Source organism: Novipirellula herctigrandis (assembly GCA_007859835.1).
GTDB classification, from domain to species: domain Bacteria; phylum Planctomycetota; class Planctomycetia; order Pirellulales; family Pirellulaceae; genus Novipirellula_A; species Novipirellula_A herctigrandis.
This window is the reverse complement of record SJPJ01000001.1, coordinates 245255-302925: the sequence shown is the minus strand read 5'-3', so window position 1 is coordinate 302925 and position 57671 is coordinate 245255. Positions and strand designations below refer to the sequence as shown.

Annotated in this window: 40 protein-coding genes (1 of these 40 cut by a window edge); 28 read left to right on the top strand and 12 right to left on the bottom strand. The window is 51.8% G+C overall.

Going from position 1 to position 57671, the window contains the following annotated elements:
* Both CA13_RS01085 and CA13_RS01080 read left to right on the top strand, forming a co-directional pair.
* Positions 1 to 287, top strand: partial view of a family 43 glycosylhydrolase gene (locus CA13_RS01085; protein ID WP_419193795.1) — the end only. It extends 706 nt beyond the left edge of the window; the window shows 287 of its 993 coding nt (coding positions 707-993); the start codon falls outside the window, past its left edge; it ends in the stop codon at positions 285 to 287.
* A 126-nt stretch (positions 288 to 413) separates the two neighbouring features.
* Entirely contained in the window at positions 414 to 1799 is a 1386-nt protein-coding gene (locus CA13_RS01080; protein ID WP_419193794.1) for a glycoside hydrolase family 117 protein, read from the top strand.
* A 275-nt stretch (positions 1800 to 2074) separates the two neighbouring features.
* Here the strand turns inward: CA13_RS01080 and CA13_RS01075 are convergent, their stop codons facing one another.
* The 4 genes from CA13_RS01075 to CA13_RS01060 form a co-directional block, all read right to left on the bottom strand.
* Positions 2075 to 3514 (bottom strand): sulfatase-like hydrolase/transferase, encoded by a 1440-nt coding sequence (locus CA13_RS01075; protein WP_146393994.1) that lies wholly within the window; start codon positions 3512 to 3514, stop codon positions 2075 to 2077.
* Positions 3515 to 3660: 146 nt separating this feature from the next.
* Positions 3661 to 5250 (bottom strand): sulfatase-like hydrolase/transferase, encoded by a 1590-nt coding sequence (locus CA13_RS01070; protein WP_146393992.1) that lies wholly within the window; start codon positions 5248 to 5250, stop codon positions 3661 to 3663.
* Between the two features lie 52 nt (positions 5251 to 5302).
* On the bottom strand, positions 5303 to 6541 hold the full coding sequence (locus tag CA13_RS01065) for a LamG domain-containing protein (RefSeq protein ID WP_419193793.1): 1239 nt from the start codon (positions 6539 to 6541) through the stop codon (positions 5303 to 5305).
* A 635-nt stretch (positions 6542 to 7176) separates the two neighbouring features.
* Positions 7177 to 8526 carry a Gfo/Idh/MocA family oxidoreductase gene (locus tag CA13_RS01060; RefSeq protein WP_419193792.1) on the bottom strand — a complete coding sequence of 450 codons (1350 nt, stop codon included), beginning with the start codon at positions 8524 to 8526 and terminating at the stop codon, positions 7177 to 7179.
* A 775-nt stretch (positions 8527 to 9301) separates the two neighbouring features.
* Between CA13_RS01060 and CA13_RS01055 the strand changes: the two genes are divergently transcribed.
* The 3 genes from CA13_RS01055 to CA13_RS01045 all read left to right on the top strand — a co-directional run bounded on the left by CA13_RS01055 (position 9302) and on the right by CA13_RS01045 (position 12220).
* Positions 9302 to 9592, top strand: coding sequence for a putative quinol monooxygenase (locus tag CA13_RS01055; protein WP_146393986.1), 291 nt, complete (start codon positions 9302 to 9304; stop codon positions 9590 to 9592).
* Between the two features lie 143 nt (positions 9593 to 9735).
* A complete protein-coding gene (gene nfsB / locus CA13_RS01050) occupies positions 9736 to 10416 on the top strand; it encodes an oxygen-insensitive NAD(P)H nitroreductase (protein ID WP_146393985.1) in 681 nt (226 codons plus the stop codon).
* Positions 10417 to 10543: 127 nt separating this feature from the next.
* A complete protein-coding gene (locus CA13_RS01045; protein ID WP_146393983.1) occupies positions 10544 to 12220 on the top strand; it encodes a glycoside hydrolase family protein in 1677 nt (558 codons plus the stop codon).
* A gap of 123 nt (positions 12221 to 12343) precedes the next feature.
* On the opposite strand, the gene CA13_RS01040 is transcribed toward CA13_RS01045, so the two are convergent.
* On the bottom strand, positions 12344 to 13423 hold the full coding sequence (locus CA13_RS01040) for a 3-keto-disaccharide hydrolase (RefSeq protein ID WP_419193791.1): 1080 nt from the start codon (positions 13421 to 13423) through the stop codon (positions 12344 to 12346).
* A 1154-nt stretch (positions 13424 to 14577) separates the two neighbouring features.
* On the opposite strand from CA13_RS01040, the gene CA13_RS01035 reads away from it, so the two are divergent.
* The 9 genes from CA13_RS01035 to CA13_RS00995 all read left to right on the top strand — a co-directional run bounded on the left by CA13_RS01035 (position 14578) and on the right by CA13_RS00995 (position 31966).
* Complete coding sequence (locus tag CA13_RS01035; RefSeq protein ID WP_146393981.1) at positions 14578 to 16053, top strand: alpha-L-fucosidase; 1476 nt, start codon at positions 14578 to 14580, stop codon at positions 16051 to 16053.
* Between the two features lie 299 nt (positions 16054 to 16352).
* The gene (locus CA13_RS01030) at positions 16353 to 18710 is read left to right on the top strand and encodes a DUF5703 domain-containing protein (protein ID WP_146393978.1); all 2358 of its coding nucleotides are present in this window, start codon (positions 16353 to 16355) and stop codon (positions 18708 to 18710) included.
* 119 nt (positions 18711 to 18829) lie between these two features.
* Positions 18830 to 20854 (top strand): hypothetical protein, encoded by a 2025-nt coding sequence (locus CA13_RS01025; RefSeq protein ID WP_146393976.1) that lies wholly within the window; start codon positions 18830 to 18832, stop codon positions 20852 to 20854.
* Positions 20855 to 21053: 199 nt separating this feature from the next.
* Positions 21054 to 22808 (top strand): alpha-L-fucosidase, encoded by a 1755-nt coding sequence (locus CA13_RS01020; RefSeq protein WP_419193790.1) that lies wholly within the window; start codon positions 21054 to 21056, stop codon positions 22806 to 22808.
* Positions 22809 to 22979: 171 nt separating this feature from the next.
* Entirely contained in the window at positions 22980 to 24344 is a 1365-nt protein-coding gene (locus CA13_RS01015) for an arylsulfatase B (RefSeq protein ID WP_419193789.1), read from the top strand.
* Positions 24345 to 24473: 129 nt separating this feature from the next.
* Complete coding sequence (locus tag CA13_RS01010) at positions 24474 to 26210, top strand: alpha-L-fucosidase (protein WP_146393970.1); 1737 nt, start codon at positions 24474 to 24476, stop codon at positions 26208 to 26210.
* A 131-nt stretch (positions 26211 to 26341) separates the two neighbouring features.
* Positions 26342 to 28762: a hypothetical protein gene (locus CA13_RS01005; RefSeq protein WP_146393968.1), complete on the top strand. Its 2421-nt coding sequence runs from the start codon at positions 26342 to 26344 to the stop codon at positions 28760 to 28762.
* Positions 28763 to 28819: 57 nt separating this feature from the next.
* The gene (locus CA13_RS01000; RefSeq protein WP_419193788.1) at positions 28820 to 30436 is read left to right on the top strand and encodes an alpha-L-fucosidase; all 1617 of its coding nucleotides are present in this window, start codon (positions 28820 to 28822) and stop codon (positions 30434 to 30436) included.
* Positions 30437 to 30541: 105 nt separating this feature from the next.
* Positions 30542 to 31966, top strand: a complete 1425-nt coding sequence (locus CA13_RS00995) for a glycoside hydrolase family 30 protein (RefSeq protein ID WP_146393964.1) — start codon at positions 30542 to 30544, stop codon at positions 31964 to 31966.
* Between the two features lie 293 nt (positions 31967 to 32259).
* Here CA13_RS00995 and CA13_RS00990 read toward each other — a convergent pair whose 3' ends face one another.
* The 4 genes from CA13_RS00990 to CA13_RS00975 all read right to left on the bottom strand — a co-directional run bounded on the left by CA13_RS00990 (position 32260) and on the right by CA13_RS00975 (position 36664).
* Positions 32260 to 33060, bottom strand: a complete 801-nt coding sequence (locus CA13_RS00990) for a hypothetical protein (protein ID WP_146393962.1) — start codon at positions 33058 to 33060, stop codon at positions 32260 to 32262.
* A 45-nt stretch (positions 33061 to 33105) separates the two neighbouring features.
* Positions 33106 to 34578: a hypothetical protein gene (locus CA13_RS00985; RefSeq protein WP_146393960.1), complete on the bottom strand. Its 1473-nt coding sequence runs from the start codon at positions 34576 to 34578 to the stop codon at positions 33106 to 33108.
* A gap of 243 nt (positions 34579 to 34821) precedes the next feature.
* Positions 34822 to 36132: a hypothetical protein gene (locus tag CA13_RS00980; RefSeq protein ID WP_146393958.1), complete on the bottom strand. Its 1311-nt coding sequence runs from the start codon at positions 36130 to 36132 to the stop codon at positions 34822 to 34824.
* Positions 36125 to 36664: an AlkZ-related protein gene (locus CA13_RS00975; RefSeq protein WP_146393956.1), complete on the bottom strand. Its 540-nt coding sequence runs from the start codon at positions 36662 to 36664 to the stop codon at positions 36125 to 36127. The genes CA13_RS00980 and CA13_RS00975 overlap by 8 nt, the downstream gene beginning before the upstream one ends.
* Before the next feature lie 368 nt (positions 36665 to 37032).
* Between CA13_RS00975 and dgt the strand changes: the two genes are divergently transcribed.
* From dgt to CA13_RS00950, 5 genes are all read left to right on the top strand, one after another.
* A complete protein-coding gene (dgt, locus tag CA13_RS00970; protein ID WP_146393954.1) occupies positions 37033 to 38301 on the top strand; it encodes a dGTP triphosphohydrolase in 1269 nt (422 codons plus the stop codon).
* Positions 38302 to 38681: 380 nt separating this feature from the next.
* Complete coding sequence (locus tag CA13_RS00965) at positions 38682 to 39998, top strand: methyl-accepting chemotaxis protein (protein WP_419193787.1); 1317 nt, start codon at positions 38682 to 38684, stop codon at positions 39996 to 39998.
* Between the two features lie 1004 nt (positions 39999 to 41002).
* Complete coding sequence (locus CA13_RS00960; RefSeq protein ID WP_146393950.1) at positions 41003 to 42133, top strand: DUF1559 domain-containing protein; 1131 nt, start codon at positions 41003 to 41005, stop codon at positions 42131 to 42133.
* 133 nt (positions 42134 to 42266) lie between these two features.
* On the top strand, positions 42267 to 42461 hold the full coding sequence (locus tag CA13_RS00955; protein WP_146393948.1) for a hypothetical protein: 195 nt from the start codon (positions 42267 to 42269) through the stop codon (positions 42459 to 42461).
* A gap of 714 nt (positions 42462 to 43175) precedes the next feature.
* Entirely contained in the window at positions 43176 to 44555 is a 1380-nt protein-coding gene (locus CA13_RS00950; protein ID WP_146393946.1) for a porin, read from the top strand.
* 138 nt (positions 44556 to 44693) lie between these two features.
* Here CA13_RS00950 and CA13_RS00945 read toward each other — a convergent pair whose 3' ends face one another.
* Together CA13_RS00945 and CA13_RS00940 are read right to left on the bottom strand one after the other, a co-directional pair.
* Positions 44694 to 46085, bottom strand: a complete 1392-nt coding sequence (locus tag CA13_RS00945; RefSeq protein ID WP_419193786.1) for a sulfatase-like hydrolase/transferase — start codon at positions 46083 to 46085, stop codon at positions 44694 to 44696.
* A 340-nt stretch (positions 46086 to 46425) separates the two neighbouring features.
* Complete coding sequence (locus tag CA13_RS00940; protein ID WP_146393942.1) at positions 46426 to 46911, bottom strand: transposase; 486 nt, start codon at positions 46909 to 46911, stop codon at positions 46426 to 46428.
* Positions 46912 to 47508: 597 nt separating this feature from the next.
* Between CA13_RS00940 and CA13_RS00935 the strand changes: the two genes are divergently transcribed.
* Together CA13_RS00935 and CA13_RS00930 are read left to right on the top strand one after the other, a co-directional pair.
* Positions 47509 to 47718, top strand: a complete 210-nt coding sequence (locus tag CA13_RS00935; protein ID WP_146403280.1) for a UDP-galactopyranose mutase — start codon at positions 47509 to 47511, stop codon at positions 47716 to 47718.
* 165 nt (positions 47719 to 47883) lie between these two features.
* The gene (locus CA13_RS00930; RefSeq protein ID WP_146393940.1) at positions 47884 to 48813 is read left to right on the top strand and encodes a hypothetical protein; all 930 of its coding nucleotides are present in this window, start codon (positions 47884 to 47886) and stop codon (positions 48811 to 48813) included.
* Between the two features lie 347 nt (positions 48814 to 49160).
* On the opposite strand, the gene CA13_RS00925 is transcribed toward CA13_RS00930, so the two are convergent.
* Positions 49161 to 49538, bottom strand: a complete 378-nt coding sequence (locus CA13_RS00925) for an IS110 family transposase (RefSeq protein WP_419195073.1) — start codon at positions 49536 to 49538, stop codon at positions 49161 to 49163.
* A gap of 233 nt (positions 49539 to 49771) precedes the next feature.
* On the opposite strand from CA13_RS00925, the gene CA13_RS34485 reads away from it, so the two are divergent.
* The 7 genes from CA13_RS34485 (at position 49772) to CA13_RS00890 (ending at position 57550) form a co-directional block, all read left to right on the top strand.
* On the top strand, positions 49772 to 49942 hold the full coding sequence (locus CA13_RS34485) for a hypothetical protein (protein WP_419193785.1): 171 nt from the start codon (positions 49772 to 49774) through the stop codon (positions 49940 to 49942).
* Positions 49939 to 50346 carry a transposase gene (locus CA13_RS34480; RefSeq protein ID WP_419193784.1) on the top strand — a complete coding sequence of 136 codons (408 nt, stop codon included), beginning with the start codon at positions 49939 to 49941 and terminating at the stop codon, positions 50344 to 50346. Before CA13_RS34485 ends, CA13_RS34480 begins: the two co-directional genes overlap by 4 nt.
* 575 nt (positions 50347 to 50921) lie before the next feature.
* Complete coding sequence (locus CA13_RS00910; RefSeq protein ID WP_146393935.1) at positions 50922 to 51479, top strand: sigma-70 family RNA polymerase sigma factor; 558 nt, start codon at positions 50922 to 50924, stop codon at positions 51477 to 51479.
* Positions 51472 to 53097, top strand: a complete 1626-nt coding sequence (locus CA13_RS00905; RefSeq protein ID WP_146393934.1) for a LamG-like jellyroll fold domain-containing protein — start codon at positions 51472 to 51474, stop codon at positions 53095 to 53097. Before CA13_RS00910 ends, CA13_RS00905 begins: the two co-directional genes overlap by 8 nt.
* Positions 53098 to 53202: 105 nt before the next feature.
* On the top strand, positions 53203 to 54438 hold the full coding sequence (locus CA13_RS00900) for a DUF1559 domain-containing protein (RefSeq protein WP_146393932.1): 1236 nt from the start codon (positions 53203 to 53205) through the stop codon (positions 54436 to 54438).
* An 87-nt stretch (positions 54439 to 54525) separates the two neighbouring features.
* Positions 54526 to 54729: a hypothetical protein gene (locus tag CA13_RS00895; protein ID WP_146393930.1), complete on the top strand. Its 204-nt coding sequence runs from the start codon at positions 54526 to 54528 to the stop codon at positions 54727 to 54729.
* A gap of 361 nt (positions 54730 to 55090) precedes the next feature.
* Positions 55091 to 57550: a family 78 glycoside hydrolase catalytic domain gene (locus CA13_RS00890; RefSeq protein WP_419193783.1), complete on the top strand. Its 2460-nt coding sequence runs from the start codon at positions 55091 to 55093 to the stop codon at positions 57548 to 57550.
* Positions 57551 to 57671: the final 121 nt, after the last annotated feature.

The window sequence follows — 57671 nt, the reverse complement described above, 5'->3', positions numbered from 1 at the left end:
GCTTTGATCCCGAATCGCCATCCATCGTTCGCCATGGCAACACTTTTTATTTATTTGTCTGTGGCTGGAACGGAATATGGGACCGCAAAGAACTTCAGGGAGCGTATCAGCACGTCACGTATGTCTACAAATCCGACAATCCATTACGTTTTGACTTGAAGGATGAGGTAGCCGTGATCAACGCCCATGCCCCCGAAATTTTTCAAGACGAACAAGATGATTGGTACATTTCCAGCGTGGAATGGCCGTATCGTGGTGTCAGTATCGCTCGTTTGGTATGGGAATAACGGTTGGGCTATCGGCTGAAAAGTCGGCAGAAAAAAATCAGTAAACTCTTATCGGACGTATCGCACGAAGTAGAATCACCCGCAATTCATAAACCGAAAAATTCCCCACGAAGCAAGGAACAGGACATGATTATAAAATCAGCGATGCCCCTCTTTTTACTGGCTTTTGTAGCGACGCTTCAAGTCTGTGCTGCCGACCCAGCACAAGCTGCCGACCCAGCACAAGCTGCCGACCCAGCACAAGCTGCCGACCAAGCACAAGCTGCCGACCCAGCACAAGCTGCCGACCCAGCACAAGCTGCCGACCCAGCACAAGCTGCCGACCCAGCACAGCCCAGTGGCTTTCCCTTTGTGTTGCCCAAAGCGAAGCCAGACCGTCAACTGAGTGCCGCGATGCAGCGCAACTATACCGCCTACTTGGCACCGCGCCCCGAAGACAACGAACTCTATTCGCTTTTCAAGTACACGCAGCTAAAGGGTTTTGACTATAACGACCACGATGGCACCATTTCCAGACGCGATCCATCCAAGGTGATCTTTGTCAATGGCAAGTACTACATATGGTACACCCACCGACACACCCCTGTTCCGCCAAAGGGCGCCAAGGAATGCACGGACACCATTCCCTCAAGCGATTGGGATTTGGCGGATATCTGGTACGCGACGAGTGAAGATGGTTTCAACTGGACCGAGCAAGGCGTTGCAGTGCCTCGTCCGCCAAAACCTCAGGTTGGATGGCGCAGCGTGACCACGACCGACATCCTAGTTTGGAAGGGCAAGTACTATCTTTACTACCAGGGCTTCATGGAGGCCAGTGGCCTGCGCGGAGACGATTGTCCGGTGGCGGTCTCCTATGCCGACTCGCCCGACGGTCCTTGGACACCGCACAATGAAATCGTTATTCCTAACGGCGCCAAGGGTGAATGGGACCAGTATTCTATTCACGATCCCTACCCGCTTGTCTACAACGACAAGATCTACCTGTATTACAAATCGGATTGCGATGGCGACCCACGCTTAGTGCGCATGCAGGGTTTGGCCACTGCCGATCATCCTTTGGGCCCCTTCACGAAGAACCCGCTAAACCCCGTGATCAACTCAGGCCACGAAACCACGCTGTTCCCCTTTCAAAGCGGGATTGCAGCCTTGGTTCACGGAGATGGGAATGAGCATAACACTGTTCAGTTTGCCGCGGATGGTGTTAATTTCGAGATAGCATCGATTGTACAGTTGATGCCGATCGCCGGCGGTCCCTTCATTCCCGATGCCTTTACTAACACCAAAGATGGCCGAGGAATCACTTGGGGCATTTCCCACTTCACCAATTACACGAAATGGAGTGAGAACCATGCGATCTTGGCGAGGTTTGACTGTGACCTTAGCCAGGACATCCATGACCCTGTGATGAAGCATCACCGACCCTATTTTCGGCCCGAGCAGTATTTCAAACAGGGATTGAACCGCAACCAGCGTAACCGCATTGACCAAGCCAACAGCGAATTGAAGAAATAGCCCGCGGATCACCAACTTTGTTAACAGCGAAATTGCTCTTGCTGTCCTTGCAGTCCGAAAATTCAACCACGGAACAGACCGTCTACTCGGCAATCAAACAGCCGAAATCGCCCCGAGTCGTCCGCATTTTCCGTGGTTTCACCCCATGTTTTTCAGGGGCATGTTTTTCAGGAGCATGCTTATCAGGAAGCTATGTAGACCAGGACAGGTCCTAGGAAGATTCCACTTCAATGATAAGCATGCTCGGATGCCATCGGCGCATCGGACTTAGCGTACTATTTGAAGTTGCTTTTAACCTTCGGTTTGTAGCCGGCCTTCTTCGCTCCGTCGGGAACTGCTTCCGAATACCAAAGGTCGCGTTTTTTGTGGTAGTCAATGTATCCCATCAAACGACAGGGGACGTTGCTTTCGTTCCACTTGGACCACTTGGCGTACAGTTCTTGCGCACGTTCGGGATGCGATTCGAGAACATTATCTTGCTCGCCAACATCATCCGGCAGAAAAAACAGCTGTGGTGACTTGGTGTCGTTGTCTTGCACATGCTTGGTACCATCGGCCGCTAACACCGACCACTTCCTACCGTCGCCATCACGCCAAAAGAGGGCGTCATGGGGCGCGGTTGCGTTTTTCCCAGTCACAAACGGAATTAGATCGACACCTTCCATCGTTGGTTCGACGGTCGCGTCCGCACCGGCCACAGCGACCGCCGTGCGGGCAATATCCAGTGCTATCACCGGAGAATCAAAGGTCTGGCCCGGTGAAATCATCGCAGGCCACGATGCTATAAATGGAACATGCACGCCACCATCGTACAGGTTGCCCTTGCCACCACGAAACGGTTGGTTGTCGGATCCGTTCCATTTACCCGGCTGGCTCTTCGAAGGCTGTGGGCCACCATTGTCGCTTAGGAAAAAGATCAGGGTGTTATCACGCAGCTGGTTCCGTTCTAAAGCGGTAACGACTTCGCCAATGCCACGGTCCATCACGTCCACCATCGCAGCGTAGACACGTCGTTTTTTGTCCGGGATGTGCTTGTAGCGTTCAATGTCTTCGGGCGGTGCCTGTTGTGGTGCATGCGGAGCATTGTAGGCCACGTAGAGAAAGAAGGGTTCGTTCTTGTTGGTTTCGACAAACTCTGCTGCGTCGCGACTGAGTGCCGTTGTCAGGTAGCCTTCAAAATCGGCGGGACGGCGGTTGCGAACCAATCCTTGCAGATACGCTTCCTTCACCGACTGTGTCAGGTCGATGCGGAAGTAATCGTGCCCGCCGCCGAGAAAACCGTAGAAATAGTCAAAGCCGCGGTTGTTCGGATGGAACGGTTCCGCGGCGCCGAGATGCCACTTACCGACGGCTCCCGTTACATAGCCAGCCTCTTGAAGCCGCTCGGGAAACAGCTTTTCACCCGGATCAATTCCCATGGCCGGATTGGCAGGGTCATATGCCGGATTCGTTTCAAATCCGAAGCGATGTTGGTAGCGACCGGATAACAATGCGGCGCGACTCGGACCACAGAACGCATGATTGACGTAGCCTTGCTTGAATATCACGCCCGAAGCCGCGAGTTTGTCTAGGTTTGGCGTCAAAATGTCCTCCGACCCAGTGAAGCCAGTGTCAGCAAACCCCATGTCATCGGCCATGAAGACAATGATGTTCGGTTTCTCGGCGTTGGCAACTGACACGCCCGCTAAAAACATTACCATCCAAATGCATTTCATCGTTTTACTCATTCTTCAATTCACTCAAAAACCTGGTTTTTTCAACGTATTTTCCAACAGCAAAGTTGCGTTGGACTCATTTCCCTTCCATCAGCCTTTACCCTCCGCGCGACGTCGAAGCGGCTGTCATTTCAAAAACATTTCTTTCACTTGTTTTGTTCGCCATTGAATCCTGGCGCGTCATGCTCGATCGCATGAAGATCGAACGGCTTGATAGTTTGCAGAAGCCTATCTCGCTCGTCTTTGAACTCTGTTGACTCTGCTTCCCAATTCGTGATCTGGCGAAAACTAATCAGGTCATCGGGCGTCTCGGAGACGTCCCACCATTTGCCAAATCCATCTTTCATGACTCGCTTGCCCCGGACCAACTGCTTTTCGCTTTTGTGTGTATAGATCCAATCACGGTGCTGCTGTTGATCGGTCGTAAGCCAGCTCCAAAAACTCTCTCCGTTGATTTCGTAGCCTTGCGGTGTCTCAACCTTCATGACCTCCGCCAGCGTTGGCCAGACGTCAGCAATGCTTAGCAGCACGTCTTGCATGCCCGCTTTTGTGAATTTAATACCGGGCGCATAGATCATGAACGGCACATGACATCCTTTCTGCCGCTCCGGACTTCCTTTTCCATAACCGCTGGTTCCGTTGTCAGCGGCGATGATCAAAATGGTATTCTGATCCAGCCCCATTTGCTTCAGTTTGTTCAGGTACAGCCAGATCTGGTAATCGATATAGCTAACATGATTGTGGATCCCCGGATCGGTAATGGTCCCATGGGTTTCGTACTTGCCGGCATCACCGGTCACTTGTGGCTGTGTCCGCGTGTATTCTTTGCCGTCCCAACTCACCATAGGAGCCCCCGGCCATTTGCAGGGTGACTCAGGAAAGAACCAATCAAACGCATCATGCCCAAGGTGGGTAGTGTGATAAACAAAAAAGGGTTTTCCAGTCTTCTGCTGCCGGTCCATAAAGTCGAAAACAAAGTCAAGTTCCACATCTGGACCATAAGTATTGATTCCAAATGATGCCTTTGACTCATCGGAGTTGGGCCACCAACTGAATGCGCCCGGAGCGGAGGGGTCGTTCATCAGGCGTACATGCGGAAACCAGTACCATCCGTGTTGCTGATAGCTTTTGCATGTCTTTCCGGTATCCGCATTAATCAGGACCTTTTCACCGTTCTTTTTCTTCACGATGTGCTTGAAATCGGTGAATGGATTATCCGTGTCTGACAAATTTCCGGGAGTAAAACATCCTTCATCGAATCCAAACCGAGTGAGGTCTCCGGCCATTTGTGTTTTGCCTGCCCAATAGGTCCCATATCCGGCTTTTTGAGCAATATGCCCGTTCAACATCGGCGAACTCTCATACAGCGGCCATGTCAAAGGACGCCCGTTTTGATCTCGGTAGGAACCGCGATCTCGGTTATGCCACCATTTATGGATATGCGCATAACGCCCCGTCATCATCATGGCACGGCTTGGATTACAAATCGTTGCAGCCCACGCCGTCTTCACGACAACACCTTCCTTAGCCAACTGCTCCATCACTGGCGTTCGAGCACGGAGCTCAGGATCATTCGTGGCTTGGCCTTTCAAATCGCTCCAAACAGAGGATCCATAGACTGGGAATTCCCGAGCGCTAATGTCATCCGCAAAGTAGACAATCACATTGGGCTTAGTTTGCCCATAAACAACCACGACGAACAACATGGCCGCCATGGCAAAGAAGTGCCTTAACATCCTATTCCTCAATCAATTTTGAAGTGTTTGTAAAAGCTCAATAGACCGACGATCATTTTTGCGGACGCGGGTCGCTTGGGCTGGCTCGATCAACGTCCAACGAATCGGTACTGAGGTGGTCAGAACGATCGCTATTGATTGGGCGAATGCTACCCGTCAACTTAAGCCCCGATTTGCTCGCGACGTCTTTACCGATTGCGAAATCAAATACTCGATTGGCATAGCCTGCGTAAGCAGCAATGGTGGCATCGGCAACGATACCACCATTCGAATCATGCAGTTCGAGAACATCCTCTCTCTCTTCGTTGGCCTTGTAGGTAAAGGCGATCTTTAGCGTACCAGACGCACTCAGTTCACAATCATCTGTGTTGAACGTTATCTTCTCGTCGAAGACTTTGACTACCGATCTCGGTTTTACCGGAGCCTTGTCTTCCGAGACCGTCCCACGAACACCCCCTTCTTGAGTCCCTCGCTTTGTGTCCATGTCGATATGATTGGGATCCTCAACATCGACGAGCTTGTAGCCACGAACCCAATCGTAATACGCAATGTTCTTGGTCGGATCGGCCAGTTCTTCATCACTTGGAAGTTCGATCCATGGGAACGGGTAGGTTTCCGAAACCAAACGCATATATAGCGGACGGTCAAAAGGCTTCTCGCTTATCTCGTTGTAGAATATCTGATGTTTTGGCTCGCCATTGTCGTAGTAGTAGCTGGCTTTGGTTTCATCTCGCCACCATCCTCCATAAACATGGAAGTCCTCCGAAGCAAGTTCCGGATCCTCAAACTTAACTTGTTCTGCTCGGTGATCGAATTTTTCACCATCACAGTCGGTGTACCAATAATGCGAATTCGAATGCATGCCATTGGCGAAGTAGCTGCCGTCGAAGTCGCCGTTTCTGCCGATGCACTCTTGGATGTCCCATTCCAAGCCATAGCTGTCGCAGCCGTGAGGGCCTTCGCCACCACCGCCAGAGAACCAGAATGTCGTAGACATGGTGGTTTTCGCAGCTTTTAGCCGGCATTCATAATACCCTCGATAGGCCGCTTGCTTTGAAACAACCGCTCCGCCTGCAATCGTGAACACATCCTTTTTGCCATTCCCTTTGTCAATGACAATATCCTTTTCCAGCTTCTTACCTTCAATTTGCAGGCAACCATCCTTTACCGAAACCTGCGACGGCAGGAACAAGCCCGGGACCCGTCCTTTCCATGTCGGGTGATGATCAAGCCATTTGGTCGAGTCCAATTGCGTTCCGTTGAACTCATCGGAAAAATCAGGATTTAACACCCATCGCTTTCCCACGGGCGGCACTGGAGGATCCGCGTGCAAAAGGTTGCAAACCGATAACACCAAAAGGAACGCAAAGCTCGTCTTTATGAACATTATTTTCATTTTTCAGTTGAATACTCTTCTTGTCGACATGGCAGCTGTGACAACGAAGTGGCGCGCTGCGTCATGTTCGCTCGGAAGCGAATTGGGTTTGACAAACCGAAGACCATCGTTTTGGAATCCTCCGTCAGCCCCTTCGTTCTCAACGCTTACGCCGCAGACCTACGAGACGGCAGTAGCGCTGGGATCCGCTTGCCTAGGTAACCGCAAAGGACACGGAAAATTGGAATAATTTCGACGGACATTTTTCGAATAGCAGAAATAGCGTCCTTATCCGCTGTTTCCTCGCAGGCACGCTGATACTCTGGAACGGCATGGACCGCGATGCCATTGTGCTGGGCTGGCCCGGCAACAGTCTGCAAAAATCCGGGGCCCCAACACGGCGAGCAAATTTCCGCTTCCAATACCAAGTCGGTTCGTCTGCGCGGTTGTGATCACTCGCCTCGATTGTGATCACACAATCGAGGCGTTTTTCGTGCGGTTAACGATACAACGTGACAATCTGCGTCATCGCGTTTGCTGGTCTGCGAACCTCAATACCAATTCAGGTGGTCACGCGGGTCAATACGACGCATGAATAGGCTCTTGTTGGCTGCCTCATGATTGGTGATCTCCATCTTGGCCGCGTCCCATTTCAAGGTCGTACCAGGATGAATGAGGGCGATGTTTCCGAGCACAACGACCTCGGAAAGCGGTCCTGCGTAGTCGAATGACGACATCGCTTTGTCCTCGCCTTTGCAAGCCAACGTCCAATTAGCAGAGTGATTACTCGCTTTACATCGGAACGCCGATGCAGACACATTCTGCGTCGCATCCCTCAACGATTTCGGCAGTAATCTCGCACCTTGACTATGGCTTCCCGCTTGGATCGATCCGTGTTCACCCACTAAAAAGGAACCGGCATCGATCATCTTTTGGTCCGGATCAAGATGCTTGGGCCTCGGGAATTCGATATCCGTTCCTAAGTAGTACTTCATGGTGACCGGCGGTTTATCGCCGCGAGCCGGAAACTCCCAAGTAACGACACCTGCTCGTGGCATTGACCACGGTGTCGCCGGTGCGACGACGTCGGCCCGAACACTCGTCGGCGCAGTTAAACCGAGCGAGTAATAACCGGCATCCAAAGTGTGCCCGCCCATGTCACCCACCGAACCGCTGAAATGGCGATAGCGAATCCACTCGCGATTCATGTAACTTTCGCTAAAAGGAATCTCGTCCGCGCGATTCAAGTACAGATTCCAATCCAAGTCATCAGGCACGTCGCTTCCTTGAACCAACGGTTTGTCGATCCAATAGTTCTTTCTCGAGAAAGCGACCACTTCGCGGACCTGACCAATCGTTCCAGCATCGACCCAATCATTGATTTGAGCAGCGCTCTCACTGGAATGCCCTTGGTTCCCCATCTGTGTGACGATCGCTGGATTCTTTGCGGCCTCTTCCGCCAATAATCGAATCTCATTCACGGTATGACACAGCGGTTTCTCGGCATAGACGTGCTTGCCCTGTCGGATAGCTGACATCGCTATCGAAAAACGCGCGTGCTCGGGTGTAGCGATCATCACCGCATCGATCTCCTTACCAACCTTGTCGAACATCTCGCGATAGTCCTTCCAAAGCTTTATGCCTTGTAGTCGCGGCTGTTTAGCAATAGCAGCTTTGTGCCAAGATTCATGGACATCGCACAGCGCAACGATGTTATCCGTCCCGGCCATACCTCCGGCAACTGCGGAACCACGTCCTCCCACGCCGATACAGGCGATGTTGAGTTTGCTGTTTGGAGATGGCCCTGCCTTGAGGATGTTAAACGGAGCCAAGCCTGCCGCCGATGCGGCCAAAGCCCCCTTAAGCAATGTGCGACGTTTCACTTTGTTACTCGTTTGCATGTTAAGTCCTTTGGGGGAAATTCCCGTTGCGTTCGTTCGTGTAAGCTGGCAGACGAAATGAGTTGCCTGACGCCGCTGGACCATTGTATTGGAACCACTATGCCGATGCCACTATTCAATACGACTTGACGAATTGCTGAGGGAGAAACAATTGCTGAGGGAGAAACAAACGGCTTCGGGTAAATGAACCCGCCAATTGATACCGCCGAATCCGCCACAACACTAAAAGCCCATTCATTCAACTTATCAATCGTAGTCATTTCCAACATGCCAACCGGCAACTTCGCTCGATTTCGTTCGCTACGTTTGCGCCAAGTCACTCCTCAAAGTAGACAACACGTTTGGTCACCCCCTATATCAGGCTGTGACAGAAATGACCGTGAATGTGCACGTGCTGCATCGATTGAACCATCGGGGGAGCTCTAAGTTGACGCTGGGAATAGGGACAGCGCGATTCCAAACAAACAGGACTCCACCTCAGCCAGGAAGTGCGAAAAGGCAGTTTTGCTCAAAACCATCTCTAGCAAAGTACCAACTGGCCCGCCACAATTGACAAACGCACGATTTACAAAACACACTCGGTGCGCAAAAAATTGCAGCAGCGCCTATCGCGAATGGAACCGAAGGCATTCGTTGGCTGCACAGACCAGCGATGCAATGATAGTCTACTTGGATTCACCGATGATTTGTCGACTATGCAAATGCCGCGTGTCATTGAGCGATGCGGTGCTGTTGGATTTCCAGTCGTTAACAACCAATCAAGGAACGCAAAAATATGTCTAAACTTACGATTGTTGCAAATATCAAGGCGAAAGCTGACAAAATTGATCTCGTTCGGGCCGAGCTTCAAGGGCTGATCGAAACCACTCGCGCCGAAGCGGGCTGCATGCAATACGATTTGCATCAGGACAATGAAGATCCAGCGCACTTTATGTTTTACGAGAACTGGGAATCCCGCGAACGATGGCAAAAGCATATGGGTTCACAACACTTGCAGGACTACATCGCTGCGACCGAAGGCGCGGTCGAAGAATTCACTGTCAATGAAATGACGGTAATTGCATAGTCGTTGTTTTGCAGCCTGATCATCGAGCCGCCACCAATCGCGACTTCGTCGATTCTGTTCGTCCATTTGACGCGATACTTCTGCATGGTATCGACACTTCCCCTTGATACGCATAAAGCCAACTACATCTCAGGAGCATACGTATGCTTAAGCTACTTGAAAGATTGGATCTTCCTATCGCTGAAGTTGTGCAACGTCGCTACTCGACCAAAGCATTTGATCCAACCAAGAAGATAAAGCATTCGGACATCGACTCGATTAAGGATCTGTTGCGATACAGTGCGTCGAGCACAAATAGCCAACCATGGCACTTCATTCTTGCTTCGACAAATGAAGGGAAACGGCGGGTTGCGGTGGCGGCTGCGGGAAACTTCGCATCGAACCAACCAAAAATTCTGAATGCGTCGCACGTGGTCGTGTTCTGCAGCAAGCTTGAAATCAGCGAAGACTACTTGTTGCGGTTGCTTGACCAGGAGCAGGCGGATGGCCGGCTAACCGATCCGGCTCAAAGAGAGCTCGTGCATTCGATTCGGTGCCGATTCGTCAATCTGCACCGGCACGACCTTAAAGACGTACAACATTGGATGGAAAAGCAGGTGTATCTCAATGTCGGGTCGTTTCTTTTGGGTGTTTCGACGCTTGGCATCAATGCCGTTCCGATGGAAGGCATCGATACCAAGGCTTTGGACGAAGAGTTTGGCTTGCGTGAAAAGGGATACACAAGCATCGTTGCTGTCGCTCTGGGTTATCGTTCTGATGATGACTTCAACGCGAAGTTGCCAAAGTCCCGCTTACCGTTGGCGGAAACACTGACGGAGGTATGACGCAAGAACAACTCAGCGGTCGAGTTTGGCGCTAGCACCCCATTGTTGGGCTGGCAAGCACTGCCGATTATGCGATCCTGTAATAAAATTGAACTCGCTTTCAGCCATTTCAAGGAACTTAATCACAATGAAATTTAGCGTATTAATAACTTCCATCCTGCTGGGTGCATCTGCGTTGGCTCCGTTACAGGCAGACGACGTCGTTCGGCAGCGTCCTGGTGAATGGACCGATCTAGTACCCGGCGGGCAGTTCAAGGATCTGTTCAAGCCGATGCCGATCATGCGTCCGCTAACAAGCGATACGTGGGGCGGCGACAACGTGACGCCACGTGATATCAGTAACGGTATCGAAGACCCCAAGTGGTCATATTGGTGTGGCGATCCATTCAAAGACGATCAAGGCGTCTACCACCTTTACTCGTCCCGCTGGCCCGAAAATCACCCCGCTGGCCATTTCGGATACTTTGATTCGATAGTTGTCCATGCAGTAGCGGACCATCCTCTTGGACCGTATGTAGCGAAGGAAACTTTGGGCGTGGGACATAACCCCGAACTGTTGACTCCCACGAAGTGTAAACTCGGAAAGTACATTATTTACACCACGCACGGGGTGCTGTTTGCCTCCGACAGTCCGTCGGGACCTTGGAAAAGGCACGCTTATGATTTCCACAAACGCGAGCGTTATGTTTTTAAGAACTATGTAAACTTCTCGTTTGCACCGAGGGATGACGGTTCCTACATCGCTGTTTCCCGCCGAGGGTACATTTGGGCCAGCCCAGACGGCGGAGAGAACTGGCATAACACATCCGCCGAATCGGTTTACCCGAAAGTCGAGGGCATCTTCGAAGATCCTGTGATGTGGAAGGACGACGTGCAATACCACATCATCGTGAACGATTGGAAAGGCCGGATTGCCTACTACCTGCGTTCAATCGATGGATTCCGTTGGAAAGCCGAACCGGGCGAAGCTTATACGCCGGGGATCGCTCGCTACCAAGACGGAACCAAGGAAGATTGGTACAAATACGAGCGGATCCGTTTTCTACATGATGATCATGGGCGGCCTTTGTATGCCTATTTCGCTGTGATCGATTGCGACAAGCATTCCGATCAACCAAACGACAACCATAACTCCAAGCTCATCGGTATCCCGATGACCGTACCTCGTTTGATGGAACTTCTAAACCCCAATCCTATTACCGATTCGACGCAACAGATCCTCGTGAAGATCAAGGCCGAAGACGATTTTAATCCCCACACCGATCTTGATCTTGATTCCCTTCGCTTCGGAGCTTCGGAAGAGGTTAACTACGGTCGTGGCAGCAGAGTTATGAAGACGAAACAAGATGGCACAGACCTAATTCTTACGTTTGACGGTAAGAACAGCGGCATCACAGCGGCGAACTGGGCAGGAAAACTACTCGGTAAATCGAGCGATGGAAAGTTGCTGTTTGGGTGGGCTCGTTTGCCCGGTGCCAATCCAGTCGTGTCGCAGCTTTCCGCACTCTCGCCCAAGTTTGAGTTCACCAATGAAGGGCTAGAAGCTTATGTGGAAATCCAGAATTTTGGTGAGGCCGTTTCCGGACGATCAACAGTCGAGCTACTGATTGGCGAACCAGCAAGTGAAACACGAATCGCCAGCGGTTCGGTCAGGCAATTGAAACCCTTTGAAAAAACGATCGTGCGATTGCTATGTGATCAAACCTTTGCCAAAGGAAAAAAACTAACAACAACCGTGCTTTTGCAGAGTGAGGGTAAGCCCACCGAAAGGTTTTCCAAGAGTGTCGTGCTACCGGGATCCTAACAGAGACCGCCACTGATTTGATTCAACACCTTGGACTCGAACGAAACGACTTGCCGACGGAACCTAGCCCGCCCGGCAAGATCGTTTTGTACGTTCACTGCGATCATTCATTGTCACGATAGCTTACTGTGGTACGATCCAAATATTGCGAAACCGATTTGGATTGCCGTGATTTTGAAGATAGATCGGCCCTTCGGCGACCTCGGGACGCGGTCCAGACGGCCCACCGCCAGTGCCTTCGGGAAGGCTAACATTGTCGTGTATCTTGACGCCGTTGTGAATCACGGAAATGATGGCCGGAGAAATCTTGGCTCCATCTTCGAAGCGAGCTGCCTTGAATTGAATCTCTAGACTTTGCCAAGCAAGCGGCGGCAAACACATATTCAAATCCGCTGCGCGAATTCCATAAATACTCCCACACCAAGTATCGACCGGCTTGAGCATTTCGATTTCTTCCCACGCCCGTGGATCATGATCGAGCCCAAACGTATCCGAGATTTGAACCTCGTAGGCGCCCACCGCAAAGACACCACTGTTGCCTCGATGTGGGTGACTGATCGGCGGCTCGGGCTTTAGCGGCACCTGCCACTCAAGATACAACGTAAAGTCCCGAAAAGTTTGTTTTGTCCCAGCCCCCGCCTTTAGCAACCCGTTTTCAATCTTTCCATTTTTCCAGGCTTTCGCGCCCGAACCGTCGAACAGCACAAGCGCGCCGGCGGGTGGGGTTTTACCAACAACACCCACGCTGCGGTCAAGCTTATTCCAACCCTGCAAACGTTTTTTCATTGCGTCCGCTTCGCACCACTCGTGAGCAACCGTTCCGCCGTCCCAGCCTGATCCGGGCAATCCGCCCCGATAAACCGACAAATAGAACTTGCCCTCCGACGGTGTAACCTGAATCGCCTGATCACCTTTCACATACTCGCCGATGAAATCGAACCCGATGAACTCCTTCGCAGCGACTTTCGCATCTGTCCAAACACTCGCGTTCGGATAGGGAATGATCTTTGCCTTCGCCTTCTTCGCAGCCGACTGCTGCATTGCCTGTTTTTCCGAACCAGCTGCATCGGCCGAACTCTGCGCATTCAATGCCTTCGTACCATCTGCTATCGCGATCGTCGGCGCCACGACTAACCATACTGCCGGACAAATTAGCAGAGATGCATGCCGTAGCAATCGAAACTTGTGTGCGGCGCGGTGCATAGTGAAATCCAGTTCCTAAATAGGGTTTCCGAATATTTATTACATTTCAATTTCGTTGCTTTACCCCGACCGGTGAAACACCATATCCGTCGCAACAACAGCGGTCGTCTGCGGGTTGTGATCCTTGACGGCGAAAAAGGTCGGGCGTGTATTCTGTTCGAATATGCTGACGATTTCTAGTGACTCTTCTGCTTCGAGTGACTCTACGTCGAGCGACTTCGCAATTTCAATCGGCCTCGCCTACGAATGGTTGCAAAATGCAATTGATTCGACTTCGAAAGAAATACCACGCTCATGGAAACATGAGACCATTCCCGTTAGCGCACAATCACAATTACTTTAGTAAAAGGCGCGTCCCCCTCCAACGAACACCATTTTGATGCTTCGCAGGGCGTAGCACTTTAAGTCACGCGGTCGATATTGCTAGCTGTTTTTCGTGGCGTCTTTGCTCGTGATCGGGTAGCATCACTGTTCCCACTGCCGTCAAATCCCTGACACTTCAAAAACCTCACATTGGGCAGGCCGACTAACCTCAATTTCGATAACTGGTTGACCTGCTATTCCCACCTTTTTTTTGGCAAACAGCCGCGATAGTCTGGTTCGTTTTTTTCCAGCGCCTTCGCGAAAGCTCCATTCCCTGACACTTGAACTCTATGGGCTTGAATTTGATGGGCTAGACCTGAACGGGATCGTGCGTGCGAACCTTTGGAACGAACAATCAAGCATTTCGCGTGATCCTAACGGAAGCAATCGAAGGACCGGTGTTGCGTGGTAAACAAAACTCGTTTGACCATCGTGAAGACGTAGCGGAGGAAATTAGTTGAAAACCGTTTCGGCATGTTTATTTGCGACAACAACATGTCCTATGCCCCGAGGTCCTATGCCCCGAGGCGGAGCGAGGCCGACCATCCGATTGTTGGTTTCCATCCACAAAAACTTAATTGCGGATAATTTCCTTGATTGGTTGACGAATACGACGTCGCTTGGTCGTCTGCCAGCATGACTGCGATTCAGAACCTATCGCTGCGGGCGATTGCCATCACGATGGCAGAGTGCGTCTTCGAGAAACACAAAATTACTCAAACAATTCCGTCACCGCCACTACGCCGATCTGACGTGGCGTTGCCTTTCGAAAACGAAAAGGAACCTAAATCATGCGATTAGCAATTCTGTTGACTTGTGTTCTCTTTTTATCTCTTTGTACATGCCAAGCGCAAACCTATCAGCCCGATTGGTCGTCACTACGGAAGCATGATACACCCGAGTGGCTCGATGGCATGAAATTTGGCATCTACTGCCACTGGGGACCTCAGACGGTACTAAACCAGTATCCCGATAAGGATCTGTCCACGCTTGAAGCTTTCGAACTATGGAAGGGCGAAAAGTTCTCGTCGAAAGAATGGGTAGACCTGTTCCAAGCAGCGGGAGCCCAATTCGCAGGCCCCGTGTCTTGGCACGGAAGCGGTATTCTTAATTGGGATAGCGGAATCACCGACTGGACGACCGTCAAGCGCGGACCGAAGATCGATATCGTTGGCGAGCTAACCAGAGAGTTGCAACGTCGCGACATGAAAGTGCTGATGTCGTTCCACAACAACCGAAGTATCTGGGGGACGGTCTCCAACAACGATAGCCTCTATCTTGATCCGCTCGACGAAGAGAGCAAGTTGTACACCGCAAACGAAGGACGCCGTAGTGAGAGACTTCTCGACGGATGGTTGGCTCGCGTATCGGAGGCGATTGACAATTATCATCCTGACTTGATTTGGGTGGATACAAGTTTTGGCGGTACGGTTGGGGCTGAGTTGCAGGGCCGCAGCTTGGCGGGCCGCATGTTGCCTGGGAAAGACATCACCATCGGAACACTTAGCGAATCGCACCAACAGCAAGCGATTGCTCACTTCTTCAATATGGGAATAGAGCAAAGCAAGGAAGTCGAGTTTATCTACAAGTCGTTTGATGTACCGCCGGGGATCGGTATGCGTGACATTGAAAACGGCAGCCTCATCGGATTGCAATACGATCCATGGATGGCCGATATCAACATGGCCCAACATTATGCTTGGCCCGCTCCATGGTTCCACAATCCAAAGAACCCAATGAAGAACGCAAACCACTTGGTCGACCTGCTAGTGGATATGACCAGCAAAAACGGACGCATGCTACTGAGCGTTCCGCCTTTAGAGGACGGCACGTTCACCGCGGATCAGAAAAAACAGCTGTATGCGATCGGTGGCTGGCTGAAGATCAACGGCGAAGCCATCTATGACACGGTGCCGTGGACCTTCTTTGGAGAAGGCCCGACCGAAGAAACCCATCCTGGGCATCATGCTCACGGAAAGTGGGACGTAAAGGACAAGTACATCCCAAAGTTCACGAAGGACGACATTCGCTTCACCCAGAATGGCAAGAATCTCTATGCCATCGTGTTGGATTGGCCAGGGGACGAGTTAATAATTCGCACCCTGGGCCATGCCGGCAAACTTTATCGTGGCGACATTAAATCGGTTAGCCTGCTCGGGTGCAAAGATGCGATTCAGTGGGAACACACAGTTGATGCCTTGGTCATTAAGCTTCCAAAAGAAAAACCGTGTGATTTTGCTTACGCGGTGAAAATCGAACGCAAGTAAGTTCCAAACCACGAATTTAGCGTTCGCCCAATTGCAAATCGTTGATCAAAAGATGGTTATGAAAAAATCGGCAAAACGACTGACAGCTCTTGTTTTCGTTGCAGTTCTTGCTGCGTTGTGCCTTCGTTACCCGATGAGCGATTTTCATGGTTCTCTTCTGATGAAGAAACGGAACGGGGCAAACGCAGCCTGAAGCACGTCGATCGCAGTGACAACCACAACAACCCAGTGGTCATGATCAACAATGCTCCGTCGTCAATCCTCACTCCAACACCGGCATACAAAGAAAAGAAAGAGTCATGACGCAAAAAATGACACAACTCCTGCTGCTTCTGATTGTTTTCGGAACTGTGATCAACAGTCGCGATATAACGGCTGGCGCTCCGATCGATCAATACAATGTTGTCTGGGAGAGTCCTTCGACGGACCACACCGGACAAATGCCTTTAGGCAATGGCGACATCGCCGCTGGTGTCTACGCGATCGAAGATGATGCGTTATACCTATTGTTGTCGAAGAATGACGCCTTTACTTATAACGGCGATATCTTCAAGACAGGGCGAGTCAAAATTTCTCTCAGCCCCAATCCGTTTGCTGATGGCAAGCCATTCAAGCAAACCTTGGATCTGAAAACCGGATCGATCCAAATTGAGGCCGACGGCATTTCAATTCATGTATGGGCTGATGCAAATCGTCCTGTTTACCACGTTCAGATTCAATCGCCTGACGAAGTTGAGGTAGAGGCGTCGGCCGATCTTTGGGAGCGATTTGATACTTGTTCGAGAAACCGGACAAGCGATCCGATTTCTCCACCGACTCAAGATGTGTTGCTGGGCCGTGGCGACAACGTGCTGTGGTACTACGCGGTAGGAGACCGCAGTGTCTATCCGACGGAGTTGGCGTTTTACGATGTCTCTGAAATGGCCGGGGAATATCCCGATCCGTATCGCTTTAATACGTTCGGCAATCTGATAGAGAGTCCCGACCTAAATCGGAAAGGGAAAACTTTGTCGGGAAAGGGAGCGAAGCTCGACATCCGAATACATGCTCGATGTACACAACAGGCTGACATTGAACAGTGGCTAGCGGATCTGGAACAACAGGCTTCTGAACCGATGGATGCAGCATCGGATTGGCAGTCGCACTGTGATTGGTGGTCGTCGTTCTGGGACAGAAGTCGGATCAACGTTTCCGATAACACCGTTGAAGCCAACGAACGCTACCAAGTCGACCAGGAGGGATACAAGAGCCAGCGTAAAGTCATCGACGGGGGCGCCCTTGTGGCCCAAAGCTACAACGTTTTTCGATTTTTGATGGCCTGCCAAAGTCGCGGCCGAGTTCAAACCAAATTTAACGGCGGACTTTTCACTCAGCCGCTACGGTATGAACCCGAACGCCATAAACATCAGGTACGACTCAACGGCCACTGGGAGACCGAAGGCAAACGGTTCATAAGCCATGAAGACGACCGGCTCTGGGCACGTCGCTTCACGTTTCAAAACCAACGACTGTTGTACTGGCCGTTACTGATGAGCGGTGATGGCGAGCTGATGAAACCGTTTTTTGATTACTACAGCGACATGTTGCCGGTTCGCACCGCAATCACCAAAGCTTGGTTCGGGCACGAAGGAGCGTACTTTCGCGAAAACATTGAACCGACCGGCGGCGAACGTGATTGCGGGCCCTCCGGGAGGAATGAATACCGATTAGAGGACAAGCCTCTGAAAACCGCCCCTGGCGATAATGACGGCAGCGGGTATTGCCACAGCTACTACTTCACCTCCGGTTTGGAAACGCTTGCGATGATGATCGAGCACCTGAAGTACTCAGGCGACACCGCGTTTCGTGATGACGTGCTAGTTCCTTTTGCACGCGAAATCATGGCCTTTTACGACAAACACTATCCGCGCGATCAGGACGGCAAATTGCGACTGGATCCGTCTCAAGCGTTGGAAACATGGTGGATTGCCATTAACCCCGCAACGGACGTTTCTGGATTGTTGCACAATCTGGATGAATTGACCGCGATGGGAATCGGCACCGAGTCAGACCAAATCCGGTGGAAACGTCTTCGGTCAGAAATGCCCGACGTGCATTTGCGTGAAATTGATGGCAAGCCAGCGATTGCGCCGGGGCTTGTATTTGAGGTCGGGCACAACGCTGAGAACGCGGAACTTTACCCCGTCTTTCCCTTTCGACGATTTGGTATAGCTCAAGGAACGGCGGATATCGTGCAGTGGACCATGGAGCACCGGACGAACAAAAACGCTTTCGCATGCAGTTGCTGGACACAGGATCAAATCCATTGGGCCTATGCGGGAAATGCCGCCGAGGCGAAACGCGGATTGGTCCAGCGGTTTCGAAAAGCATCCACGATGTGTCGCTTCCCAATATACGGAGCCGAAGGCCCGGATTCCTGTCCCGACTTTGACCACTTTGGATCCGGCTCCACGGCACTGCAACGCATGTTGGTGCAGGAAGCCGACGGGAAAATTCTCTTATTACCAGCTTGGCCCAAAGAATGGGATGTGGACTTCAAACTTCATCTAGAAAAAAACACAATCGTCACTGGAACGGTAGAGTTTGGGAAGTTAACCCATTGGCGGGTGGAGCCAGCTTCTCGCCGAAAAGATGTCGTGGTCTATGATCCTCAGTAGCACGTTACAGATCACCAATTGGTCTAGAGAATTTCCAAAACACAACAATTTGAAACCAAGCTGACAAGGAAAACAAAACCGGTCAGCAGACTCGATCCAAAAGCAGAGTACACAAGAAGATGAAAAACCTAGTCCTGTTTCTAATTTCATTCGCGTTGATTCCCGTCGTAGCGGCTGATCAACCGGACGTTCTTGAATCGGCAAATGATTCGCTTTCTGACATACCGCTTGTGCGGGGAGGAGCCTTCAAGGACCTGATCCTTCCGGTGCCAATTATTAACAAATTGGAATCGGAGGGCATTTGGGGAATCGATAAGGTTTTGCCTCGCGACAAAGATAATGGGGTCGAGGACGACCAGTGGTGCTACTGGGGTGGTAACCCAGTCAAGGGCAAGGACGGCAAATACCATATCGCGGTATGCCGTTGGCCAGAGAGCACTGGACATCACGGCTGGTTTGAATCTGAAATTGCCCATTGCGTTTCCAACAATCCCTTCGGGCCGTATGTGATTACGCAAACGATCGTTAAAAAGGGGCACAATCCCGAAGTCATGACGATGCCCGATGGTACTTTTGCGTTGCATGTCATGACAGCGGATGTCTATTCGTCGGATCGTATGCCTGGGCCTTGGAAACGAATCGGACGGATGAGGATGAATCCGCGAGGGCTTCGGCCAACGGGTAGGCTGGGATCGAACCTGACAACGGAGTTCCGGCCCGATGGAAGCATTCTACTGATGACAAAGGGCGGCGATATTGCCGTGTCAAACAACGGGATTCTTGGACCGTATAACCTGGTCTCCATCCACAACTACACTCGGAACAGCGGCTACGCGGAAGACCCAGTCGTGTGGAGAAGTAGGCACCAATATCACTGTATCTACAACCATGCCCAGGATCGCAAGAGCGGCTACATGCGTTCGCTCGACGGCATTCACTGGAAGAACGAAGAGGGGTTGCCGTACGACGCCTCCTCGACATTCTACACTGACGGTACAAAAAATGAGTGGTACAAGTTTGAGCGGCCGAAAATTCTGCAGGACGAAATCGGACGGGCCACTCATTTGTCACTGGCGCTACTCGATACGGCAAAGGGCAGTGATAAAGGCAACGATATCCACAGCTCAAAAAATATGATTCTGCCGCTCGTCGTCGAACGATTAGTGACAATCGTAAGTGAAACGCCGATTTCAGCGACGACAAATCGAATCACTGTCAAGATCGAGGCAGAAGAGGGTTTCAACCCTCACCGTGATCTCGACTTGGAATCGCTTCGCTTTGGGTCCGATTCACTTGTGAACCATGGTCGCGGTTGTCGTGTGGTGAGTTCCAAGGCAGATGGAAATGACATGCTTGTGTCCTTTGAGGGCGAGCATGGACTGAGTCGTTTCGATTTCGATTTCAAACTGCTGGGTCAGACCAAAAGCGGGGATCTGGTCATTGGTTATGCCACGCTTCCGGGACGATCTCCGACAGCGGCCTCACTGGTCGCCTTACCCGTTCAGATCAAGGAGGCGGACGGCGCGATGATGCTCCAAAGCATCGTCGAAAACATCGGATTTGTGGATTCCAAGCCTGCTCAGGCCGTCGTGATGGAACTCAGTAAATCAGGTTGGAAGAAACTACAGAAAGCTTCGATTCCGGCACTGAAACCCTATGAAAACAAAACCGTTTCAATAAAGCTTGACAATCCCGATGCAAAAAAGTGCGAGTATGAAATACGGATCGCCGGTCAGGAAACCTGTGAAGGCTTTTGGCGACGAGTGGATGATACGGACGCGTCAGTGACTTTCACCGGAAATTGGGTCTCGCACCCTGATCCCGATTCCCAATACTACATGAGCAATGAACGAATCTCGGAAACCGTTGGGGATTCGGTGACATTTACGTTTACGGGTTCTATGGCCAGTGCCTACGGCACGCTTGCCAATGAGATGGGGTCCTTTGATGTATATATTGATGGAAAATTCGTAGAGAGTATTCGCTTGAGTTGGGGCGGTCCCAACAGCAAGCTCTATCAAACGAAAGTCCTGCCGGAAGGTAAACATACACTTGAATTGAAAACGGCGGTTTACCAAAACAGCAGTAAGGTAGCCATTGATGGATTCGCATTCGAATCATCGGCCAACGCAATTCAGGACTGACGGGTGAGCGACGGGGCTTCATTGAGGCACCCAATGTGGCGCCATGAGCCGCTTGCTGAGGAACGCTAAAGCAGGCCAGACCAAACGCAGCGTTGTTCAGGCAGCCACTATATATTCCGAAAAAAACTAACGAACAAGATTGAGTTTCGATCAGATGTCCCAGACAAACAAATCGCAGATTGAAAATGAAAGACAACGAATGAAGACGTGGGTCCAATTTTATCTAGTGACTGTTTCCATCATGTTCTTGACCGGTCTCAACGTCTGCGGCGAAGAGGTTCCGCCTCGCATCATCACGGCACAGGAGTCGGAAAAGGCTTCACGGGATTTTAGCACTCAAGAATTCGAGTTCGATATCGCCGAAGGACCATTTGAACCTTCATCCGACTCATTCGCCAAACACTATTCGTGTCCCGATTGGTTTCGTGATGCCAAGTTTGGGATTTACTCACACTGGGGACTCTGCACGGTTCCTGGGTTCGATGGCCATTACGCGCGGTTCATGTATATGCAGCATGAACCACAGGCCTATCGAGATGATCGAAATGTCAGACGCCGAGGCATGTCCGGTTATAAGCCAGGGCGTGAGTCCGTCTATGAATATCATGTCAAGAACTTTGGCCATCCATCCAAGTTCGGCTACAAGGATTTCGTTTCCCTATGGAAGGCGGAAAAATTTAACCCCATGGAACTGGCGGAGCTTTTTCGTTCCGTAGGGGCCAAGTACTTTGGTGTGATGGCCGTGCATTGCGATAATTTCGACAACTATGACTCGGAGCACCAAGAATGGAACTCAGCGAAGATGGGGCCAAAACGAGATATTGTCGGTGATTGGAAGAAAGCTTGTGAAGCAAATGGATTGCGGTTTGCGGTTACCTCGCATCTGTCAAACCACACTCACGAACATCTCTTTTTTCAAGGAGAAACCGATACGACCGGACCTCTCAAGGGTGTGCCGTATGACACGATGAACTCAGCCAATGACGGACTTTACGGCTATCGAACACCCGATCGTCTCAAACGGATCAATCCGACCTTTTCCCGAAACTGGTACCTTCGAACCAAAGATTTGATTGATAAGTACGATCCGGATTTACTGTACTTGGATGGGCCGCTTCCCAACGGCGACTACGGGTTGAATCTGGCAGCGCATTATTACAACCACAACCTCCAACAGAACAACGGAAAGTTAGACGGCGTGTTTACAATTAAACGCACAACGCCAGAAGGCTTCACGCTTGACATGGAACTCCAAGGCTTAGATGAGATTCGCAAAGATCCATGGCAAACCGACACCTCCATCAATCCTGGTTGGTTCTATATGGGGAAAGAAATCTCTGGTGGTGAGAAACAGGCCATGACGGATGACGCGGGGATGGGCGGAAGCGATTTGGGCCAACAAGGCGATCTGCTGCGATTAGATGCGGGCAAAGTGATCGATAACCTTGTTGATATTGTCAGCAAGAACGGAAACATGATGTTAAACGTGGGCCTACGAGCGGACGGAAGTCTGCCTGAGACTTATCGTGATGAACTGTTGAAGATCGGCGCGTGGTTGCAAGTCAACGGCGAAGGCATTTTTGGGTCTCGGCCGTTTGTCGTCTACGGCGAGGGGCCGTTTCGGATGCCCACAACTGGCCAAGCGTTTAACGATCACCAGTATGATTTCACTGGTGAAGACATTCGTTTTACGACTAAGAAAGACACGCTTTACGCTTTCCTAATGGCATATCCCGACAGCAAGCAAGTACTTATCAAATCGTTATCTGAAAAGCAAATCGGTAAGCAAACGGTTCGGAGCGTGACGATGTTGGGATCCGATGAGGAGCTGGAGTACCAACTTACCAAGGACGGATTGTCGGTCAGTTTGCCGCAACAGGAACCCTGCGACTATGCCTACGGTTTGCGGATCCAAGGACTCGATCTTACGAAGCCAATTAAGAACAAGAAGTAAAAGCAAGCGAAATGATTCGGGAAATCGGCACTCCGCGTGTCAACACGGCTTTTCGGAACCATAAACGCTGCCATCCATATTGTTCCTCGCACATGAAAGCGAACCTTCCCCCAGATGTCCGTTGTCAACATAACGACCTGTGTTCTCCGCAAGCTAATCTTAGTAACGGCAATGTTGTGCACACATTCAGCCTCCGCCATCGACGCAAAGCAACCGAACATTGTCATCCTGCTTGCCGACGACTTGGGGTGGAGCGACGTCGGATTCCATGGCAGCGATATCAAAACGCCCAATCTCGACAAGCTTGCAAATGAAGGAGTGAAACTCAAACAGTTCTACGTGCAACCTACCTGCTCGCCAACGCGCATTGGCCTAATGACGGGACGTTATCCCTATCATATCGGAGGCCACATTTGCGTTCTTCGTCCATACCATCAGCACGGATTGCCACTGGATGAATACATGCTCTCTGAAGTCATGCAGGACGCGGGTTATCGGACAGCGATTACAGGCAAGTGGCACCTCGGCCTTGCCAAACGTTCCTATTGGCCAACGTCACGCGGTTTCGATCTGGCCTACGGACATCTTGGTGGGGCAATCGATTATTTCGAACACACCGGTTACGGGTCGTTGGACTGGTATGACCAGGATACGATCCCGCTTCATGTAGAAGGCTATACAACGGACCTAATAGGAAATCGAGCATCCCAAATAATCAAAGATCACGATTTCGAAGCGCAGCCGCTTTTCTTATATGTGCCATTCAATGCTCCCCATGCGCCGCTTCACGCGAAACCATCTGACATTGCAAACTACAGCGGTGTGAAAGACGAAAAACGTCGCACCTATTGTGCTCAAGTCGACTGTATGGACCAGCAGATTGGTCACATTGTTCAAGCCTTGGTCGAGAAAGGTGTTGCACGAAATACGCTCGTGTTTTTCGCGTCTGATAACGGAGGCTACGGTCAAGTTGCCGACAATGCTCCGTTGAGAGGAACCAAAGGAACACTTTTCGAAGGTGGCGTTCGTGTTCCATCATTTATTGTTTGGCCAGACAGGCTTACGGGAGGACGGAGTTTCGAACCTCCGTTGCATATTGTTGATTTGCTTCCCACGTTCTCTGGCCTTGCGGGTGGTATCACTTCCAAATGCAAAGCACTCGACGGTATCGATTTCTGGCCTGCTTTGGCAAATGACCAAGCAATGCCCAAGCGGGACATCTATCACAATGTTCACGATTCCAAAGGTGGTCGCGGGAGTATTCGCAGCGGCGATTGGAAGCTGATTGTGACTCTCGCAGAAAAAGCCGATGATGGAATGCCCTTGGAAAATCCGAAACACGTGGCGCTGCTTTTTGATATCCGTCGCGATCCCTTCGAGCAACAGAACTTAGCGACCAATCATCCAGAGATCGTGGCAGCATTATGGAAAAAAATAAAGGCCCGTGGCCCCGACGTCGGAGACGCACATCCCTACACCGCCCGTGCTCCGAAAGACTGGGTTGCACCTTCCGATTGGTCCGACGCCCCTGAGTGAATTTGCTGTTCTGCAATCCCAGGGACCTACCATCATGGGCCTTGGCAAGCGGATTATTAAGAAAGAACGCCAAAGACTAAAACGCATGCGAAAACCGCATCTGCGAAATACAAATTGAGGACATTACGAATGAGTCAGATGTGTTACCGGAATGTGACCGTAGCAATTGGCCTACTGGTTGCAGTGACAAACTTGCCGGCCGACGAAACGGCTAACCGCATCAAAGCGGCACAGCAGTCCGAAAAGGCTTCATTGAATTTTGACACCGAAGGCTTCACGTTCGATATCGCCGAAGGCCCATTTGAAGCTGCCTCCGATTCTTTTGGCAAACACTATGAATGTCCCGATTGGTTTCGCGATGCGAAATTTGGCATCTACTCACATTGGGGGCTTTGCACTGTGCCCGGTTTCGATGGCCACTACGGTCGATTCCTGTATACGCAGCATGAGCCACAAGCGTATCGGGATGATCAAAAGGTGAAGCGCCGGGCAATGTCAGGATATAAGCCAGGAAAGGAAAGTGTATACGAATATCACGTCAAGAATTTCGGGCATCCTTCTCAGTTTGGCTATAAGGACTTCATTCCTCTTTGGAAAGCCGAGAAGTTCGAGCCGATGAAGCTTGCGGAACTGTTTAGTAAGGTCGGCGCCAAGTACTTTGGCGTGATGGCCGTTCACCATGACAATTTCGACAATTATGACTCTACCTACAATGATTGGAACTCAGTCAAAATGGGGCCAAAGAGGGACATCGTCGGAGAATGGAAAACGGCCTGCGAAGCAAATCATTTGCGTTTTGCTGTGACGTCGCATCTGTCAAACCAGGGGCATGAACATGTCTTTTTCCAGGGGGAATCCGATACAACGGGACCGCTCAAGGGAGTGCCCTATGACACGATGGATCCGGCAAACGATGGGCTATACGGTTATCGCACTCCGGATCGTCTGAAGCGGCTCAATCCACGCTTTGCCCGTCAGTGGTATTTGCGCACGAAGGATCTGATCGATAAGTACGACCCGGACCTTCTCTATCTAGATGGTGGGCTTCCCAATGGGGATTATGGGCTGAATTTGGCGGCGCACTATTACAACCTTAATATGCAACGGAATAGCGGAAAGCTGGACGGCGTATTTGCGATTAAACGCACGACGCCCCAAGGATTGACCTTGGATTTGGAGTTGCACGGGCTCGACAAAATCCGAGAACAGCCTTGGCAAACTGATACGTCCATCAATCCCGGTTGGTTTTACATGGGAAAAGAGATCTCGGCTGGTGAGAAAGCGTCTCTCACCGACGATGCGGGAATGGGTGGAACGACGTTGGATCAGAACGAGGATCTACTTCGATTGGATGCGGGAAAGGTGATCGATAACCTAGTCGACATCGTCAGCAAAAATGGGAACATGTTGCTAAACGTTGGATTGCGAGCCGATGGAAGTCTGCCCAAGACGTACCGCGATGAGCTGCTGAAAATCGGTGATTGGTTGCAAGTCAATGGCGAAGGCATTTATGGATCGCGGCCATACCTTGTCTATGGTGAGGGGCCGTTTCAGATGCCCACGACCGGTCATCAATTCAACGACAATACGTATGAATTCACTGGTAAAGACATTCGATTTACGACAAAGGGAGACACGCTTTACGCTTTCTTGATGGCCTATCCCAATACAAAAGAGGTGCTAATCAAGTCGCTTTCGCCAGAACAAATTGGCAAGCAGTCTGTCCGCAGCGTGACGATGCTCGGATCAGACGACGAGCTAGAGTTTCAGCTAACGGAAAATGGCCTGTCGGTGACGTTGCCTCCAACGCCAAATTCCGAATATTCGCATGGTCTGCGGATCGAAGGGCTAACGCTCTCACAATGACTCGTGCGCGTCACTCGCTCGTAATAGGTTACTTCATCTGGTCACGAAACGACACAAATCGAGGGCGATCGATCGCCCTATCGAGTCGGAACTAAGATGACAATCCACGCCCGCAAACAAGACAAATTCCGATGAATCTAATCAAAGTCGTTTCGATTTTTTCCCTATTCGGATTCGCTGTTTGCGCAAAGGCCGACATCGTCCTTATCGGAAGCGATCTACCAAACGAGAGTGTGCTTGATGGGGACTTTCGAACAATCATGTCAGGTTGGCGGCAATTTAGGCAATCGCCACATTGGACGTCGAAGGCTGTAATAGGCGATATGAAACTTGGCTTGGCTGAGGGAAGAATTTCTAGCGGAGGAAATCTCGTTGCCACGTATGAATCACCAACTCTGGATCACAACGCGAGCTACGCGAAGGTTTCCGCTGGTGATGTTCTTGCTTGGCGGTTTGCTGCAAAAGCAGAGTATCCCTGCGATGCTACAGTCAGTTTTGGTCTCGTTTTTGGAGACACAGAACGTGTTCTTGCTGATCAGGTCAAGGTTCCGACGGCAGCAACTGAGCCTAAAGTGTTTGAAGGAACCTATACCGTCAGCGAAGAAGATTCCCGGCTTGGCGTACCTTTCGCCCGATTCATGCTACGATCCGATCACAACATCAACGTCTATGTTGATTGGGTTGACCTCAAGGTTCTGCGTTCGGAAACTGCCGGTCCTCGTGAGTTGGATGGCGTAGTGAACGACGACGGCATCAGTTTAAAATGGAGTAAAGGTCCTTCGGATGCACGGTACACAATTTACCGAAGCAATCATCCCAGGAAGTCTTATGAGAAAATAGCCCAAGGTGTGAAGGGATACGCATGGGACGACGCAGCTATCACCAACGGCATAACCTATTACTATACCGTAACTCAAATGACGGATGAAGAAAGTGCGGCCTCTCCGGTTGTAAAGATTCGAAAAGTGGATACCGACCCGCCGCAGGCTCCCAGTGACGTCGACGCAGTCGGCGAGGCGTGGGTCATAAATCTCAAATGGCAAATCAACGACAAGGACATCGCGAGTTACAACATCCTGCGTGGCGATGCCGAAGGCAATCATCTAACACGAATTGCGAGCGGTATAACGCGTCAACGCTACGAAGACATGCTGCCGATTAAAGGCATCCAAAACACCTATGCAGTCGAAGCGGTTGATTACAGCGGGAATGTAAGCCCCGTTTCTGAAACTGCCAGCGCCATTGTCAAAGCGGTTCGCGGCGCTTCGTTCAGCGATCTGCTTCTGCCGATGCCGATTCACAAGGAACTTTCCTCCGATTTGTGGGGTGCCGAAGGCGTGCTGCCGCGTGATCCTGATAACGGGGTCGAGGATCCTGATTGGACGTATTGGGGTGGTAAAGTCATTAGGGATCCCGGTGACATGAAATACCATATTCTGGTTACGCGTTGGCCCGAGGGTGCTCGCAAAGGCCACTGGGAATGGCCCTTCTCTAGGGTGGCCCATGTTGTTGCAGACGATCCGACGGGGCCGTACAAAGTCGTCGACGACATCGCCTATGAATTCCACGATGGCCTTGGACACAATCCAAACATTATCGCTCTTCACGATCGTCGTTTTGCACTCTATTCGCTCATCGACTGGAAGGCCTGCTTCCTTACTTCGACAAGCATGAACGGTCCTTGGATGTTTGAAGGCGAGTTGACGGTCGAACATGACGAATCCGACCCACGAGCCTACAGGTATTTCCGAAATCTCTCAGGTGTGCAGTGCGGCGACGGAAGTATTTTGATGGTAACAAAGGCAGGGGCCATGATGCGTAGCGAAAACGGTCTGCTTGGCCCCTACAAGGTACTGACAAATACGGTCGATGAGAACGCAACAATTCCTGAGCAATACCGCAAATCCAACTATGAGGATCCCGCGCTTTGGTACGACGGTGTGCAATATCATATGCTGATCAACGCGTTCCTCGACTACCGAGCCATCTATCTGCGTTCACCCGATGGCGTGAATTGGAAATATGAGGATGGACTGGCATACACGCCTACCTGCACCGTCTACGAGGATGGGACGCGTACCTTTTGGTACAAAGTCGAACGTCCCAACGTGCTCCAGGATGAACACGGCCGAGCAACGCATCTTTCATTGGCAGCGATCGACGTCAAGAAAGCTGACGACTACGGCAACGACAACCACAGCGCAAAACATTTAGTCATTCCGCTGGTGGTTTATCGCCGAGTGAGCATGCTCAACACAACACCGGTGAAGCAAAACACGCTGCAAATCAAGGTACTTATCCACTCTGAGGATGGCTTTAATGCATCGCAGGACCTCGACCTCGACTCGCTTAGGCTTGGTGCTTCTGAAGCCGTGAACTATGGTCGCGGTGCCCGCTTGGTCAGTACCGATCCTCACAGGGATGGCCTCGTTCTGACCTTCGACGGCACCGCAAACGGGATCACAGCAAAGAACTTTGTCTGCAAACTGATTGGCAAGACCAAGCGTGGAGAATTAGTCGTTGGGTACTCGAAATTGGCTGCGCCTCAGTAGGGTAATGAGCCGGGCAAAAAGTCGTTTAATGAAGTGAATTTACTAAGAGGTTTTTCAGTGTTTAATACAAAATCCATCTGCTTGGCAATCGTCATTAGTGTGACTGCCACGCCCATTTTGGGTCAAGAATACGACGCAACCTGGGAGTCGCTACAGAACTACGAGGCGCCTGAATGGTATGAGGACGCCAAACTGGGTTTCTGGCCGATTTGGGGAATCTATTCTGTGCCGGCATTTAAGGGAGATCATGCGGCTGAGTGGTACGGACGTTGGATGTATTGCCAACAAGGACAAAGCAGCCGAAACAATCAAGGTTTGGCCACTCACCTACACCACATCAAAACTTACGGTGATCCATCAACCGTTGGGTACAAGGATTTGATTCCCATGTGGACCGCGGACAAGTTCGATGCGGATCAGTGGGCCGATCTTTGCGTTGAGGGTGGTGCAAAATACTTTTGCACGCTGGCGGTTTTCCACGACAGTTTTTGCTTGTGGGACTCGAAGCTTACAAAGTGGAATTCGGTCGAGATGGGGCCCCGCCGTGATATCGTCAAAGAATTGGCCGATGCGATGCGAAAGAAAGGCCTGAAGTATGGCGTGTCGAATCACTCCGCGTGGAACTACCGATTCTTTCAATGGAACCACATTAACGGTTACGACGCCAAGAACCCAGCATATGAAGACCTCTACGGAAGTCCAATCGTTGCGCCGAATGCGGATCAAGTTCGCATCAAGCCGGAAGAACAAATGGAAAAGCGATCCGAGTGGGTGAATCGGTCCGGCGACATAGTTCAGCCGAGCGAACGTGATCTCGATCGCTGGCTGCAACGAACAAAGGAAGTCACCGACCTCTATCAACCTGATCTGCACTATTTTGACTGGGGCATGAATCCACCTATCTTCGAATCACGCCGCAAAGACTTTGCCGCGCACTACTACAATAAAGCGATCCAGTGGAAAAAGGGAGCAATTGGAGCACCTGGAGTGGTATTGAACTACAAGAATTCGGCTACTTTCAAAGCGGGTTCCGCCGTACGCGACTTTGAACGTGGTGCGTTCAAAGATATTGCTGACATGGTTTGGCAAACGGACGATTCGATCTACGACGGAAACAACTGGGGCTTCGCCGAAGGCATACCGATTAAGCCGACCAATGTGATCGTTGATGAGTTAATCGACATCATCAGCAAACGTGGCGTCTTGATGTTGGCCATTGCCCCAAAAGCTGATGGCACGTTTCCGGAAGACCAAAAGAAAATGATTCGTGAACTAGGAGCTTGGTTGAAGGTTTGCGGGGAAGCCGTTTATGCGACGCGTCCCTACGTTGTGCTTGGTGAGGTCTCAAAAGCATGGAACCAACGGGATGATCACGGTCACTTGAAGTACATCGGCACGCCCGAGGACATCCGTTTCACCCGTAACAAAGCCAACACAGTTTTGTTCGCTACCGTGCTCGATTGGCCCGGCGAAACGTTAACGATCAAGACGCTCGCCGGGGCAGATCTAAGCAATCTCAAATCGATTCGTTTGTTGGGAACACACAGTGATCTGAAGTGGCGTGCCACGGGAAATGGCCTCGAAATCACAATGCCGAAACAGCCAGACTACGAAATGGCCTATCCAGTACGAATCGAATTTGTCGACTCCATCCCCAGCCCCGCTCCGCGTTGAAGTTTGTAGCAATTGCACCAAAACGGGGCAAAACGATCGCCAACACAGCGACGGACACCATCGATACCGCGCACTTCCCCATACTGAAAACAACCGCGAAAAAAGATGAATCGACTCCATTCGTTATTTACTGTGATCCTGCTTGTTCTCCTCGGAACCATGATCAGTGACTCCGCTTTGGCAGCCAATGTGCGCTGTTGGCTGACGGATCCAAATGGTGCTGAACGATTCGAGAAACAGCATGGCGAAACACGGTTCGTTGCGAAGCACCCGCCGCAACGAGGCGACTCAGCAGCAACGATTCTGATCGATCCAGACAAGTCGTTCCAATCGATCGATGGGTTTGGTTTTACGTTGACCAGCGGAAGTGCCGAATTGTTGATGCAAATGGATGCGTCGGCTCGCAACGATTTGCTCCGAGAACTGTTTTCGACCGATGCAACGGGAATTGGAGTTAGTTACCTTCGATTATCGATCGGAGCATCGGACCTGAGCCGTTTCGTCTATTCCTACAACGATTTGCAGCCCGGCGAAGTTGATCTTGAGATGAAGCGATTTGACCTGGGAGAAGACCGCAAGCATGTCATTCCAATTTTGAAGGAGATTTTGGGGATTGCCCCGGATATCAGCTTGATGGGATCACCCTGGTCCCCGCCAACTTGGATGAAGGACAATCACGATTCGGTGGGCGGAAGTTTGCTGCCGCAGTACAGCGATGCCTACGCACGCTACTTCGTTGCTTACATCCTAGCGATGAAGTCAGAGGGAATTTGCATTGATGCGATCACCATTCAAAACGAACCACTGCACCCCGGCAACAACCCTAGCTTACTAATGCTTGCCGACCAACAAGCGACATTTATCAAACACCATCTGGGCCCCGCGTTTGAAGCAGCAGGAATCGACACCAAAATCATCATCTACGATCACAACTGCGATCGTCCCGATTATCCCATTTCCATCTTGAATGATGACGAGGCCTACAACTATATCGATGGATCGGCCTTTCATCTTTACGGGGGAAAAATCACCGCGATGTCCCAGGTGCATGAAGCACATCCGAACAAGAATCTCTACTTCACGGAGCAATGGATCGGAGCACCGGGTAACTTAGCCGGTGACATGGCTTGGCATGTTCGCGAGTTGATCGTCGGCGCAACCCGCAATTGGAGCCGGACGGTGTTGGAATGGAATCTAGCGTCGGACCCAAACCAAGATCCTCACACCGAGGGCGGTTGTGACCGCTGTCTCGGAGCGATCACTGTTTCGGGGAACCAAGTAACACGAAATCCGGCGTATTACATTGTCGCACACGCATCGAAATTTGTGCGTCCTGGATCCTATCGAATCGCATCAAATGTCGTCCCCAATCTACCCAACGTCGCCTTCAAGACACCCGACGGCGACCTCGTACTGATCGTACTGAACGACAGTAACCGCTCTGCCACTTTCCGACTCGAACAAGGCAACCGCCAAGCCACGCTGTCGCTGCCATCGCGCGCAGTTGCTACCTACATTTGGTCGCGATAGAGCATTTTGCCAAATGCCGCGGGCTGTGCGTTTAGTGGCTGTGGCTTCCAGCCGCAGTGAAAACCATACTGGGACTGGAAGCCCCAGCCACAAAAAAAGTAAAATGCTCTAGGGTTCGCGCATTTGCCATCCATTCATTCCGCACAGAGGCACATCGACATTTGAAGCAACGCTCATGTCTCGCCCACGACGGAGCGAATCGAGAATCAGAGAATCCAGATGACACTGCGCCGACGAAATTAGAATGATCTCTTTATCGCGGCGGCGAGAAAAGAACGTACTTCGCGTTTTAACTACCTACGACGCAAGTACCGCGTTAAGTCTACCTCTCCAAACCGCAACTCTCGATGCACTGTTGTCGAGAGTATTAAAGAATCATGGCTACCAGTTACGCAGATTGATGGAAAAAGCTCACAAATAAACGGCGTGCGCGGAACTTCCAGTTCATGTTCCCGTTGACCGGCTCCAATGGTCTTCATTCCAACGTTTTCCTGCAAACGCATTGAGCGTTCGTTTCCCCTATGATTGTGGTAATCTCGTGAACCGTCTGGTCCTCCACCACGTATCGTAATTCCACCTACCGTATAAGCACAGATACTAAGCGTTTCTACTTCTCGTTCTTTTTGAATGTCAGTGATCGCTCGATACCACAATCTGCCTGGAACTGTCCCGTGATTCGAGAGGCCGAACGATGCCAACAAACCGATATACACAAGTTTGTTATTTTTCTTTGCTTGATTAAACAAATTGTAGTTTTCTGATTTTACATCCATTTGTTCGCCAAGTAGAAAATCGTCGATACATTCCCTGTATTGACCATCTAACTCGTTTGCGTTGCAAGGAAAACATAGCGTCAATACGGCCAATATTCTATTGTTCTTATGAGCGATGAATACATAGCTGTCTATACGCTTGGAATGTTTGGCGTAGTGGTCCTCGCTTAGCGAAGTCAGCAGGCAGTTCAGAGGTTCCAACTCGCTTTCATTGTCCACACACGACATTCGACAAACGTGCTCACCTTCAGTCACAGCATCTGCATTCTTATCAGCGACATCTCTAGGCCTAAAATTCGTATCGGCAAGTTGGGAAATCATCACGGGCATCGGAGGATACATCGGTGCTGGGAGGTTGGGCGAGAGTCAATCCAACGTCGTGCGTTCCGCCGCGACGATCGCCAAGTATTCCGCTAACTCTTTGGGCATCGAGAGACGGCGTAGGTTTTCGGCCATGATAACGTTGTCCGCAACCCGCAACAAACGCTCATATTTGACCCGTAAGTTTTGTTCATTGGTTGAGGAATCATCCTGCAACTTCAGTTCTCGGTAACGCTGGTATTCGGGGTGTTGCTCAATGGCACGGACAAACACTTCTTGCTGCTTCGTGACTAATTCAACTGACATTGGGTTCATCACATTAGCAAGCTCAGGCCAACGAGTCTTCAAATCGTTGGCAATGCGGCGGCGCAGCGTATCGGATTTGCTTTCTGGCCGCCGACGTCCACGACGACGCTGTGGCCGACTCTGACGCAAAGCCTCGGCAAGACTGTCGTCGCCGTCCAAGTCCAATTGTTCCGATAGCTCTTCAAGAACACGCCGCTGGACCGGAGAAGCGTATTTGAGAACGACGCTGTATGATTCGTTGTTTTTCAGCAGCGTCGCGCCGTTATCCTTTTCCGTGGCAAACCTGCTGACCACGGAAAGGTATTCGCCCGACGTTTTCACCGGCAAATCAATCGTGTCCGCATTCAGAATCGTGTAAGCATGCGCTTCCTCAAACGAAATTTTGCCGTCGCCGTCATAGTCGGGACGGTCAATTGGATGCCCCAATCGATCGACACCGGACAGCGCCGCCCAAAAGTAGGTGCTGTATTCAGCATAGTTGGTCTCATCGGCATCGGCCGTGCAACCGGCCGCGGGCCGATCGTGCACGGTTGCATAGAAACCAACTCTCCGCTGAGGAGACAAACCATTCTTTGGATCGCCCCCGCGAAACATCAAATGCGAAAAACCACCGGTGTAACATTGGACCATCACCATCACGACGCCTACCTCGTTAGGCAGTTCATCCAAGAGCGTTGCAAACTCCGTCATCTGGATCGATGAGTTGTCCCACATTTCAATCGATGTATTGTACTCGCGGTCGCGCTGTCGACTGCGTTGCCCGTGCGCGGTCACATAGATCACCAAACGGTCACCCGCTTCGATTTGGCCTTTCAGCTCACGGAACCAGCGATGAATTTGATCCGGCTTGGATGGACCACGAACATCGCGAATTTCGTGATTGCGATAACTCAATCCGAGATCCTGTTGACTACCAAAAAACTCGGCCATCAAGCGATTGGGTTTTGGAATTGATTCTGCATCAATCACTTGCAGGTCAAATTCAGGGTCATCACCATCAGAAAAAAACGTATCGTTTCGGAAAGGCACAATCCCTTGATGCTCGATCGTTCGTCGAAACAACAGTACGTTCTTTTCCAGCGAAGCCTGATTTCCCGTTGGCGAGTAACCACCGCCAATCGTCAGGAAAAATTCGCGAGCGAGCAACTGCGAAGAGCCTGCAAACACGATCACACAGATTAACGAAAGGAATCGAAAAACAGGTCTTGCCATCGTGTTGATTCTTTGCGGAAGGCGAGGGTGGAATCACTTACAAAGCGGAATATGTAGAATGCGTCTTGGACGTTCAACCCCAGAGAAGTCAATTCAGACTGCGGAATTCAGTTGATTCTTTTCTGTTTGTCCTGATTTGCAACTTGATCAATCAAACGCTAAGTCTGTAGTGCAACCAGGTGCCGTCCAAAGAAGCCGCATGTTGGCACAGGCTAGTTGTATTTTGGCTCATATGGACTCCGTCTATCGCACTCCCCCCGTTCGGAATCGTTGATGCCATCGACTCCAGGGCTGGATCCCATCCGGGCCGCCAAGCCGAATCCGAACGACATACTCTTCGCCTGCCGAAAGTGCGTTGAAGGATGATCTGCGGCCAACAAATTCTCCGGATCGCTCATTGACTGCTACACGGTCGGAAACGGGGACGGAATTCGAACGCCAAACAACATTCGTCGTGTCACCAGCGGTCGCCACCTCAGCCTGCCATGATGTGCCTTCGAGAAGGGAAGTCCGAATCAACATCGGATTACATGAACAAATAGCCGAGCCAATTCGCTCCGTTGAAATCACGAAATTGTCCGACCAACGCGACTGGTCGATTGGCGATCCATCATTCCAATATGCCTCCAAAAAGACAGCATTGATGCCGTATTGATCGTAGTCACCTCGCCAGTCTAAATTCCGACGCTCACACTCCAAGTTTCCGTCGATCCACAATTGGTTTAAACCATCTGATTTTCCTGGTGTGTTCAGCTTCGCGCGAGATTCAACGCATACCCACCAACCCGATTCGTCCTTGCTGTGGATTTTTGTTTTCGAAACGGGTTTATTTCCGAGCCAATCCAGTCGGTCGAAGTCATTGTAGCGGCGCGTGATCACGTTACCGTCCTTGACGCCCGTCGCTGGATCCAAAGTCAATGATTCACCGCTGCTCCAAACGTGTGCAATCATCGCTTGGCTCCAGTGAGACGATGCCATACTCGTTGCCCGAGACAGTTTCGCTGGGCCGCCGCCTGTCCAGCCTGCTTGGTGCATCACGTAGACACGCCAATAGACGTCATCGAACCGTTCGCTCTTTCGAACCACTTTCGCGCGGTAAGCGGGGGAATCGCCAAAGAACAGCTTTGCCCCCCCCGTGCCTCGTTCGCCTTTGGCATAATCCATGCGAAGAGATCGCCCGGTTTCACCCAATCCAGCCGACTCATCGAGCGAGCCTGACTTCTCGGCGTATGCGTTCCATTGCGCGTCAGTCTCAAAATCGTCATACCAAATGGTCGCTGGATTGCGAGCATGCGGTTGATTACCAATCGGAACGACGCACTTAATTCGCAGCGATTGAGCCTGTGTGAAACTCGTCCATTGACCACCGCCTAAAATGACGCCGAGAATGAAACCGTGAGCTAACACAAATGACTGAACATTTTGCTTGTGAATTACCATGGACGAATGCACCAATCGAAGGGGAACGCGAATCATGAACAAATAGCAGTGAAGCAATTGCGAACGAACCGATAGACCACCAATCGCTTTACGTGACTCAGCGGCACTACTCATGGTCCTGTACGATGTCCAAATGCACCTCGCGCATCGTAAGCCAGAAATCGTTTTTGTGTTTCGGGTCGTTCGACCGGACGATGTTCAAACTCACTTGCAATTTCTTTAACGCCGTATCGAATTGACTTTTCGAACACGCCAAGCCCGCGATCGCTCGTTTGCGTAGCCGTCCCGTGTACGCAGGCTCCAAACGGATCAACTTATACACTTCCTGAGCCAGCGGATCTAACTCAATGATTGGCTGGAACGCCTCGGAGTAATGGACCTTGCGAAAATGCTGCATTTCCATCAGCACCGCGTCGCCGCCGGCAACCTTGCCATAGAACACCTCGTCGGGATACGTCTGGGGAATCCGAGTCTTCCAATCCCATACCGCGACGACCTTAGGACTCCAACCTCCGGCTTTAGGTTTCTTTTCTGATAGTCCCGTATTGTCCCACAGCGAAGGGTAGGGCGAATCTTTGCTTCCAAACACCGTGCAAATCTTTTGCTCCAGCACGAAATGGTAGGCTTCATCAAATGTTTTGAGCATGAAAAGTGACCGTCAATAAAACACTGCTTGCAGAATCCTGCCGCTGCCATCGGACACCACGTGGGTACGTGTCAATCTTACCCGAAATAACATCATGCAACCCGGCAAGTGGAAGTATCCGTCGCAGAATTGCGTGGTACGCATGACAAATCGCTCGCACAACATGATCGAGACTTAAATCCTTGCTTGGAACAGGTGGTGACCTAGCCAAACGAACCCACCGAGGCTAAGTCGGCAAGAAACTTGCTGGCGATTACCGGTTCTCGCGAACTGGCGATTGGTTCTCACAGGATGCCGTTCTTGATTGTGATGGAAGCTGGTACAGTTACCAATCATGCAAACTTCCCGTTCTTAAAACGCGACCGACGATGGCAAACACGTTCTACAACGACTTTGATACCGAACCACTATCCGGTCCTAACGGGGAACGGCCAATCGACTACCGCACTCCCTTCCAGATCGATCGGGACCGTATCCTCTACACCTCCGCCTTCCGTCGCCTGCAAAGTAAGACGCAAGTTTTTCTATCCGGTGAGTACGATTTCTACCGCACGCGGCTAACCCACTCACTCGAAGTTGCTCAAATTGGCCGTTCCATCTGTGCCCGACTCAAGGTGATGAACGATGCGTTTGGCGACGAATACTACATTGATCCCGATCTCGTCGAGGCCGCGTGCTTGTCACATGATATCGGCCACCCGCCTTTTGGCCACGCCGGCGAGCGAGTGCTCCATGAACTGATGCGAGACCACGGCGGATTCGAGGGCAATGCCCAAACGCTTCGCCTGCTGACACAGACCATTTATGGCGACCGTGGCATGGACCCTTCGCGCGCACTGCTCGATGCCACACTAAAATATAAAACGTTGTTGTCGGAGACCCCCGACGCATCAAATCATTTCGTCTACAACACACAGAGACGATTTCTCGATTTCACTTTTGGCAGTGACGCATTCTTGTCTGAACTGCGACCCGGCGACGAACGCAACGGCTTCAAATCGGTCGAGTGCCAAATCATGGACTGGGCCGACGACACGGCATATTCAGTCAACGACATCGTCGACGGCGTCAACGCCGGATTTATTAACCTGGAACAACTGGAGAACTGGGCGGAGGCGAACGACATCAGGGGCGACGAGGCGGAACATATCGAAAACCTTTGCAGTGCCATCCGACGGCGACGGTTGGAACCAATGATGGGTCGCAAGGTTGGAAACTTTATTGCTGCGGCCGACATTGTTGAAGCCAGCGACAATTTCATGTCCAATCGCAGTGCGAGATACTGTTACAATGTCAACGTCGCGCCCGAAGCCGCGGCGGAGTCGAATCTCTACAAACGGATCTCGCTCGACCTCGTGTTCCGATCACCGCAGCTTCAGCAACTCGACCACAAAGCGGGTCGCGTGCTCGGCGAGCTCTTCAGGATTCTCGCCGACAACTACCTCGGCGGTCGCAAACGTCCTCTGCGTCTGTTGACCGCTGACACCGAAGCCGCATTAAAAGAGGCAACCGGTGACGAACACACCTCCGCACGGATCATCTGCGACACGATAGCGCAAATGACCGACCGGTTCGCTGTCCGAACCTACCGCCGACTGCTCGATCCCGAATTCGGAAGCATCGTCGACCTCATATAGGCGAGCTGCAGATAGGTGACTTGGGGGTTTTACGCGTCGTGTTGCATTCACTCGTCTAATACACACCGCTTGAGTTTTCTGCATGTTCTGGTGCGCACTCGACACCACCGCCAAATGGCGTTCGGAACTCGATCCGATGAATCTTTCTCCTGGCAAACGGTGCCCACAAACGCGATATATTCGGCACAAACAAACCATGGGGACCTGACAAAATAACGCAAACGAATGCAATTCTGAAGCCTGAGTAACAATAGCGACTTAGAAATGATTGAGTTAAATGCACTGTATGTTTAGTTATGGCAAATTACCTAAGGGCAAGGGGACAAAGTATGTGGAGTCGCAAGTCTAGAAACGACGACCGATCGAGTTTGAAATCCAGTATGGATCCGAGCGATGGCAAAGAAGTGTCCGTCGAAGAACTACAGGGAAAGATTGACGCTCTGGATAGGTCACTGGCAACGATCGAATTTGATCTAGATGGAAATATCCTGACCGCCAACGCGAACTTTTTGAATACGGTCGGCTATTCGCTAGGGGAAATCCAGGGCAAACATCACCGTATGTTTGTAGAACCCTCGTACGCGCGGAGTAGCGAATACCGAGAGTTTTGGGACAAGCTAAACGACGGGCAATTCCAAGCAAATGAGTTCAATCGGGTTGGGAAAAATGGAGAGTCGATTTGGCTGCAAGCGTCTTACAATCCAATTTATTCGGATGGCCAATTAATCAAGATTGTCAAATACGCTACCGACATAACTTCTCAGAAGCGTGAAAATGCAAATTTCACAGGCCAAATTGAAGCGCTTAACAAAGCATTGGCTGTGATCGAGTTTGAACTTGACGGGACGATCATTACTGCAAATCAAAATTTCACTGACACGGTGGGTTACACCCTAAGTGAAATTCAAGGCCAACATCACAGCCTGTTTGTGTATCCCAAGGACCGTTCGTCGGATGAATACCGGAATTTTTGGGCGGCATTAAAACGAGGAGAATTCCAGGCGGATGAGTTTCAACGCGTCGGAAAAAACGGGAAGGAAGTCTGGTTACAAGCCTCTTACAACCCAATCTTTGATACTGCGGGGAGACCATTCAAGGTCGTCAAATATGCAACCGACATAACGACCAAAGTGGAACACCATAGGACCGTTAAACAGACTGCCAAGGTTGGCCATGAAGTTGCGTCAAGCGTTACGCAAATGGTTCAGACCATTGAGGAAATATCAAGTAATGTCCAACTCACCGCTGCTCTAGCAAAAACAACCGAGTCTGCGACCAAGTCTGCTGAATCCGAAATTGAATCGCTGACTTCAAGCAGCCAAGCGATTAGTGCAGTGGTCGATCTGATCCGTGGTTTAGCCGAACAAACTAACTTACTTGCCCTGAACGCAACGATCGAAGCAGCTCGTGCCGGTGAGGCGGGTCGCGGGTTCGCCGTTGTCGCTAGCGAGGTGAAGGAGTTGGCAAAGCAAACTTCCGACGCGACTCACAATATTTCAGAGAGTGTCACTGGAATCCTTTCCTGTATCGATGCCGTCGTGTCTTCGACACAGGAAATTGAAGCAGGCGTCTCAAAGGTGAACGTCAATACGACAACCATTGCTGCTGCGATCGAGGAACAATCAACGACGATGTCGAGCCTGGGTCTGACCGCTAACGAATTGCTGATCCTGACCGGTTCCGCAGAAAGCAATTAGACCAATCTAAGCAAACCGAAACGCTTTCCGGGGGAAGCGTTTCGAGGTGGATAGACGAAATCACTTCGTTGAAAGCCTCGTTACCCTGTGATCTTTTTGCATTCGCGATGCAACTGCGGAAGACGACTTCGCCATTCTACTTCGCTGGGCACTTGGCTCTTTTTCATCAAGGCGCAAGCGTAAGATATTTTGGCGCGCCCGCTTTCGTCACACCGAATCGACGAGCTGCATCCCTCCAAAACGGGATTGAGCCATCGAAGCGTTTCGCCAATAAACAGAATCGTCTTCCGCTTCGACGGAAAACGCGAAATCTCGCACCTGAACAAAATAGGCTGGGAATTCTGATAACGGCAAGCGTACAAACTCGCGTGATCGCAGCGCACAACAGATACTCGCTGCAAAGCATTCGCTCAAATGTCCTGATTAGGACCAAACTGCAAAACGGCATTGGCATTCAACCAATGAACCATCCCAACGCGTGACCGGCCGTGTACCTCGTTGATCCGATTTTGCCTTCATCGCTCACAATGAAGCGACGATCAAAACGTCTCTAGCAAGCAGCGGGCCCGGCGATGATGGGTCAAGTCTCTGAGAAAATCCGTGGGGGCCCGCAAGTCGAAAACCGCACGCGGAGTCTGCATTCAAAAGCGTCGCTCGAAATCGTGCCAAAGAATTGAAAACGAATGTTTCAATGAACCAATCGGGACTTTCGAAGAGCACGCATTAGGGACATCCTCAAACTCTTGTTACAGTTTGCACTCCAAGTTTACTTGCCAAAGGGCTACTGCGATTTCCGTTCAATATTAACGTGGCGAGGTCTGCTTTCGACTTGTAGCGAAAACTGTACAGAACCGGCAAGATGCCTTCGCTTCGAGAAGAGTTTCAGTGAATCAGCAAATATCTTGTTCGTTTTCTCGTAATTAACCGGCATCGGTTTGTCAAATTGTCAATAATAAATTCAAGGTTCTTTTTTGATTCATTACCATGCGCCGGAGTATTTCACGATGAAAGGTCAGAGAGATCGCCATGCGTTTACGCTCGTGGAGCTTTTGGTTGTAATCGCAATCATTGGTGTCCTAGTCGGGTTACTTCTACCTGCGGTTCAAGCAGCACGTGAAGCAGCGCGCAGGATGAGTTGCAGCAACAACTTTAAACAGATTGGGTTAGCGATTCACAATTACCACTCCGCCCACGACAATCTTCCGAGACAACTTGGCGGCACTGGCGGACCAGGATTAACAAACAAGAATCGACAAAGTGCGTTTCCTGGGCTTACCCCATTTATGGAACAGCAAGCCGTCTGGGAGCAGATCTCTAATCCCTGGTACCACGAAGCCAGCACCATCACCTATCCTCCGATGGGGCCGCCCCATTGGATCGATCAATACCAGCCCTTCAACACACAGATTCCAACGTTGCTTTGCCCAAGTGATCCAGCAGCCGCTCTGATCACGCCACAAGGCAAAACAAATTACGGCTTTTCGATGGGGGATAGTTTTTGGAATATCAACAACTACAACAACAACGGCTCCAATCGAGGTCAACATCGCGGAGTATTCATGGCGAGACACAATACGCGTTTCCGAGATATTCTAGATGGTTTGAGCAATACGATTGGTATGGGAGAGATCGTTAAATCACAAGGATCGCGAGAGATCATTGCCGATGTCGCTTACCGGGGACATGGAAACACCGCAGCTCGGAACAACCCTAAAGTGGACGGTTGGGAACGATTCATTGATCCGTTGCGACCGCAGTATTACGCCGATTCAACAGACTTGACCTTTGATGCAGATTCCGGACGAACACGAGGCAATAGTTGGGTGTCAGGCGACGCCATCTTTACGGGTGTGACCACCGTATTTCCACCGAATGGGCCAAGCTATCAGCGCGGACCAAATCCAAATGGCAACGGAGGCATTTTCACGATGGCAAGTCGCCACACGGGCGGATGCCACATCTTGTTGATGGATGGCGCGGTTAAGTTTGTGACTGCCAGCATCGATACCGGTAATCTTAATTCACGACCGGTTGCAGTTACGGGCGGACCGAGGGCGGGATCGAAAAGTCCCTATGGATTGTGGGGTTCCCTTGGCAGCCGAGCCGCTAAAGAAACGATCGATACGGAATTTTAGTATCGATGGAAGCCTTCTTTTTGTCGATCGTCTGAACCATGACGCGAGCACGCTGCAAACCGCCGTGCTCGCTAGGAGTTGAAGATGATCTGAACTTTGTCTCATACACCTTGCTTTGGAAAAATGTGATCCCATGAAATATTTGAGTCTACTTCTCGTTACTGCGTTCGTTGGTTTGGCAACGATGACAACCGGATGTGAAAAATCAAATGAGGTCACGGTAAATCAACCTAAAGAGGTTAAGACAAAAGAGCAGGTATTGGCCGAAATCGCTGCGACCGATTTAGAAAACGAAAAATTGACCGAGCAGCGCAAAGACGACGACTAACACGATGCTTGGCAAAAACTTCCTGAGGCCGTCATGCTGTTCGTGAACGTGCCTCTGGGCATGTAACGGCATTGGGCATGTAACGGCATTGGGCATGTAACGGCATTGGGCATGTAACGGCATTGGGCATGTAACGGTGTCCCAGGGAATCGGCAGTACGCTGAGAGCGGCAATCGGTGACGACCGAAATTGCAGCTGAGCAGAACCAAAACGAGTCTGCCACATTCGTCAAATCGACCGCCGAATATTTGTGAAATCCCGTCGCACAATTTCCCACGAATTCGATTTCCCTTCCCGGTCATTCGCGCACCCCGCGGCACTTGGCCGCGGCACTTGGCCGCGGGCAAACCCGCGCCGGTCGCGAAATGTTTGGAGATATGCAGATCGAGAAACCGCCGGGCCCTGGCAACTCCTGCAAATATTGGCCACACCCGAATGGCTCCCGTGCGTGTGTGTGATCATCTGCAATCCGAATAACGCGACCAGCCGTTAAACTCTTCGTGGTTGCTACCTCCTCTGGTCGAAGCTTCTTTTGTCGCTATCCGGTTCACGGAATTCTCTAGAGCGTCACTGCCCCATACCGAATAAGCCAAATAACGATCCAAGTTCGCCAAGCTGGCATTACCCTTAAAGGCTTTACAACGGATCGGGATTCATTGGCCATCCATCAAGCAGCGATCGATCGATTTCTGCCATTTCAAAGCGTACAAAAAGATGAAAATTGCTACACACATGCTTAAAGGCGTCTCTCTAGGTCTCGTTGCCGCGACCCTACTGTGGGGGCCTACGGTGAGAGCAGAAGATGTCTGCAATTCAATTTGCGACGATGTTCCAACCGCCGACTGCGGATGCGACGCATACGACCAGCTTGGCGCCTGTGACGCGATGGGAGTGACCTGTGACGGTTTGTGCTGCAAAGGAAAACCCGCAAGCAACGAGTCCTGGAGCATGCCACAACCCTCCATTTTCCAGAATGCGGGGTTCAAAATGGGCGGTTGGCTACAGCAGGGATTTACTGCCAACGCCAGCAACCCGGCCGATGGATTCAACGGTCCTTTGGGGACCAATGACTGGGATGATCAATATCAGTTGAATCAATTTTGGCTGTGGCTTCATCGACCCGCGGACAACGGCGGCAGCGGTTGGGCTTGGGGTGGCCATCTTGACGCGATCTATGGCTCCGATTTCCGTTTTGGTGTCAACCATGGACTCGAAGATCGAATCAATGGAGCCGACCAAAATTACGGGCTTGTAATTCCTCAGGCCTACCTCGAAGTTGCCTACAATGCTCTTTCGATCAAGTTTGGTCATATGGCAGCGATTCTTGATTACGAAGCCGTACCTGCCGTAGCCAACCCATTCTATTCCCACTCTTACTCTTACGCGTACACCGTTCCACAATTAGTAACTGGCGTTTTGGCAGACTATAAGATTAGTGACCAATGGTCCGTTCAAGCCGGCACTCACCGTGGTTGGTTCATGTTCGAAGACTTGAACGATCAATGGGACTTCATGGGTGGCGTTAAGTGGAATAGCCTTGACAAGAAAACCTCGTTAGCGTGGGCTTGCAACTACGGGCCACAGGATCCCGGCTTGGCTCCTGATTGGAACAAAATCCCCGGTGACCAAGACCGCTTCGTCTATAGCCTCGTCCTACAACATCAGCTAACAGAGAAGTTGCGTTACGTCGCCGTCCATAACTTGGGAATCGAGGAAAACACGCCGATCAACGCTGGCGACGAAGCCGAATGGTACGGACTAAATCAATATTTTCTCTACACAATCAATCCTCGTTGGGCTTCGAATCTGCGTATCGAGATCCTCCGTGATGACGATGGAATGAAGATCGCAGGCCCCGGCAATTACCCAGCCCTTTCCATCGACGCCAACGATGGTTTTGGTTACGTCGGTGACTTTTTCGCGCTCACGTATGGCCTGACGTATACGCCTCATCCCAACCTCCGCATTCGTCCAGAAGTACGTTGGGATTACTTTGACCAAGACGGCCCGCTCGGTCCCAAAGGACTTCCATTCGACTCGGGTGATCAGAACGATCAACTCACCTTCGCAGCCGATGCCGTGATCACGTTTTGATTCGCGGAGTTGTCCAATCGTGCCGTACCGATATTTTGCCAGCGGCAACGTGCGAGCAAGAAAGTATCAAAGGCCGAGATAGCCGAGAACAGGGGCGTTCGCGACGCGGCGCCCTCTCGGTGGAAGTAGCCGTTAGCATCACGGATATTGCTGTCGGTATTGATCGAACCGCACAGCAGCCTTTTCTTCGTACAACCTTTTCATCATGAACAACGGGCGCTCGAGGGTACATTCCCAAGCGAACAGCTTTTTGTAGAGCTCACGCACTAGCCGCGGGTTCTTTGTAGCTAAGTTGTGTTGTTCTGATGGATCGTTCTCGATGTGGTAGAGTTCCGCCGGACGATCAGGGAACCTCATCATTTTCCAATCGCCGTCTCGGATCGTACCTCGGTTTTCTTTTTTCCAATACAACGTTTGGTGAGGGCGTCCGGCCTTCTCTCCGGTCAGATAAGGCAACATGTCGACGCCATCCAAACCCTGAATTGCAGAGGCATCGCCGCCGCCCGCTTCCACGAACGTTGGCAGCAAATCCAGCGAACTGAGTGGTTTGTCATAAGCCGCGTCGGCCGCTAATTTGCCCGGCCAAACAACAATGCCTGGCACGCGGATTCCACCCTCAAGATGCGTGGCTTTGCACCCGCTTAGCGGCCAATTGCTTGCCGAACTCGCGTCGGTTGGCCCGCCGTTATCATTAGTAAAAACGATCAGGGTATTGTCCGCCAATCCTAGCTTGTTCAACTGATCCACGATCCGCCCTACTGCTCGGTCTAGCGAAAGAGTCATCTGGGACATCTGGCGTCGCTTCCCTTCCAATTCCGGAAACAACGCGGCATCTTTTGGATCCGGATTCATTGGCGTATGCACAGCGTTGAACGCAACGTAAGCAAAGAATGGCCGTGCCCTATTCCGCTCAATAAACGCACAGGCTTGTTCGGCCAAAAAATCCGTCATATATGTCCCTGGCTCACGATACTCGCCGAAGCCGAACTCCAGCAAATCGCTTTTGGCAACCTTTGGGTCGGCGGGATCATAGTCAAAATAACTCCGTGCGCCTCCGCGGAAGCCTACAAACTCGTCGAAGCCTCGCTTGGTCGGATGGTAGCGATCGGCATTGCCTTGATGCCACTTGCCGAAGATTCCTGTTCGATATCCGAGATTCTGGAGATGATTCCCAAGAGTCGGAATTTCAACCGGCAACCCCATGTCGTCACCGGTCGCTGCGCTGTGACTCATATAACCCGGTACATTGTTTTCTTCAAAACCGAATCGCTGTTGGTACATGCCTGTCAACAGCCCCGCCCGCGACGGCCCGCATACTGCCGCTGACATATAGAACTGATTCAGCTTCACTCCGGATGCGGCGAGTTGATCGAGCCTTGGTGTCTTAAAATGGTGGCTACCGTTAAATCCGAAATCCGCATAGCCCGCATCATCTGAAAACAACAACACGATATTTGGCTGCCTCGCACCGAAGGCAACCGACGAAACCACGCAAACGATCAGGATGGCAAAAATGCGAATTGATTTCATAACAGAGTCCATTTATCCTCGTGGTTCTTCTTAGCTATAGTCCAAGGGGTACAACATCGGGAAGTCACTGTGACTTCCTATACGTCGTGAATCCCCATTCTATGCTGCAAACGCGTACTAGCTTGTCTCGTAAATGTGAATTGACGCACTGTTATGTGAGCGGAAAGCAGGGATTACCGGGGTCACCGGCGGCTAACGGGCTGTTGACATATCCGACGTGGATGATGACCCAATGTCCGATCGAGTTGGTTTGATTTGATTTTGATCTGGAGGATCGCGAGTGGCCAAGGCTAACTCGGTCAACATGCTCTCAGATCATGCAGGCTTTCGCCTATTCTACCTAGTTCCTGGCACTGATCGGGGTTTCGCTTGTCTTGCAGCGCAGCTCCGCCCAGACATTCATTGATTTCTTTAGGTTGAAGACCGGCGGGGCCCCGCGCCATTGCTGACCAACACGCTCGATCCCACGAAGCGAGAGGCGACGAAGCGAGAGGCGACGCATGTCGAACATGGCCTTCATCACCGCGAGCGGAGTTTCACTGATGTGTTGGCGACGCCAGTACGCCGTTTGAGCTTCGTCGTTCTTCATCCGCATGCGATGGCGACGACGGGCGCTTTCTTGTTCATCATGCATCACTTCCCGACCACGTTTGGCCTTGCGGTTTCTGCGGCAACGAGCCGCCAGTGGACAGTCAGCGCAGCGATCGCATGTGTAAATCTTTCGTTGCGCAGGCATGCCGCCACGTAAAGTGGTGTTCTCGGTCGTGCGGTGAGTCAGCCGTTGGCCTGCCGGACAGTCGTAACAGTCCGCCTCTTCGTCGTACAGGAAAGCCGATTTGTCGAAACGCTTGGTTAATTCGCTTTGCGTCGTCGTTGACTCATGTGTGGAACCTCCGCCACCAAATTTAGCGCATTACCACCGTATGGCCAGTCTATTACTCCACAAGTTTGCAAATACACTAAATCAACAACCGGCTATCTGGCGGTGCCGCTCACAGAGAAGTGCGTCAATTCACATTCATGAGAAAGTGCCTCGTGTCAGTGAAAGCCGAGCATCAAAAACGTACCGGAGACTATCGCTTTAGTGTTTCACGACCGGCACGACGTAAGGGTGCGTGGGAAGCGGGTAGCCCAATGGCCATCCTTCCGTTTTTCGTAAAAACAATGAGTGGATCTGCCGACGGTTTCATGCGGCCCTCAGAAAGCTCCACCGTTTTCGGTGGTTGCGAAAAAGTCACGCAATTTGGTCAATAGACGTACGCCTGGCGCAGTGCATCCGCCTCCCAAAAACACACTTGATCGGAATACCTGAGCGAGGGGGACGTGTTTCAGTAGCGGCAAGGCTTCCGACTTCGTTAATTTGCACAATGTGCACCCAGGTTTCACTTGACATGCGCGGTCAGAAACCGTTAGTTAGGCCCCAATAGGTCGCGGAAACCAAACGCTCTGGAGCTCACCATTCACACGATGTGTTGAACACAAACACCACGATCCCGTCCAAACGTCACACACCGTCATCGCCGAACAATACCCGGCCGACTTTCGCGTGAGCGACGAAATGTACTATCCGGTCAAAAACGATCACAACGAACATCCGCAGAACCGATATGCCCAGATGCAGCGGGATCACTAAATTCAGTGGCTGGTTTTCGAGCTATCGTTACCACGACAAGTACCAAGTCGTCGCTTCGGCGATGCGAGTTGTCAATTGCGACAACGTATCAGAGGGCACCAATATCGTGCCTCTAAATCCCAAATCAGAACCCGTTTCTACTCCATCCCCAATACGACACCGAGCATGAATCGTATGCAATCACCGGATGAATTCGGATCGCTGGATCCATGTCCCGAACTGTCAACAAGCAACCATTTGCATCGCGTGTGGAACCGTTTGCGAGGCAAACCCAACGTGCGTCCACTGGGTGACATTCCTAGCACAATCATCGATTCGCAGGCCTGCGAATTCGGTTTCGAAATGTTCTATCACGTTCCCTACGCGAATTTCTTAGCCCAATTGGGTTGTTTAGAAAAGACCGTCAGCTGCGCGGGCACACGTTGTTTCTATTGGTTCTCACCTAACCACGAAGAAACCTACCAGCAACGACGATGGGTCAAACGTTACGAATCGCTAAACCAAAAACCACACGGGCGTCCAGAGTTTTGGCGTTGGTCGCCGCCGAACTTTCACGCTCGATATCACGCACAAATTGATTTCCCATTCCAAAAACCCCTGTTGTTGATATTCAACAAATACAACACTGAATGGAATCACCCGCCAATCAACTTTTTGTCTGTTAGTTTTCTGCAACAGATCGCGAAACAGTTTGGCGACCGTTTTCAAATCGTCTACTTTCGGCCGACCAAAAACATCGTCGTAGACAACATGCCGCTCGGTGAATTGAACGAGAAAGACTTGCTGCGTGATTTGGGTGTCGTGATGGTCGAGGATCTTTACCAAGACTACAGCGAAATATCGTTTAACGAATTCCAGCTTTGTTTGATCGCCCAATCCAGCTTGCGAATTTCGGTGCAAGGCGGTTCGGCGTACATGAACGCGTTCTTCCCCGGCACGCTGTTCATCTTGCATCGCTACGGGGCCGAGATGGTCCACGGCACCTACCTTGACTTCGAACGCATGGGGGCCGATCGCGTCGCCGTCTATAATGACGAACGGGCCCTGCTTTCGGACGTGAGCGTTCAGGCTGCGGAAAAGAAATACGTGGCCTAGTCGATCACGGCGAAGACATGCGGCACGTTGCAAATGACAGCGAAATCGGGCTTCTCAGACACGCTTCGTGTCAGCTCTATAATCTGTATGGTGCCACCCACCATATAGTAATCCTCGGTGTCGGCTTGTTCAAATCGCTTGGCTTGATGCGAAGCCCAGCCCAATCGGCATGGCAACAGACTTGTGATACAGCTTGTCGTCTTCCTAAAGGTCGACGTAACCGGGCATGACTTGATGCATCAGTCTGCGGATCTGAACCGTCAGTCGCGTTTGTGGCTTGACGAGGTTGAGTCGATGTCGCGAGAGTGTTGGAGGTGCTGATAGACTCCCCCGCCCAGCAACGATGCCTATCCGTACCCGGCGACAGCGGCATGAACGATGGCTTCCAGGTCGTTGTCGCCGGTCTTGGCGGCGGGATAGAGCGGTTTGCGGTAGTGGCTCGATGCGAAGGGGTGAACGATGCGGGTGTCAAAGCCGGCCTCCCGAAAGGCCGCTTGAATCGGCTTGTGATAGATGCCGGTCATCTCGACCGCAACAATGCGATCGGTGATCCCTTCGGCATCGCAGGCGTCATTGATCGCCACAATCATGGCGGCGAAGTCACCGCGCCGATGCTCCACGCTAGTCGGCTCGAGCAGAACGCGTCCGAAGAAGTCGCAGAGCATCCACTTGCTTCGCCACTTGGCACAATCAACCGCTACAATGCCAAAGTGCTGCGTCCCCAAACTTGCCCCCGTTCTTGAACGTGTCCGTTTGGCTTTCCGAAGAAACGTTTGGTAACGCAATTGCAGTTTCGGACGCTTGTTCTTGTGGCCATCTGAGTGGCTCCATTTGGAAGGGAAGTGAATACTTCCAATGAAGCATCTAGATGGCCCTCTTGATTGATTTATTTCATCTAGGGGACATACCAAATGTCAGCACTCTTTTACGGCCGCGAGGAGAATATTAGGTTGTTGATATGCCTAGGCCCAAACGTGCGGACGAGAAAGATGCGCTCTACCAAGCCCTGAATCGGGGAAATGGGCGTTCGACCATCTTTCACAAGGAAGCCGACTACGAAGCGTTCGAAAACATTTTGTCCGAAGGACTGCAGCTCTCAATCCCTGCCAAATCCTTGCCTACCAGTTGATGCCAAATCATTTGCACCTGGTGCTGCAGCCAAGCGAGAACGGAGGGATGAGCCATTTCCTGCGATGGAGCACGCTAACGCACACGATGCGCTACCACGCCCACTATCACACTGAGGGAGAAGGCTATGTGTACCAAGGGCGATTCAAGAGCTTTCCTGTTCAGGATGACGATCACTTCCTTGACCTGTGCCGTTACGTTGAACGAAATGCGAAACGAGCAAGGCTCTGTGGAAAAGGCAGAGGATTGGCGATGGGGATCGCTCTATCGCTGGTCCCGAGACCGCGAACCACAGCAAAAGCTACTGGCACCATGGCCGATCCCCCGTTCGTCGAATTGGATCAGGCGAGTCAACGAGTCGCTCGACGACAAGGAATTCGATCAAATCCGATGGTCGATTCGTGAGAGGCAGTCCCCTCGGACAAACAACTTGGGTAGAACCGATTGCACGTCTCCTCGACTTCGAATCCACCATCCGCCCCCGCGGAAGGCCCAAGAAACAAGTCCCGCCGCAGAGGTAAGAGCTTAACACCATTTTTTCACCCGCGGGCGTTGCTGCCTTGCCGAGCAAGATGAACGCATGGTTCACCAAATCTCTACGCGGTCGACAGATTCTGAACCGAATCGCAGGTGCTGTCGTTGTCGGTCTTGCTGTCAAATTCGCGACTGCGAAGCTCTGAGGTGACTCGTACGAGATTCGGGGCTGGGCTGCGAGTGATCGGTACTGTCGCCTGCTCCCGTTTGGTGCGTGGATGCGGATCCAGTTCTAGACCGAGATGGGCGATACGCCGCCAGCGTTCGCGCCAATGATCTCGCGCACTCTTCTATTTGCCGCTCGATTGGTGGAGGCTGCGGAGCCTTTCAGAGGAAGATTCTCCAAAAAAAGAAGATTTGGTGAAAGTTTCGCGTCACAGAACTCATTTTCGGGCTTATTACTCTTAGATTGCAAATCTACGGGTTACTCGGATACGGGAGAACGAATGGTGGAGATCGAGGACAGCCCTAGTGCCGCTGAAAGCGATCGCACATTGGAATTCATACGCTTGCTCGGCGATGAGGAGCGGCGTTTGTATGCCTACATTTTGTCATTGGTGCCTCGTTGGTCCGACGCGGACGATATCGCGCAGCAGACCCGTATCCGCCTCTGGCAGCAGTTTGAGCAGTACGATTCGTCTCGAGATTTTGGTGCATGGGCGCGAACGATCGCACATTATCTGGTCCTCGCTCACCGAAAAAAGTCCGAGCGTGAAGGCTCACGCATGACGAATGAATTTTTGGAGGCAGTCGCCGAGCAGTTCACGCAGAACATCGACGAGGTTGAGGTTCGACAGCGAAACTTATTGATCTGTTTGCAGAAACTCAGTGCCGGTCATCGCGAGTTGTTGAAGCGATATTATTCGGGATTGGAGGACCGCCGTGATATCGCTGCCGATGTCGGTCGCAGCTTTGATAGCGTGAGGCAGACGGTTCGGCGACTTCGGTTGTCCTTGGTGAGGTGCGTCGACGGACTCGCAATGGCGGAGACTTCCAGTGAATGATCCTCTGCCCCAGAAGCTACAAGAAGAAATCATCCGACTCGTTGAAGGCTCTCTGCATGATGAGTTGACACAGGAAGAATCGGAGGAGTTGAGCCGGCTCGTTGCGAGCAGTCCGGGCATCAATCAATTTTACCAGGCCTGCCTCTGGGATGCGACGAACATTCGGACTTGGGCCGGGGGCGGTCTGCAACCAAATGAAGCGTTAGCCGAGAGTGAGTCACCTCATCCTGTTTCGTTGCCGAGAGCCGCATGGAGCGTCTTTGATTGGCACGGTCATCCGTTGCGTCTCGCCTACTTTGCGGCGGCGGTCTTGTTGTGTGTGTGTGTTGGATACTGGGGAACTCGTTTCTCGCCTCCAAATAATTCGCATCGCGATGGTGTCGTGAGTGCGACGCCTGGTCCGATCGCGCGTTTGGTGGGTGTAGATCTGCCGGATTGGGATGGGTTTTCGCCGCAGATTAATACTGGGATCAATGCGGGGCAGAAGTTGGTCCTCAAAAGTGGCGTCGCGGAGCTTCGATACAACTCGGGGGCTGAGGTCGTGTTGCAGGGCCCGGTAGAGTTTTGGGTTGGCAGCCAACCGGGCAGCGTTAACTCGGGATATCTGAAGGTTGGCAAACTAGTCGCTCATTGCGAAACGCCCGAGTCGAAGGGTTTTACGATTCGTACCGAGAAGTCGCGGGTTGTTGATTTGGGAACGCGTTTTGGTGTTGAAGTGCAACCCAGTGGCGAACTCAATGTCGTCGTCTTGTCGGGCGTCGTGGAGCTTCTGTCGTCTGAGTCGATCGAGGACCGGCCTGCGGACCCGATTCGGTTAACGGCTAATCAGGCAGCGACGATGGATGGAGAGGTCGGAGTCGTTTCGCTGCACGATCCAGACAATCACTCACACGCGTTATCGATAAGAAGTTTGTGGCAATCGAGGCCGCGTGATCAAACCTCGGTCTCGTTGTCCGCGGCCGAGTTGGTGGCGCACTGGAAGTTTGATGGGAACGCGAAAGATTCCGTTGGAGTGCAACACGGGAAAGTGAGTGGCGACGTTGCGTTTTCGCCCGGACGATTGGGGCAAGCCGCAGCATTTGATGGTGACGGTGACTTCATCGTGATGGGAGCCGACCCGTTGCCACGCACGGACTTTACTTTGGCGGCATGGGTATCGATGGACGAAATATCGACAACGGAAGCCTACATCGCGGGCACTCAGAAGTCGTCCGTGGCGGGCGCGTTTTTACGTGTGGAACCAAATCTTTCTTTGATGGCGACGGTGCTCCCGAATGACAACGTGATCATCGAAGCGGCCTCATCGGCGCGCCAGTGTGTAATCGGACAATGGGCCCATGTTGCGATGACCGTCAGCAGAGTGAACGGGTTAAAGCTGTATTTCAATGGCGGGCTCGTCGGCTCCAGCGACGCAGGAAAATCGCATGTCGAGGCCGGCAACTTCACCATCGCGCGGCGGCCTGATCCGGTGCAAATCGGCGGTTCAAATTGTTATTGGAGCGGCAAGATCGACGATGTGGCGGTATGGGATGGCGCACTGACGGCCAGCGAATTGGAGTTGGTCATGCGTCTCGGTGCCGGACGATTCAGCGAGCTTTCAGCAACAAAGGAAAAGTAAGTGCCCACCGAAAACCATTCTTCGTACTCGAGACCGGTCTGGAACCAATTTCTTTCTGTTGGTGTCATTTCACCAATACTCTCTCCTCGTTTGGGAATCTTTACCATGAAGCGTTCTGTTCTTCGTCCCGCGTTTACTCTCGTCGAATTGCTGGTCGTGATCGCAATCATTGGCGTCTTGGTCGGCTTGCTCTTGCCGGCAGTTCAGGCCGCTCGTGAGGCGGCACGTCGGATGAGCTGTAGCAACAATTTCAAACAAATTGGTCTGGCTGTCCACAACTATCACTCCGCCTACAATCAGTTGCCGATGCAAAACGGTGGCACGAACCAAAAGGTCGGGGCGGCCAAGCCTCTTCCAGACAACGTGCTCGAGTTGAGCTGGTTGGTCGGGTTAACCCCGTTTATGGAGCAGCAAGCGTTGTGGGAGCAAATCAGCAACCCCTACATTGCGCCCGGCGGCACCGTGGTCCATCCTCCGATGGGGAGCGAGCCTCGCTTTACGATCGCTAGCCACGGTACGACCGATCCGTATACACCCTGGTTGACTGAAGTGCCCGGCTTGCGATGCCCGAGTGATCCAGGACGCGGTCTGCCCGCACAAGGCCGCACGAACTATGCCGCGAGTCTCGGCGATGCCACGGCGTTACTGCTCAGTAACATCGACGATCGCGGAAATGAGTCCGGGTCGGGTTGGCAAGTGGCGACGTATCGTCAGCGTTCACGTGTTTCGAATCGCGGGTTCTTTCGTTCACGTCACGTGATGAGGTTCCGCGACATCCTCGATGGTTTGGCCAACACAATTTGTGGGGGCGAAATCGTGACGGACCTTGGCGACAATGACACGCGTACCCGTCTCGTGTCGGGCAGCACGAGTGTTGTTGTTTCGCGAAACGAAGGTGGAAACCAAGCATGCGACGGTGACATCGATCCACTACGTCCGCAATTTTGGAAGTCGGGTGCCAACTTTACCAGCATCGCCCTCGGTGGTTCCCAAGAAGCCGGACGCGGTTACAAGTGGGCAATGGGACGCGGTGTCTACGGATACCTGACCATCGTCACACCGCCAAACAGCAATCTCTGCGTTGATTCGAACGGGAATGAAAACGAATTGTCGGACGGTCTGTATCCCGCAGGAAGTCGCCATCAAGGTGGTTGTCATATATTGATGGGAGACGGAGCAGTCAAGTTCATTACGGATTCCATCGAGGCGGGTAACCAGTCCAGCCGACACGTGGGCGATGACCCGAGCAACAACCTCCCTCCCGGTTCAGCAAGCCCGTTCGGTCTTTGGGGAGCCTTGGGAACGCGAGCGGGCAAAGAGGTCATCGAAGAAGAATTCTGAGGCCAACGCGGTTCGTCTTTCTCAGGCCGGGTGCACGTGCGCCCGGCTCTTTCGTTTCAAGTTTGATCGTAGTAATGGAATTTAGACATGGTTCGCAATTTCGTATTGATGTTTCTGGTAGCGGGTTCGCTCGCGTTCGTAGGTTGTGATAGTAGCGATCCCGGTGTCGTCACCAATAGTGACGAAATTGGTCAATATCTCAGCGACAACCCCGACGCCAACAATACCAACTTGGATTTGGACGAGACGATCACCGAAGTGCCGAGCGATGCAACGGAAGCGTCTAACTAACGCACTTGCTAAAAAAGGGATAGCTGATGTCGCCAGACATCGGGGGACGGAATTCTGGTGACGTCCAGCTACATTAGGACGGGCACGCCATTGCTTGCAACGCTCGAACAGTTTGAAAGTTGTTGTCAAGGGTAGCCGATCGTCGTCGAAACGCCGTCGATAGCAACTGAATGAGTGATGCAAGCGGCGGTCCGGAAATCGTTAAAATGTCGCGATCGATGGATCGGATGTCGGTCACCCGTATGCAACGCTCTGATGCGAAGCCCATTGCCCCGCGGCGAAGCCCATTGCCCCGCGGCGAAGCCCATGCCCCGCGGCGAAGCCCATGCCCCGCGGCGAATATCAAGGAACACCGAGTCACATGCGAATCCCACTTGCTAGCGTAGCCACGATTCTCTCATGGTTGGTCACGATGCCTTGGTCATCGGCCGCGCCGGTGCATCTCGTCGATGAGCGTCCGGTCAATATCTTGCAGACGGAATCAGGTGTTTACCTTGTCGATTTTGGTCGCGTTGCGTTTGGAAATGTTCGGCTGAATCCTCCGGCGGGCGTAAGCGGTGAGGTTGTCGTTCATTTTGGCGAAGCGTTTGCGGAAGGACGCATCGATCGCAATCCGCCTGGGACCGTTCGATACATGAAAACGAGCGTTACCGTTGATGGTGATGCCCCGGTGATTGCGGCGCCCAAGCCTGACGGGCGTAATACCCAGCAGAAGCGTGGCGCGATTTTGACGCCGGCGGAGTGGGGTGTTGTTGCGCCGTTTCGTTGGCTCGAGATCGAAGGCTGGGATGGAGAACTGCGTCCGGAGCACGTGACGCGGCAAGCGGCGTATGCGGCAACGTGGGATGACAATGCTGCTGCATTTGATTCGTCTGATCAGATGCTCAATCAGATCTGGGAACTGTGTCGCTACTCGATTAAAGCCACCACGTTTGCCGGTGTCTACATCGACGGTGATCGCGAACGCATTCCATACGAAGCCGATGCCTATTTGAATCAACTTAGTCACTACTATTGCGACCACGATGTTCAGATGGCCCGAGATACGTTCGACCATCTGATGAAGCATGGCACGTGGCCGACGGAATGGACGCCGCACATGGTGTTTATGTTGCATGCGGACTGGATGCGAACAGGCGACGTCGAGTGGTTAGCCGAACGGTACGAGTCAGTGAAGTCGAAACTGCTGCTCGATCGACTCGGTCCCGATGGATTGATCCATAGCGATGCCCAGCAGATCAAGCGAACTGACATCGTTGATTGGCCAGCAGGTGAACGGGATCGTTATGAGTTCAAAGAAATCAATACGGTCGTCAATGCGTTTCACCTGAGAGCGATTGCGTTGATGATTCAAATGGCTCGCGGCCTCGGTATCAATGATGACGTGGAGAGTTTCACTGCGCACGGGAAACGGAGCTATGGGGAATTTCAGCGGCAACTCTTCGACGCCGAGTCAGGACGTTATCGCGATGGTGTCGGGACGGAGCATCAGTCTGTTCACGCGAATTTGTTTCCGCTCGCTTTCGGACTGGCCCCAGAATCCAGTCGAGAGAAGATTGCCCAATGGCTGGGAAATCGCGGGATGAGGTGTTCCGTTTATGCAGCACAATATTTGATGGAAGCGATGTTTAAAAACGGCGCTGATGATTTCGCGGTTGCTATGATAACGGCTCCGCATCGACGGAGTTGGCGAAACATGGTACGAGCGGGAACCACGATCACCTGGGAAGCATGGGATCAGAACTACAAACCCAACCAGGATTGGAATCACGCCTGGGGAGCCGCGCCCGCCAACCTATTGCCGCGATATATTCTTGGTGCCGAAGCCCTGACGCCGGGATGGGAAGTTGCCCGCATTCGACCCTGTATCGGCGGATTGAAGTACGCCAAGGGCAAAGTGCCGACACCACGCGGACCGATCGAAATCGACTGGACCCTAGAAGGCGAGTTGTTGGAATTGTCCGTGGCGTTGCCTCCGGGGATGACCGCTAAGATCGAATTACCCGCATCCGAGGTGGCACGAGTGGTTGAATCTCATGGTCAGGTGATGAATGCGACCCGCGTTGGTGATCGGTTGATCCTGGACGAAACGGTGCAGGGTGACATGACGTTCACGGTTAGGCATCGGCCTAAGCGGCGTGAACACGTCGTGGTGACGGGACCTCCCGCGAATTTGATTGGACACTGGAAACTCGACGGCAATGCCGACGATTCGGTCGGTTCCCGAGATGGGCTGGTAGGCGGAATTGTTCGTTTTATCCCAGGAAAAATAGGGCGGGCGGCAACCTTCGAGTCCGAGCGAGGCTTCATTTCAACGAGCGAGAATCCGTTGCCTAAAACCGACTTTTCGATCGCGGCTTGGGTGCGATTAAAAAGCCAATCTTCGGACAAGTCCTATATCGCGGGAACTCAGAAGTCGAATCAAGCGGGCGCGTTCATCCGAGTCGAACCTGACCGCTCGGTGTCGGCGACGGTGTTGCCAGGCGGCGCTGTCATCGCGGAGGTCGCGTCAATCCCCGGTACCATCACGATCGGAGATTGGACGCACGTGGCCATGACTGTCAGTGAAGCGGACGGACTGAAGCTTTACGTCGACGGCGTCCTGGTAGGCGAGGATGTCTCGGCGACCTCGCAAATCGCGATGAAGAATTTCACCATCGGGAGGCGGCCTGATCGCGCTTTGTCGGTAAGCGATGGAGGCGATTGGCTAGGCGAAATCGACGACGTGGCGGTATGGGATGGAGTGCTTACAAACTCGCAATTGAAAAACACGATCGACAAAGGTGCCGCGCACTTCGACGATGCCGTCTCTGATGATTGACGCCGCATCGGATGACGGATCAACACAACGTGCCCTTTCAATCGTCGTCCACAACTCCTTCATCATCCGCGGCGAGTTGGAACTTTTGCAGTTCGACGCTTGGGAAAGTCGAAAGCAGAGT

Bases quoted from the DNA above. Each gene is read 5' to 3' on its own strand.
- CA13_RS01035 (WP_146393981.1), top strand. From the start codon at position 14,578: ATGCGATTAGCAATTCTGTTGACTTGTGTTCTCTTTTTATCTCTTTGT.
- CA13_RS01010 (WP_146393970.1), top strand. From the start codon at position 24,474: ATGAGTCAGATGTGTTACCGGAATGTGACCGTAGCAATTGGCCTACTG.
- CA13_RS00980 (WP_146393958.1), bottom strand. From the start codon at position 36,132: ATGAGTAGTGCCGCTGAGTCACGTAAAGCGATTGGTGGTCTATCGGTT.
- CA13_RS00930 (WP_146393940.1), top strand. From the start codon at position 47,884: ATGAATCGTATGCAATCACCGGATGAATTCGGATCGCTGGATCCATGT.
- CA13_RS00950 (WP_146393946.1), top strand. From the start codon at position 43,176: ATGAAAATTGCTACACACATGCTTAAAGGCGTCTCTCTAGGTCTCGTT.
- CA13_RS01020 (WP_419193790.1), top strand. From the start codon at position 21,054: ATGAAGACGTGGGTCCAATTTTATCTAGTGACTGTTTCCATCATGTTC.
- CA13_RS01060 (WP_419193792.1), bottom strand. From the start codon at position 8,526: ATGCAAACGAGTAACAAAGTGAAACGTCGCACATTGCTTAAGGGGGCT.
- CA13_RS00900 (WP_146393932.1), top strand. From the start codon at position 53,203: ATGAAGCGTTCTGTTCTTCGTCCCGCGTTTACTCTCGTCGAATTGCTG.
- CA13_RS01075 (WP_146393994.1), bottom strand. From the start codon at position 3,514: ATGAAATGCATTTGGATGGTAATGTTTTTAGCGGGCGTGTCAGTTGCC.
- CA13_RS00955 (WP_146393948.1), top strand. From the start codon at position 42,267: ATGAAATATTTGAGTCTACTTCTCGTTACTGCGTTCGTTGGTTTGGCA.
- CA13_RS01005 (WP_146393968.1), top strand. From the start codon at position 26,342: ATGAATCTAATCAAAGTCGTTTCGATTTTTTCCCTATTCGGATTCGCT.
- CA13_RS01080 (WP_419193794.1), top strand. From the start codon at position 414: ATGATTATAAAATCAGCGATGCCCCTCTTTTTACTGGCTTTTGTAGCG.
- nfsB (WP_146393985.1), top strand. From the start codon at position 9,736: ATGCTTAAGCTACTTGAAAGATTGGATCTTCCTATCGCTGAAGTTGTG.
- CA13_RS00945 (WP_419193786.1), bottom strand. From the start codon at position 46,085: ATGAAATCAATTCGCATTTTTGCCATCCTGATCGTTTGCGTGGTTTCG.
- CA13_RS01025 (WP_146393976.1), top strand. From the start codon at position 18,830: ATGAAAAACCTAGTCCTGTTTCTAATTTCATTCGCGTTGATTCCCGTC.
- CA13_RS00975 (WP_146393956.1), bottom strand. From the start codon at position 36,664: ATGCTCAAAACATTTGATGAAGCCTACCATTTCGTGCTGGAGCAAAAG.
- CA13_RS01030 (WP_146393978.1), top strand. From the start codon at position 16,353: ATGACGCAAAAAATGACACAACTCCTGCTGCTTCTGATTGTTTTCGGA.
- CA13_RS01055 (WP_146393986.1), top strand. From the start codon at position 9,302: ATGTCTAAACTTACGATTGTTGCAAATATCAAGGCGAAAGCTGACAAA.
- CA13_RS00890 (WP_419193783.1), top strand. From the start codon at position 55,091: ATGCGAATCCCACTTGCTAGCGTAGCCACGATTCTCTCATGGTTGGTC.
- CA13_RS01015 (WP_419193789.1), top strand. From the start codon at position 22,980: ATGTTGTGCACACATTCAGCCTCCGCCATCGACGCAAAGCAACCGAAC.
- CA13_RS00965 (WP_419193787.1), top strand. From the start codon at position 38,682: ATGGATCCGAGCGATGGCAAAGAAGTGTCCGTCGAAGAACTACAGGGA.
- CA13_RS00985 (WP_146393960.1), bottom strand. From the start codon at position 34,578: ATGGCAAGACCTGTTTTTCGATTCCTTTCGTTAATCTGTGTGATCGTG.
- CA13_RS00960 (WP_146393950.1), top strand. From the start codon at position 41,003: ATGAAAGGTCAGAGAGATCGCCATGCGTTTACGCTCGTGGAGCTTTTG.
- dgt (WP_146393954.1), top strand. From the start codon at position 37,033: ATGGCAAACACGTTCTACAACGACTTTGATACCGAACCACTATCCGGT.
- CA13_RS01070 (WP_146393992.1), bottom strand. From the start codon at position 5,250: ATGTTAAGGCACTTCTTTGCCATGGCGGCCATGTTGTTCGTCGTGGTT.
- CA13_RS00995 (WP_146393964.1), top strand. From the start codon at position 30,542: ATGAATCGACTCCATTCGTTATTTACTGTGATCCTGCTTGTTCTCCTC.
- CA13_RS01045 (WP_146393983.1), top strand. From the start codon at position 10,544: ATGAAATTTAGCGTATTAATAACTTCCATCCTGCTGGGTGCATCTGCG.
- CA13_RS00895 (WP_146393930.1), top strand. From the start codon at position 54,526: ATGGTTCGCAATTTCGTATTGATGTTTCTGGTAGCGGGTTCGCTCGCG.
- CA13_RS00990 (WP_146393962.1), bottom strand. From the start codon at position 33,060: ATGATTTCCCAACTTGCCGATACGAATTTTAGGCCTAGAGATGTCGCT.
- CA13_RS34485 (WP_419193785.1), top strand. From the start codon at position 49,772: ATGCCTAGGCCCAAACGTGCGGACGAGAAAGATGCGCTCTACCAAGCC.
- CA13_RS01040 (WP_419193791.1), bottom strand. From the start codon at position 13,423: ATGCACCGCGCCGCACACAAGTTTCGATTGCTACGGCATGCATCTCTG.
- CA13_RS00910 (WP_146393935.1), top strand. From the start codon at position 50,922: ATGGTGGAGATCGAGGACAGCCCTAGTGCCGCTGAAAGCGATCGCACA.